The sequence below is a fragment of the Maledivibacter sp. genome, assembly GCA_025210375.1.
Taxonomy (GTDB): Bacteria; Bacillota; Clostridia; order Peptostreptococcales; family Caminicellaceae; genus JAOASB01.
In genome coordinates this window covers 1-51,728 of the sequence record JAOASB010000044.1, presented here as the reverse complement: position 1 = coordinate 51,728, position 51,728 = coordinate 1, and the positions used below count along the sequence as shown (strand labels likewise).

42 protein-coding genes and 3 other annotated features are annotated in these 51,728 nt (G+C 35.2%); of the genes, 15 read left to right on the top strand and 27 right to left on the bottom strand.

All coding sequences use genetic code 11. The features are described from left to right. Positions 1–1,090: hypothetical protein (locus N4A68_15550; protein MCT4565712.1), on the bottom strand; the 1,090-nt coding region annotated here is incomplete at its 3' end. Between the two features lie 538 nt (positions 1,091–1,628). Between N4A68_15550 and N4A68_15545 the strand changes: the two genes are divergently transcribed. Together N4A68_15545 and N4A68_15540 are read left to right on the top strand one after the other, a co-directional pair. After that, positions 1,629–2,789, top strand: a complete 1,161-nt coding sequence (locus N4A68_15545; protein MCT4565711.1) for a beta-lactamase family protein — start codon at positions 1,629–1,631, stop codon at positions 2,787–2,789. A gap of 219 nt (positions 2,790–3,008) precedes the next feature. After that, on the top strand, positions 3,009–4,361 hold the full coding sequence (locus tag N4A68_15540; protein ID MCT4565710.1) for a sodium-dependent transporter: 1,353 nt from the start codon (positions 3,009–3,011) through the stop codon (positions 4,359–4,361). 138 nt (positions 4,362–4,499) lie between these two features. Here N4A68_15540 and N4A68_15535 read toward each other — a convergent pair whose 3' ends face one another. Together N4A68_15535 and N4A68_15530 are read right to left on the bottom strand one after the other, a co-directional pair. Continuing rightward, positions 4,500–5,588 carry a CapA family protein gene (locus N4A68_15535; protein MCT4565709.1) on the bottom strand — a complete coding sequence of 363 codons (1,089 nt, stop codon included), beginning with the start codon at positions 5,586–5,588 and terminating at the stop codon, positions 4,500–4,502. Positions 5,589–5,758: 170 nt separating this feature from the next. Beyond that, entirely contained in the window at positions 5,759–6,238 is a 480-nt protein-coding gene (locus N4A68_15530) for a hypothetical protein (protein ID MCT4565708.1), read from the bottom strand. A 197-nt stretch (positions 6,239–6,435) separates the two neighbouring features. Between N4A68_15530 and N4A68_15525 the strand changes: the two genes are divergently transcribed. Further along, a complete protein-coding gene (locus N4A68_15525) occupies positions 6,436–6,642 on the top strand; it encodes a LexA repressor (protein ID MCT4565707.1) in 207 nt (68 codons plus the stop codon). A gap of 63 nt (positions 6,643–6,705) precedes the next feature. Here the strand turns inward: N4A68_15525 and N4A68_15520 are convergent, their stop codons facing one another. The 6 genes from N4A68_15520 to N4A68_15495 all read right to left on the bottom strand — a co-directional run bounded on the left by N4A68_15520 (position 6,706) and on the right by N4A68_15495 (position 13,268). Further along, a complete protein-coding gene (locus N4A68_15520) occupies positions 6,706–9,489 on the bottom strand; it encodes a sigma 54-interacting transcriptional regulator (GenBank protein ID MCT4565706.1) in 2,784 nt (927 codons plus the stop codon). A 325-nt stretch (positions 9,490–9,814) separates the two neighbouring features. Then, positions 9,815–10,483: a class II aldolase/adducin family protein gene (locus tag N4A68_15515; GenBank protein MCT4565705.1), complete on the bottom strand. Its 669-nt coding sequence runs from the start codon at positions 10,481–10,483 to the stop codon at positions 9,815–9,817. Positions 10,484–10,506: 23 nt separating this feature from the next. Next, positions 10,507–11,859, bottom strand: coding sequence for a PTS galactitol transporter subunit IIC (locus N4A68_15510; protein ID MCT4565704.1), 1,353 nt, complete (start codon positions 11,857–11,859; stop codon positions 10,507–10,509). Between the two features lie 125 nt (positions 11,860–11,984). Beyond that, positions 11,985–12,260 (bottom strand): PTS sugar transporter subunit IIB, encoded by a 276-nt coding sequence (locus N4A68_15505; protein MCT4565703.1) that lies wholly within the window; start codon positions 12,258–12,260, stop codon positions 11,985–11,987. Positions 12,261–12,455: 195 nt separating this feature from the next. Beyond that, positions 12,456–12,719 (bottom strand): HPr family phosphocarrier protein, encoded by a 264-nt coding sequence (locus N4A68_15500; protein ID MCT4565702.1) that lies wholly within the window; start codon positions 12,717–12,719, stop codon positions 12,456–12,458. Between the two features lie 75 nt (positions 12,720–12,794). Then, positions 12,795–13,268 carry a PTS sugar transporter subunit IIA gene (locus tag N4A68_15495; GenBank protein ID MCT4565701.1) on the bottom strand — a complete coding sequence of 158 codons (474 nt, stop codon included), beginning with the start codon at positions 13,266–13,268 and terminating at the stop codon, positions 12,795–12,797. A gap of 367 nt (positions 13,269–13,635) precedes the next feature. On the opposite strand from N4A68_15495, the gene N4A68_15490 reads away from it, so the two are divergent. Beyond that, the gene (locus tag N4A68_15490; protein ID MCT4565700.1) at positions 13,636–14,508 is read left to right on the top strand and encodes a zinc dependent phospholipase C family protein; all 873 of its coding nucleotides are present in this window, start codon (positions 13,636–13,638) and stop codon (positions 14,506–14,508) included. A gap of 92 nt (positions 14,509–14,600) precedes the next feature. Here the strand turns inward: N4A68_15490 and N4A68_15485 are convergent, their stop codons facing one another. Beyond that, positions 14,601–15,479: an AraC family transcriptional regulator gene (locus tag N4A68_15485; protein ID MCT4565699.1), complete on the bottom strand. Its 879-nt coding sequence runs from the start codon at positions 15,477–15,479 to the stop codon at positions 14,601–14,603. 142 nt (positions 15,480–15,621) lie between these two features. Next, positions 15,622–15,876 (top strand) — a binding site (T-box leader). Positions 15,877–15,956: 80 nt separating this feature from the next. On the opposite strand from N4A68_15485, the gene ilvA reads away from it, so the two are divergent. After that, positions 15,957–17,201 (top strand): threonine ammonia-lyase, encoded by a 1,245-nt coding sequence (ilvA, locus tag N4A68_15480; protein ID MCT4565698.1) that lies wholly within the window; start codon positions 15,957–15,959, stop codon positions 17,199–17,201. 206 nt (positions 17,202–17,407) lie between these two features. Here ilvA and N4A68_15475 read toward each other — a convergent pair whose 3' ends face one another. The 3 genes from N4A68_15475 to N4A68_15465 form a co-directional block, all read right to left on the bottom strand. Then, positions 17,408–18,733, bottom strand: a complete 1,326-nt coding sequence (locus N4A68_15475; GenBank protein MCT4565697.1) for a replication-associated recombination protein A — start codon at positions 18,731–18,733, stop codon at positions 17,408–17,410. Positions 18,734–18,842: 109 nt separating this feature from the next. Continuing rightward, complete coding sequence (gene ilvC, locus N4A68_15470; GenBank protein MCT4565696.1) at positions 18,843–19,835, bottom strand: ketol-acid reductoisomerase; 993 nt, start codon at positions 19,833–19,835, stop codon at positions 18,843–18,845. Between the two features lie 34 nt (positions 19,836–19,869). Further along, a complete protein-coding gene (locus tag N4A68_15465) occupies positions 19,870–21,408 on the bottom strand; it encodes a 2-isopropylmalate synthase (GenBank protein ID MCT4565695.1) in 1,539 nt (512 codons plus the stop codon). A gap of 110 nt (positions 21,409–21,518) precedes the next feature. After that, positions 21,519–21,758 (bottom strand) — a binding site (T-box leader). Between the two features lie 290 nt (positions 21,759–22,048). Between N4A68_15465 and ilvB the strand changes: the two genes are divergently transcribed. From ilvB to leuB, 6 genes are all read left to right on the top strand, one after another. Beyond that, the gene (gene ilvB / locus N4A68_15460; GenBank protein ID MCT4565694.1) at positions 22,049–23,671 is read left to right on the top strand and encodes a biosynthetic-type acetolactate synthase large subunit; all 1,623 of its coding nucleotides are present in this window, start codon (positions 22,049–22,051) and stop codon (positions 23,669–23,671) included. 16 nt (positions 23,672–23,687) lie between these two features. Beyond that, a complete protein-coding gene (gene ilvN, locus N4A68_15455; GenBank protein ID MCT4565693.1) occupies positions 23,688–24,173 on the top strand; it encodes an acetolactate synthase small subunit in 486 nt (161 codons plus the stop codon). Positions 24,174–24,291: 118 nt separating this feature from the next. Continuing rightward, positions 24,292–24,532, top strand: a binding site (T-box leader). A gap of 71 nt (positions 24,533–24,603) precedes the next feature. Then, positions 24,604–26,166 carry a citramalate synthase gene (gene cimA / locus N4A68_15450; GenBank protein ID MCT4565692.1) on the top strand — a complete coding sequence of 521 codons (1,563 nt, stop codon included), beginning with the start codon at positions 24,604–24,606 and terminating at the stop codon, positions 26,164–26,166. Between the two features lie 119 nt (positions 26,167–26,285). After that, entirely contained in the window at positions 26,286–27,548 is a 1,263-nt protein-coding gene (gene leuC, locus N4A68_15445; protein ID MCT4565691.1) for a 3-isopropylmalate dehydratase large subunit, read from the top strand. Positions 27,549–27,560: 12 nt separating this feature from the next. After that, on the top strand, positions 27,561–28,049 hold the full coding sequence (gene leuD / locus N4A68_15440) for a 3-isopropylmalate dehydratase small subunit (GenBank protein ID MCT4565690.1): 489 nt from the start codon (positions 27,561–27,563) through the stop codon (positions 28,047–28,049). Positions 28,050–28,061: 12 nt separating this feature from the next. Then, positions 28,062–29,141 (top strand): 3-isopropylmalate dehydrogenase, encoded by a 1,080-nt coding sequence (gene leuB / locus N4A68_15435; protein ID MCT4565689.1) that lies wholly within the window; start codon positions 28,062–28,064, stop codon positions 29,139–29,141. Between the two features lie 349 nt (positions 29,142–29,490). Here the strand turns inward: leuB and N4A68_15430 are convergent, their stop codons facing one another. From N4A68_15430 to N4A68_15365, 14 genes are all read right to left on the bottom strand, one after another. Next, entirely contained in the window at positions 29,491–30,375 is an 885-nt protein-coding gene (locus N4A68_15430; protein MCT4565688.1) for a hypothetical protein, read from the bottom strand. Positions 30,376–30,425: 50 nt separating this feature from the next. Further along, positions 30,426–31,610 carry an iron-containing alcohol dehydrogenase gene (locus tag N4A68_15425; GenBank protein ID MCT4565687.1) on the bottom strand — a complete coding sequence of 395 codons (1,185 nt, stop codon included), beginning with the start codon at positions 31,608–31,610 and terminating at the stop codon, positions 30,426–30,428. Then, positions 31,603–32,580: an ABC transporter permease gene (locus N4A68_15420; GenBank protein ID MCT4565686.1), complete on the bottom strand. Its 978-nt coding sequence runs from the start codon at positions 32,578–32,580 to the stop codon at positions 31,603–31,605. The genes N4A68_15425 and N4A68_15420 overlap by 8 nt, the downstream gene beginning before the upstream one ends. After that, positions 32,580–33,587 (bottom strand): ABC transporter permease, encoded by a 1,008-nt coding sequence (locus tag N4A68_15415; protein MCT4565685.1) that lies wholly within the window; start codon positions 33,585–33,587, stop codon positions 32,580–32,582. Before N4A68_15415 ends, N4A68_15420 begins: the two co-directional genes overlap by 1 nt. Positions 33,588–33,615: 28 nt before the next feature. Further along, positions 33,616–35,121 carry a sugar ABC transporter ATP-binding protein gene (locus N4A68_15410; GenBank protein MCT4565684.1) on the bottom strand — a complete coding sequence of 502 codons (1,506 nt, stop codon included), beginning with the start codon at positions 35,119–35,121 and terminating at the stop codon, positions 33,616–33,618. 87 nt (positions 35,122–35,208) lie between these two features. Next, entirely contained in the window at positions 35,209–36,297 is a 1,089-nt protein-coding gene (locus N4A68_15405) for a sugar ABC transporter substrate-binding protein (protein ID MCT4565683.1), read from the bottom strand. Positions 36,298–36,531: 234 nt separating this feature from the next. Further along, positions 36,532–38,064, bottom strand: coding sequence for an FGGY-family carbohydrate kinase (locus tag N4A68_15400; GenBank protein ID MCT4565682.1), 1,533 nt, complete (start codon positions 38,062–38,064; stop codon positions 36,532–36,534). A 95-nt stretch (positions 38,065–38,159) separates the two neighbouring features. Continuing rightward, on the bottom strand, positions 38,160–38,897 hold the full coding sequence (deoC, locus tag N4A68_15395) for a deoxyribose-phosphate aldolase (protein MCT4565681.1): 738 nt from the start codon (positions 38,895–38,897) through the stop codon (positions 38,160–38,162). Positions 38,898–39,391: 494 nt separating this feature from the next. Further along, a complete protein-coding gene (locus N4A68_15390; GenBank protein ID MCT4565680.1) occupies positions 39,392–40,114 on the bottom strand; it encodes a GntR family transcriptional regulator in 723 nt (240 codons plus the stop codon). Between the two features lie 299 nt (positions 40,115–40,413). Further along, positions 40,414–41,379, bottom strand: coding sequence for a hypothetical protein (locus tag N4A68_15385; GenBank protein ID MCT4565679.1), 966 nt, complete (start codon positions 41,377–41,379; stop codon positions 40,414–40,416). A 281-nt stretch (positions 41,380–41,660) separates the two neighbouring features. After that, positions 41,661–42,197, bottom strand: a complete 537-nt coding sequence (locus N4A68_15380; GenBank protein ID MCT4565678.1) for a GNAT family N-acetyltransferase — start codon at positions 42,195–42,197, stop codon at positions 41,661–41,663. A 37-nt stretch (positions 42,198–42,234) separates the two neighbouring features. Beyond that, positions 42,235–42,834, bottom strand: coding sequence for a TetR/AcrR family transcriptional regulator (locus N4A68_15375; GenBank protein ID MCT4565677.1), 600 nt, complete (start codon positions 42,832–42,834; stop codon positions 42,235–42,237). A gap of 183 nt (positions 42,835–43,017) precedes the next feature. Further along, positions 43,018–46,134, bottom strand: coding sequence for an efflux RND transporter permease subunit (locus N4A68_15370; GenBank protein ID MCT4565676.1), 3,117 nt, complete (start codon positions 46,132–46,134; stop codon positions 43,018–43,020). Continuing rightward, a complete protein-coding gene (locus N4A68_15365) occupies positions 46,134–47,264 on the bottom strand; it encodes an efflux RND transporter periplasmic adaptor subunit (GenBank protein ID MCT4565675.1) in 1,131 nt (376 codons plus the stop codon). The genes N4A68_15370 and N4A68_15365 overlap by 1 nt, the downstream gene beginning before the upstream one ends. 1,409 nt (positions 47,265–48,673) lie before the next feature. Between N4A68_15365 and N4A68_15360 the strand changes: the two genes are divergently transcribed. From N4A68_15360 to N4A68_15345, 4 genes are all read left to right on the top strand, one after another. Next, positions 48,674–49,225 (top strand): N-acetylmuramoyl-L-alanine amidase, encoded by a 552-nt coding sequence (locus tag N4A68_15360; GenBank protein ID MCT4565674.1) that lies wholly within the window; start codon positions 48,674–48,676, stop codon positions 49,223–49,225. A 126-nt stretch (positions 49,226–49,351) separates the two neighbouring features. Beyond that, a complete protein-coding gene (locus tag N4A68_15355) occupies positions 49,352–49,762 on the top strand; it encodes a hypothetical protein (GenBank protein ID MCT4565673.1) in 411 nt (136 codons plus the stop codon). 1,090 nt (positions 49,763–50,852) lie between these two features. Beyond that, entirely contained in the window at positions 50,853–51,476 is a 624-nt protein-coding gene (locus tag N4A68_15350) for a hypothetical protein (protein MCT4565672.1), read from the top strand. A 9-nt stretch (positions 51,477–51,485) separates the two neighbouring features. Beyond that, positions 51,486–51,665: a hypothetical protein gene (locus N4A68_15345; GenBank protein ID MCT4565671.1), complete on the top strand. Its 180-nt coding sequence runs from the start codon at positions 51,486–51,488 to the stop codon at positions 51,663–51,665. Positions 51,666–51,728: the final 63 nt, after the last annotated feature.

Sequence of the window (51,728 nt, the reverse complement as noted above, 5' to 3'; positions counted from 1 at the left end):
CCGTAGAGTAGCTATTTCTTACTATACTTTTATAATTATCCGAATCCCCATCTAATTCTCCTATTAATCCTCCTGCATACGAACGGTTAGTCTCACTTGAAGTCACATTACCTAATGCAAAACAATCCTCTACTGTTATTTTCCTATGATTATAGCTCCGTACCTCGCCTATTAATCCTCCTACTTTATCTAGTCCCGATGCATTTCCTAATCCATAACTCTCTGTTATTATCACATTATTTTCGCCTGCATTTGCGTATCCTATTAATCCTCCTATTCTTGAGCTTGTACCTATTACATCCCCCGTTGAATAGCACTTAAATACATCACTTTCATCTATGGAACCTACTAATCCTCCCATAATACTTCCTGATCCTTCTACTCTAATCTTCGCGGAACAATTTTCTATTTTCCCATAGACTCCATAACACCTTCCTATTAAACCCCCTATATCACTTCCTATTCCTTTTATTTTACCTTTACCTTCCACCGTACAGTTGCTTATATTACAACTATTTTCTGCTTGACCTACTAATGATCCTACATAAGAAACTCCTTTTATATCTGCATTTTCTATTTTTAAGTTCTTTATCTTTGCCCCATTAATATATCCAAATAGTCCTATATAGCTTTCTCTTTCCTTATTCACCTTCAAATTCTTTATCTTATATCCTCTTCCATCAAATTCTCCACTAAAGGCTACACTACTACTTCCTATGGGCTCCCATTCCTCATTTTCTAAGTCTATATCGTTCCCCAATACATACAACGCTGTCATATCATTAGATATTTGCTTTAACTCTTCCTTAGTTGTTATCACTATTGCATTGTCTGGAAGTGTTGTTGCTCTTATTAGATCACTCCACTCGCCTACGCCGTTATCATTTTTAGCTCTGATTCTATAGCTGTATTGTGTATTTGCCTGTAATTCTTTATGACTGAATATAGTGCTGCTTCCATGGTTTACTATTTTCCCATCAATCTCTATATCGTAGCCAGTTGCTCCCGGTACTGCTTCCCATGTTATTATTATTTGATTACTTTCTATTGTTACTTTACCTAATTCTACCTGTGATAATATCTCACTCATTGATTCTCCTCCTCTTTTGCTTAAAATCATTTTAATAATACTTTCTAACCCTACCGTTTCTAGCCACAACAATAAATTTTTTTCATACCCACTTCCCCCAATTCATTTTAGTTTTTAAATATACCAAAGTAAAAAAGCCCATGAATGATGTTATCATCAACATCACCAAGGCTTTATCCAAGTGGTTAGATTAATATGTTTTTATACGTTTTTAACGTGCAACGCCACGAATATGATACTATCTTATATATTAAATTATAGTATATAAATCCATCACAAACCGGCATACTTCCGGCACTTTTCCGGCTGTTTTAATTTATTCATCAGCCCATTTAGCTTTATATACCGGCTTTGCAATATGATATTAACACACCCATATATGTAAAAAAGAAATGGTGGCTTTTAAAATTGTGGTTTTCATTGTTAAAATAAAAGGAATATTATAAAATAAGGAGTATTCAACCTCCTAATTAGAGATTTGGTGCTAGGGGTTATTTTCATAAATTACGAAATAAAAATATTAAGGATGGAACCTGTTATGTTTAAAAAAATAGATGAACAAAAGTTATTCTTGAACAACTCTTACCTTGGAAGATATTTAGTTTATGGTATCAGAAATAAATTTAAACAAACCATTGAAGATCATAAGCATTTTCCTTCCATATCCATAAATAGTTCTTCGTCTCCTTTTAAATTTAAAGAATCAATAGGGAAAAGTATAGTAGAAAAGTATATGATTCAAAATAAAAGTTTCAAGGATTTTTTGCTGGCATCAGGAACCACAGCATTTTTAGTTATCAACGGGGATACCATAATATCAGAAAACTATTTTAATGGCTATCAAAGGGATAAAGCCCACAGACTTTATTCTATAACTAAATCCATTACCTCTGCATTGATTGGAATTGCTATTCAAGAAGGAAGTATTAGTAGTATAAAAAATCCAATAACCAAATACATATCTGGGCTTAATAACGGATTTAATCAAATTACTATAGAAAATTTACTAAATATGCAATCAGGAATCAGATTTAAAGAAGGCTATTTCCCTTGGAAGGATGAAATAAAGACGTATTTTCATCCCGATTGTAGAACATTACTTTCCAATATAGCAATTGAAGATAAAGTGGGAGATTTCTTTCATTACAATGACTATCATCCACTATTGTTAAGCCTATTATTAGAAAAAATTTTAGATATTCCAATCAATGAATTTCTAGAAGAAAAAATCTGGGACCCCCTTGGAATGGAATATCCTGCTCATTTAACAATAGATGATATTGAAAAAAAGTTCATCAAATTAGAAAGTGGGTTGAGCTGTACCCCTATTGATTTAGCAAAGTTTGGGAGGCTATATGTTAATCATGGTGCTTGGAATGGAAAACAAATTATAGATAAAAAATGGATACTTGACTCAACAGAAATTAATAATTTGAATCAACCGAGGGATTATTTTAAATATTATAATAAACATCCTTGGGGTAAATGGTTTTCAACTGGTAAAGGATATTATAAACGTTTTTGGTGGGGTTATAAAATCAACGAAGCAGAATACGACTACTTTGCCATGGGAGTTTTAGGACAAATTCTTTATATAAGTCCAAGGAAAAATACAATAGTCGTGAGATTAGGAAAAGAGTGGGGCATAAATGGGTGGTGGCCTAGTATTATAAAGGATTTTATCGATAATAATATATAGGGTTTCTTGTGTCTATGACAAAATGGTGGTTCTTACCTTCTTACTGTCACACAGAATCCATTTATGCCGGAAAGAACCATATACATTGTCAACATTGAATTTTTTTGACACAAACAACCTTACTAAGTATAATATTCAGAGAAAGTGATAACCTATGATATGGAAAAATCCATATCTCTAAAGTTATTACTTTAGAAAATTGAGAGGAGTGATCAATTAGTGAGGAATGAACAATCTAGGGACAACTTTAAATCACGTACTGGTTTTATCCTGGCAGCAGCAGGCTCGGCGGTAGGGTTAGGGAATATTTGGAGATTTCCTAAGGAAGTTGGATCTAACGGAGGTGGAGCCTTCGTATTAATATATCTATTTTTTATTTTAGTAATTGGAATGAGTGTATTACTTGGTGAGTTTGCCATTGGTCGTAATGGCAGGTCTAGTGTTGTAAAATCCTATGGCAAAATCAATAAGAATTTTAAATTCGTTGGCTACATATCCATGAGTGCCGTTATAATTTTACTTTCATTTTATTCTATTGTAGGTGGTTGGACGATTTTATTTGCCATAAAATCATTATGGGGAAATGCGGGACTTATATCAAGCGGTGGTACAAGTTTCTTTGATATGATTACATCAAATCCAACTTATTTAGTATCTGGAACTTTATTTTTCTTGATTGCAACTGCATTCATCGTATCCAAGGGAATATCAGGGGGTATTGAAAGGTATTGCAAGATATTGATGCCCATACTTTTCTTGTTGTTAGTAGTTATTGCAGTACGTTCTGTAACACTTCCAGGAGCAATGGCGGGTGTCATATGGTATCTTAAGCCGGACTTCTCAGTTATCACTGGAAAAACCGTGGTCAATGCCCTAGGTCAAGCTTTTTTCACCCTTAGCTTAGGTGCTGGAAGCATGATTACATACTCAAGTTATTTAAATAAGGATGTAAACCTAGGTACAACGGCATTATCGGTGACACTGGCAGATACATTTGTTGCACTTTTGGCAGGTTTTGTAACCATTCCGGCTGTATTTGCCTTTAACCTTGAGCTTAAAGCAGGCCCTGGTCTTGTATTTTTAACCCTTCCTAAGGTATTTACTAAAATGCCTATGGGTTCAATTTTTTCTATACTATTTTTCTTTTTACTATTTATTGCTGCCATTACATCTTCAATCAGTATGCTAGAAGTATCCGTATCCTTCTTATCCGAGAGATTGCCTCACTTTAAAAGGTCGTCACTATCTTGGCTTGCTACTTTGGCAGTATTTATTATAGGAATTCCACCACTTTTAAGTTTTGGTTCTTTGAGTGACTTTAGTTTGTTTGGGAAAAATTTATTTGATCTCTATGATTATTATGTAAGCAATCTTTCCCTTCCCTTCGCTGGACTAATGACTACATTTCTAGTGGGCTATATGTGGAATAAGAAAGCTGTGCTTGGTGAAGTTTCAAATAACGGAAGATTAAACAGCAGTATCTATGGCTTTTGGTACAAAGTCATAAAATATATTGCTCCGTGGGTTCTATTACTTATCTTCTTAAATGCTATTGGGATTGTAAAGTTTTAGATATAGGATAAAATAAAATGTACTCTATAGTAAAGGATTAAAAAAAGCCTATGCCATAGGGTACATTATTATATTTAGACATATTCAAAAAATAAACTAGTCATCTTACTCGTCCTTTTGATTATTTTTTCATATGCCTTATCTGGATATCCCGTACTCTAACCCTTTACTATACTCATATACTCTGTCTAGAACCCTTTCCTTTTCACTGCCCTCTAGGATAATTGGCTGATAGTTATTGATATTTTTTACTGAGGATATTGAACAGGGTATTATACTTCCTTCCATCTTTGTAATCCTTTTATCAACTACGGTAAACTCACTTTGAAATATTATGGTATCCTTATCCTTAGGATTTTTATTTCCTCCAAAGCAGAAATTGCCTAGGCTGTATACTATGTATTTATCCTTATATTTTTCTATTCCCTGTATCACATGGGGATGATGGCCTATAACTATATCTGCTCCTTCGTCGATGGCAAATCTCCCTAGGGTCTTTTGAACCTTATTGGGATAATACTTATTTTCATCTCCCCAATGTATGGAAACTATAACTATATCTGCCTTATCCCTAGCTTCTTTTATGTCCTTGGAAATATAGGGCTTTATGTAGGTTGACCATCCACGATACCCTATACTTGCAATGGTTATATCCCCTACGCTGTAATAAGTAATATAGCCTTCTCCTGAATATTGTACATCAGAATTTTTTAGGGCCTGTATAGTATCAAGAAATCCCTGTTTTGAGTAATCATATATGTGATTATTAGCTATATTGACCATCTCAATACTGCCTTCCCTTAATATATTGGCATAGTCTGGGTGTCCCTTGAAGCAAAACTGTTTATCCTTTTTTTCTGTGCTGGTAGTAAGAGGTGATTCCAGATTAACCAATGTCAAATCATCCTTTTCCAAAACAGGCTTAACTTTTCTAAAAAAGTATCCATAATCCTTACCCTTTTCTTCTAATACAAAGGGTAGTGAATATGCATATGCAGAACCTTCATAAATACCTAAAGTACAATCCCCAGCAAAGGTTATTTTTATGGGCTTGTTTTTGTCCTCTAATTCTTTACTATCTTCATCCTTCTTATCTTCATCTATTACTACGGGAGTATGAACCTCTAGGGAACCCTTATCCTTTTCAAATATAGCCATCAATCCCCCTGCTCCCAGAAGAACGAAGAAAATAAAAGAAATCATAAATACCTTCAAAAAATATTTCATATGAATCTCCTTCTATATAGGGCCTAATATTTACATTAAACTATCTACAGCCCATGTATTAATAATAATTTTGCTAAGTAAGAGTTAGACACTCTCCTCAATTATATAATAATATTAAAGATCATTAAACATACCATAAATATTTAAAAAGATACTCCCTTAGCAGTCCTTTATATGGCCTCTAAAAATTTATTTTCTAATAATGCCTTTTTTCCGTATAAAACTAAGGAAAGTTTGTTTATAGCGGTATTCCTTATTTTTTTGCACCATTTTTCACTGTAGTTTTCTTCATCGGCTATTATATACCACTGTTTACCCTTTATATATCTGGATTTTATTATCTTCCCCTCCCTAGAATCCAATGAATCCACAGCCTCTTTTATTCTATTTAACTTGCATGTATAAAGCTCTATTTGCTTCATTACTAGATCCGTTCTTGTAATATTTTTTATGGCAGTTTCCTCAGCTACCCTTCTTATCCTATTAGTTGAACCGATCTTGGCTTTTGAATAATCTACTGCTGAAATACCATCCTCAATATCTATCTCCTTTAGCTCATTTTTCAGTTCTTCAATATGCCCCCTTATTAGATTATAGCTTTTTAAACATTCCTCAGCCATTTTATAATATTCTTTTTTTGCTTTTATCATCTCTGCCACCCCACATTTGTCTAGTTGTTCAATTTCAATTATACAATCATCTTCTTTACTCCAAATTATTATGGAGGAACACCAGGTAATTATATTGTACTAAAGAATTGAAGAAATTAATACCTTGATATCGAACATTAGTTCGTGTATAATTTATGTATAATTTATAAAAATGTGAAAAATAAGGAAGTGGTGTTATGCTATTGAAAGACCCCCATGTTAATTTGTATAAAGCAATAAAAAAATATCATGAGGATAATGGATACGCTCCCACTGTCAGAGAGCTTCAAGAGATATGCAACTATAAATCCACCAGTACTGTGTACTGTCATTTAAAGGTTCTTGAGAAGGCTGAGTATATCGAGATGGGGGAAAGGAAATCCAGGGCAATAAGACTGTTATAAAAAATATAAAAATACTTGGTGAACTCCCCCAAGTATTTTTTAGTAAGAAAATTGTATAATTATCTACTTTTGAATTAGAATGATCTTTAATATATAGGCTATTTCTTCATCTGAAATCTCAATGTGATAAATCTTTTCCATATGGCTGATCTCTTTCTTGACCAAATTGAACTCTTTAATATGCTGCTGCCTGTATTCCTTCAACCCTTCAAAAACCACTTTATTATTCTGAAGTACTCGCTCCAACAGGCATCCCATGTGAACAGCCAATCCAAATATAGTATCTTTATCTTCCAAATTTAATTTCTCACTTAAAGTAGTGATGAACTTCTCAATATATACAATGGCCATGGCTACATTTATAAACAATAAATTCTTTTCTAGAATCTCTTTTGCCTCTTCATATATTGATTTATCCTTGGTATAATCCTCATTTTTAATACTAAAATCCAATTGAGTTTCAATATACCCTATAAAGGATGCTCTCATTTGCTCACTTAATACTTCTGTAATATGAAAAAAAGGCACGTCTATGTTGGGCTTAAAGCTTCCTACACAAGCTATTACATCGTATTCCTTTGTGGTTTGAATATATTCATCGCTATTGACATCCGCCACGGTATAATCTAATGGTATGATTTCAATATTTTGTACATTGGATTTCTGTAGGATATCTTCGAGCATATTTTTAGCTATTATACTTGTACCTTGTCCCGTTACACATACACTTATCAATGCCTTTTTCCTCTTGCTTAGTGTGATTTTTTTATTTTGAGTAAGGGATTCATATATGGTATTGATATCATCATTTCTATATATTACTTTTCTTAATGCTTCTAATACTAAGGGTGTGGATACTCTGTCTATAGTTCTAGTAATAATACCCGTTTCTTTGGTTATTCTTTCTCCAAAATTAACCACCGACCCCATATCTGCTAGAATCAATACACCTTTTCCCCTATTTATTCCCTTTACCATGGTCAATGCTTTACTATACAAATCTGAAACTTTACTGTCTAAGGGAATATCTAGTCCCTTTACATAATTTGAATTCAACAGCCTATTGCATACATTAGCCATACTAGTGGCTGTATTTTCTCCGTGGGAAATGATCAAAATGCCAATTTTACTATCTTCTTTCTTTTCTTTTTGGGCATTATGCAATAATACAGCAACAAAACCCACCTCATCCCGGGGGATATTAATATCAAATTCTTTATTTAATCTTTCTATCATTAACTTTGCCACATCCCACTGCTTGGGATATAACTTCATTGTTTCCTTAAACGTACTATTTACTATATAGTTTTTATTTTTAAGTCTTTCCAATACGGATTGGATATGAAATGCCAAACCAAATAAAAGTTTATTGGAAAAGCTTTTATTAAGATTCTCAGAAGCTAAATCTATTAGTTCTACAGTTACGTCTACTACTCTTTTATCTATTACTTTATACAATTCTCTTATATTAAACTTTTCTGGACTAAATCTCTTTATTACTTTTTTAAAAAATAGCTGTACATATTTATTGATCCTAATATCAACTTCTTCTTGACTTAGCCCATAGGATTGTAACTCCTCTAGTTTTTCAGATAATATATTGTATATATTCTCCTGTATAAGTTCCACGGAATGCTTTTCCTTGTCTAAAGGTTCTATGACAATGGTGGAATCAAAGATATTCAAATATTCCTGGGTATTTAAATCCAATTTGGATATATCGAATATTGAATTCTTTATATCATTTGAAAGCATAGAAAAATCTACCTTAAGCTCTTCCTTGTTTTGCAAATATCCTAAAAATGCCTTTGCACAAACCAGCTTTATATCTGAATATAATTGTCCTATATTCCCCTTACAATTATATATGGCTAAGGCCTTTAGCACCTCTGGTTCTATCTTTAAAGGTTTTTGTAACCTCAATGCCTCTCTACCAAATAAATTTTCGATGATCTCTACTCTTTCGCTGATACTTTTTTCCTTTAATGATGGTAATGTAATAATCACAGGTATCCTTCTTATAAAGGTATGCAGTAAATTATCATTGGGATCTTCTGTAGTCGCTGCGATAATCAATACATTACTTTTCCTCTGTTTATCTGTTTCTCCTAAACGCTTAAAGCTACCATTGTCTATTAAATAAAATAGCATTTCTTGACCATCGGGAGGTAACCTATGAATTTCATCTAAAAATAGTATTCCTCCATTTGCTTTTTCCACCAATCCCATTTTGTCAGTGTCTGCCCCTGTATATGCTCCCTTTGCATGACCAAAGAGTTGTGAAACCAGTAACTGTGGGTTATTGTAATAGTCAGAACAGTTAAAGGATATGAAGGGATATTTGTCTTCATCTAAATTTTTCTTTTGCTTAGCATATTCATACATTTTATTGGCAAAAGTAGTTTTTCCTACCCCCGTATCCCCTAAAATGAGCATATGCAATCCGTTGGTTGGATACATTATGGCTGCTTTAGCTTGTCCAATTTGATTTTTTAAGCTATAGTTGTAACCTACTAGTTCTTTAAATGGGTCTATCTCTTCTTTGTTCAATAAATAGTCTCTGATCTCTTTTTGAGTAAAGCTGTGTCTAAAGTCATTCCTTTGATTTATCTTTTCAATAATCTCTACGGGGAAAAAATATACTGGTCTGCCCCCTATTTTCACAAGTTCTCCATCCTTGAAGAGTTGATTTAGAAGTGTACTTGCATTATTTCTGACAATGCCCAACTCCTCTTCTATCTCATAGGCAGAAATCCCAATATCATATTCTTTTTCTAATTTTTTTAAGGTATCCTGGGCTGTTATCTTACCCTGTATATATTGTCTAATTTTGTCCATAGCTTTCATATATACGGCCTCCAATTGGCAATCTGTAATTAGCTACATAGTGTTATACAATATGATATACAAAAACTCACAAAACATCAATAATCCCAAATTATTTATGAAATGTTTGAAAAAGTGCAGGCCATTTTGATTTCTAAGACGTTTATCAAGTTTAAGGTCATACCTAGATTTGATAAATGTCTTAGGAACAAAAGGACGTAGCAAAATTAAAAATTTTCTATGAAGAATATGGAATTATTGGTGCATATAAATATAGGGGCTATATCATAAAAATGTCTTATGAGATTAGCCCCAGTATATTTTAAAATATATCTACTCTTTCTGTTTATGCCTCTACTGCTTTTACCTGTGTTGGATATTGCCAAACACTAAAATCTTCATCGGATATAGCCTGTGGAGCTTGGGCATCATTTAAAGCCTTGCTTATCATTAAGGAACGATAGTACATTTGTGCCACTTCCTCAACATATATGGCTTTAGTTAAGGCAACATCTATGTCCTTATCTACTGCCAGCACTCCATGCTTTTCCATTAAACAAGCATCTGCATTCTTTAATGGTTCGATGATGGTCTTAGATAGTTCTACTGTTCCTGGTATTGCATATTTAGCCAATGGCACTTTCCCACCATATGCCAGGGCTTCATATACAACTCCCGGAATTTCTTTTCCTGCAATCGCAAAGGATGTTGCAAATGCAGAGTGAGTATGGGCTACTGCATGTACATCTGGTCTAGTCTTATAGGCCTCAAGATGTACCAATATCTCGCTCGTAGGTAATACATCGCTTTTTCTTTCTATGATCTGTGCGTCTATATCAACTATAACGATATCCCTATAGGATAATTCATCCCTTGCTATTTTTGAAGGAGTTATGGCAATATATCCAGTCTCAGGATCTCTCATACTAAAATTACCTGACCCATCAAGGCATAATCCTATACTACTAGCTTTTTTAGCAATCTCTACAACCTTTTTCTTATATGATTCTAACATAATTCATCCTCCAATCCATTATTCTATGCTAACTCTTCGCCCTTTAACTTTGTCATATGTTTATAATACCAAACAGCTAAAGCTGCATAGCCTGCTAATATGATAATCCCTAGGAATTCTCCATTTATAACATTAGCTGCTTGTGCCATGATCCAACGGAATGCCGGTGCCTCTAAAGTTGACCAGATAAGCGTTTGATTCGCTGGAATATCAATTGTTCCTACTTGTCTTGCAAGTTCAGTAACCATTGGAGCAAAATTTGTAGCTACTGCTAAATATACTGGAGTGAAAATTGTTCCTAATATAATCATTCTTAATAAATCTCCACCGGTTACTATTAAAGCTACTGGTGTAAAACAAATATTTATTATTCCACCTAATGGTAATACCGTATTAAATCCAGCTTTAGACATTAATACTGCTATTACTAATTCTATTGGTACTAATATAATCGCACACACCCATATTTCAGCACTTCCCGCTAAGAATGGCCAGTCTAATCCAATATAAATCTCTCTGTCCTTGAATTTCTTTTTCATAAATTCATTAGCAGCATCTGCAATAGGTGCCAATGCTTGCATAAATAATTTTGCAACCATAGGGAATAAAGTTAAAGCAGCTGATACTTGAATAGCAGTTGTGAATATTCCCTTTATATCATATCCCCCTGCTAGTGCAATCAAGCCCCCTACAATGAAACCCATAACTCCATTTTCCCCAAAGATACCAATTTTTTCTTTAAGTGCCGCAGCATCTACCTTTTTATTCTTTAACCCTGGAATATAATCAAGTAAGCGATTAACAGGTGCTATTAAAATACCTTGCAGCATCATACCATGGGTACATGTAACTCCAGGTATTTTTGTTATTTTTTCAATAGGTTTCTGTATCAAATCTCCACTTTTTAGTTCAACAATAATCTGAATAGTTGCGATTACAAAGGCTGCCGGGATACTTCCTGTAACAGCGGCAACGATTACAGCAGTCAAGATTTTACTCCATACATTCCATAAATCTACATTTAAAATATTAGTCCATCCAAATGCAAGCATTAAGATATTAATTCCAATTTGTAATGGGAATAAAGCTAGAGCATATGGCCATGCCCATGCAATTGCCGCTAATGGAGACCAGCCCACATCAATTGTGCTAAGTTCAATCCCCGTATTCTTTACAAATTCAGTTGCTACCGGTGATATTGCTCCAAACATAAATCCTAAGATAACACCCATACCCGTGAATGCAATCCCTAATGTCAATCCAGAAGAAAACGCTTTTTTAAACTTCATGCCCATGATTACACCCAATATGATCATTACAATCGGTAAAAATATGCCTGCTCCTAAATCTAGGATATAATGAATAATTCCACTCATAGTATCTCCTCCTTGTATTTATTAACCTAATATTAGAGATAAACAACTTTAAGATTTAATGTTGTTTATCCATAATTGCATAATTACACCATAAATAACTTGATGCCAAATAGGATTTTAAAATCCTATTTAAGTAATTCTTTTATTTTTGCAAATTCCGCTTCCATTCCAACACTTGTCAAGAATGGTATTCCATTAACTACTGGCTTTCCATAATCCTTTGTAACAGCTGTAATTGCCACATACACATCACATTGATCAATGATTGATTCTAATGATTTTATATCTACTGCTTCAACACTTACATCTAGTCCCTCATTTTCGCATAAACTACTGATTTTTGATGCTACTGTCTGGGAAGTAGCTACCCCTGATCCACATGCAACGATAATTTTTTTCATTTTACATTCCTCCTATTTCTAAAATTTAATCTGTACTACTATGTATCTTAAGCAAATATGATGCCATCTAGTGCATTCCCCTTAAAACCATGTACTATAATGATTTTTCAATTGCTTTTTATGCACTATGATTTTTCTTGAATTTATGCATATTTTTTATATTGGGTCTAATCTTTACCATATATTATCCCTTATCTATTCCCCAAATTTATTCTCTATTAAGGATATGATACTGTCCACTGCTTCCCCTTCGTCCTCACCATCTCCAACAATATCAACTTGACTTCCACAGGAAATACTTCCAGCTAATATCGCCATAATACTTTTTGCATTCATAGTTTTATCGTTGACCTTTATTGAAATCTCTGATTTAAATTTATTAGCTGCCTGTACCAATACAGATGCTGGACGGGCATGTAATCCTGCTTCATTTAATATGGTTGCTGATTTACTATACATTATTTTTCCTCCTATCTAATAAATCGTTTCTAGTAAAATCTATTGATACACAAAATATCATCCCATTATATCTGTCTACGCGAGTTCTTTACCTAGTATATCAATTATTTCCCTTTTTTCTTCAGAGTTCTTTATCTTTAATAATTTCTCACCATCAGAAAATACCGCCATCAATTTACTTAAAGTATCAACTTGATTTTTAGGGTTTTTTACTGCCAATAGGAATACTAATTCTGCATCTACTTCTCCAGTGTTTAATCCCATTTCCTTAAATTTAATTGCTTTTTTTAGATTTGCCACAACAATTGCGGTTTTGTTTACATGATTTGAATCTGTATGTGGTATTGCAACATGGACTCCATTTGTTCTTAATCCTGTGGGATAATTTTTTTCCCTCTCTATTACAGCCCCTCTATAAGTTTCCTTTACATATCCCTCTTTTTCTAAAGATGACGCTAATTTTGCTATCAAGTCTTCATTATCTTCTGCCTCTACATCAAAATAAATCAATTCTGGATGCAATAAAATATTTTCATTATCTGTATTCATTTTTACCACCTCTATTATTTTTTGTATTAAATATGATGCCACTGTGAGAGTTTTTAATTATATAGGGTTTACAATGCTTACACTGGAATCCCCATAAAAATAAGTATTGATATACTTATTTTTGTGAGCATCAATACAAATATATTTAGCAATATTTATGCCAATTAGTGCATAACCTTTCATAAAAATTGTTTATCGAGCAAATTGCATAATTACCTTCTTTAAAAAACATCTACTATACGTAGTTTTAGAATCTGCGAAGACATACCACCAAATATGCTATATCTTTAATAAAACTCTTGTACCCTACTGGTTTTTGAAATATAATCCAGTTATAGACTTCTAATATTAATAAGGAGACGATAGTATGCCTGATTTTTGGATTCATGTTCTTGGTGGGGAATTAGTCCTAAAGGATTTAGGGGATTCCCACTGGAAGAATATGCTTGAAAATAATAGAGAAACCTTTAATCTAGGCTGCCAGGGGCCTGACCCATTTTTTTATAATGATTTCTTTCCCTGGATAAAGAATAAACGTGGGCCTAAGATTGGAACAATGCTCCATGAAACCCGCACAAAAACATTGCTTTTAGAGAGTATTGATTATCTTAAAAAAGTACAAAACCAAAAAAATAAGGATTTTAAAGACTTAGCTACCTACTTTTTAGGCTTTATAGTCCATTACGTGGTTGATAAAAATGAGCATCCATTTATCTATGCACGAACAACGACCTCCGATGAGCATAAGCTTTTTGAAATGAAGCTTGATACATATTTTATAAAGAAATACTGGAATCAAAAAGTTCATCTATTATCCCCATCGTCAAAAATAGATATAGGAAAAGAACTACCCCATGGGGTTGTAGAATACTATAAGAACATTGTCCCTAAGGTTTTCGGAGTAAAGCTAGAAACGGATACAATAAATGATTCTTACAATGATTATAAAAAAGTTTTTGATATATTCTATTCCCCTAGGGGTGGTAAAAGGTTCTGCCTTAATATGCTGAATGTCATAATGCCTATAGATATTTCCATATGCGTTTATCCCACCGAGGTAGATAATAGTGTCTTAAGTAATGAAGAGTTTTTAGAATTTGACAATACATTGAAAAAAGCAGTATGTGAAGGCGTTAAGCTCATAAACCTTATTACTGCATATTTAAAGGACGAAATAGAAAAAAGCTCCATAGAAGAAGCCCTCCATGACATATCCTTTTCTGGGAGACCTACGAATTGATAAGAAAAGACATATGTGTCCTTACAATATTCATATGTATATAAAATAGCCTGTTAATTAAATTACAGGCTATTTTGATTTACCTTAAAACATTATTCATTTTCCAGTTCTAATAACGCCTTATAGTACTTCTTAGGTGGAAGCCCAAACATTTTTTTAAATGCCCTTATGAAATTGGAATAATCTCCAAATCCGCATTCTAGATATACATCATTTATTGAATTACCCTTCTTGATCAATGCATTGGCCATTATGAGCCTTTTTTGCAATATATAGCTGTGGACTGTATAGCCAGTCTGATTTTTAAATCTATGCATAAGATAATATTTACTAATATAAAACCTAGAAGAAAGTCCATCTATGGTTAAGTCCCCGCTAAGATTTTCATTTATATAATTTATAATCCTACTAATGTTTTCATCATATTGGATATCACCTAGTTCCCTATTGTTTTTATCCCCCAAAAACATTCTATTTAAATACACTATGAGCTGTAAAAGCAAAGAATTCTTAAGTATTTTGCCTCCAAACTCATTACTATTCCATGCATCATTTAACTGGGCCAGTATATTTTTTATAGTGATAAGAAACTCACCATCCAGTCTCATTAAATTAAGACTTTGCCTAGAAGTCATTTCAAAACAGGTGAGCAGATTACATTCCTTGCTATTGTGCTTAGTGATAAATACGGGGTTTATCCAAATTATTATACGCTCATATGTTTCACTGGAATCTATTACGGGTTTATGTATCTCGTTGCTGCTTACCAATAGTATGTCCCAGGGTTTTAATTTATAGGCTTTACCCTCAATTAAATAGGTTACATTCCCAGAGATAAAAATAATTATCTTATTAAAATCATGGTAATGGGATTCAAAATTCAAATCCATCCTATCCTTTAAATGAAAATACTCAAAATCTCTTTTAAGATACCCTCTTTTAATTTTTAATATATCATTATTTTCTTTCATAAAAACCTCTCCAACAGATAAATATGCAATCTAATCTTTATATATATTATTACATTTTTTGTGCAATTGTCAAAATATTTTTTGTTGACAAAATTTTAGAACAATGTTATAATTTCGAATAATTATAATATACAATAAATATTTAAACGCTAGGACGGAGAATGGTATTTTATACACTATAGTTACAGAGAGTCGGTAATTGCTGGAACCCGATACTATCCATAAAATACAGATCACTCCCGAGCAGTATCCTTGAAAGCTTTATTATGGGAATAACCCGTTGTAAAGGATAACGACTAGCCCCGTTAAAGGCTTAGGTTTGTTGGAACTGAAAGAGAGGTATCTATTTATTTAGATACAATTAAGGTGGTACCACGGGAATAAACTCGTCCTTGAAGAAGATTCTTCATGGGCGTTTTTTATTGCTATAAATTCGAGATGTAAGACATTTTAATATAAAGATTAGGAGGAATAAGTATGGAAACAGGTACTAATTATGCACTAAAATATGATAATCCCCTGTTACAATTATGGGATATCCAAGAGGCCAATGATAGGTTAAGAGAGGTATGCAATAAAACTCAGCTAATATATAGTCCCATTTTTAGTAGTGAATCGGAAAATGAAATATATATAAAGCCAGAAAATCTTCAAATCACTGGAGCATATAAGCTAAGGGGAGCCTACAATAAAATCAGTAAGCTAACTGATGAAGAAAAAAGAAGGGGGCTTATAGCTTCATCGGCGGGCAATCATGCCCAAGGTGTTGCCTACGCTGCACAGCTTCTAGGAGCAGAAGCCACCATTGTAATGCCTAAGACAACTCCCCTAATAAAGATCGAAGCCACTAAAAAATATGGGGCAAATGTGGTTATTGCTGGGGAAAACTATGATGCGGCATATAATGAAGCCCTGCGGCTACAGAAAAAGATGGGTTATACCTTTATCCATCCATTTAATGACCTAGATATAATTGCGGGTCAAGGAACCATCGGACTTGAGATCACCGAAGAGCTAAAGGATGTGGATATTATACTAGCACCCATAGGTGGTGGTGGACTTATAAGTGGTATTGCAGTTGCGGCTAAATCCATCAACCCCAATATAAAAGTTATAGGTGTTGAACCTGAAGGTGCAAATGCTATGAAGCTTTCAGTTAAAAGTAATAGACTGATTTGTCTTGATACCCTAGAAACTATTGCCGATGGGGTAGCAGTAAAGAAGCCGGGGGATATCCCATTTTCCATAATCAAGGATTATGTGGATGAGATCATTACGGTTTCAGATTTCGATTTGATGGAAGCATTGCTCGTACTCCTAGAAAGACATAAACTCGTTGCTGAACCTGCTGGAGTATTGTCCCTTGCAGCTTTAAAGAAACTTAAGGAAAAAAATAAGAAGGTAGTTTCCGTGGTGAGCGGTGGTAATATAGATGTTGTGACCATATCATCATTACTAAATCATGGCCTCGTTTCTAGGGGAAGGATGTTCTGTTTTTCAGTTAAGCTTCCCGACACCCCTGGAGAGCTTTTAAAAATTTCACAAATTCTTGCAGACCTAGGTGCCAATGTCATCAAGCTTGATCATAACCAATTTAAGGCCCTGGATAGAATTAAATATGCACTTCTTGAAATAACCGTAGAAACAAATGGACACAAGCATATAAATCAGATTATTGATAATCTTGAAAACTATGGTTATGAAGTGGATAAGATTTATTAATTTGATTATGGGAAGCCACATATGTGGCTTCCCATGGAAACTATATTTTTTCTAAAATACTATATTGAAAATTCAATAGTATAGATTTCCCAAAGTTAAACTTAATTTATGCATATCAAAATATCCGATGTTTTTAGGGATTTTTGATGTGTATAAATTAATTGTTTAACTGGAATATACATAATATAGATTGGCTCAAATTCAAGCTATTTATTTTCTTTTCTCAATATCTTCAACTTTTCTTTTATTCTTTTCTCTTGTCCATTATCACTTGGATTGTAGTATATTGTCCCAACCAGTTCATCGGAAAGATACTGCTGCTTTACATAATTATTAGGATAATCATGGGGATATAAATATCCTAATCCATGATTTAATTTTTTTGCCCCTTTATAGCTATTATCCCTTAAATGCATGGGAATCTGTCCAATTTTCTTTTTTTCGATATCATTTAATGCATTATTAATACCCACATAGCTTCTATTACTTTTTGCAGAAACAGCCACATATATAGCCGCTTGTGCCAATATTATTCTAGCCTCGGGCATTCCAATGAACTGAACTGCTTGGGCAGCATTATTGGCTACTACCAAGGCGTTGGGATTGGCATTTCCTACATCCTCCGAGGCCGATATTACTATCCGCCTTGCGATAAATACAGGATCTTCTCCTGCATAAAGCATTCTGGCTAGATAGTGTAGTACCGCGTCGGGATCTGATCCCCTCATGCTTTTAATAAAGGCTGAGATCACATCGTAGTGATAGTCCCCATCTTTATCATAATTAATGGGCTTTTTCTGCATACATTCCTTAATTACTTCCAGATCTATATCTATTCTTTCCTTTTCATCCTTTTCTGTGGTTAAGGCTGCCAGCTCCAAGGCATTTAAAGCCCTCCTAGCATCTCCTCCAGCTACATTTGCTAGAAAATCTGCTGCTTCCTCATGTAAATCAATATTGTATGAACCAAGCCCTCTTTCCCTATCCTCTGTTGCTGTCTTAACTATTTTTTTTATATGTTCTTCATTTAAAGGCTCCAATTTAAATAACATTGACCTTGAAATCAAAGCATTATTTACTTGAAAAAATGGATTTTCAGTAGTGGCACCTATTAATATGAGGGTTCCATTTTCTACCGAAGGCAATAGACCATCCTGTTGTGCCTTATTGAATCTGTGAATCTCATCTAAAAATAGTATAGTTCTTTTATTGTACATTCCAAGTTGATTTTTGGCTTCCTTTACTACTTCCTTTAAATCCTTAACCCCTGAGGTTACGGCATTGAGCTGTACAAAATTTGATTTAGTAGTATTTGCAATAATCCTTGCAAGACTGGTTTTACCCGTACCCGGAGGCCCATAAAGAATTATTGAAGTAATCCTATCTGCCTTGATGGCCCTCCAAAGGAGCTTTCCCGGTGCCAATATATGCTCCTGCCCTACGTATTCCTCCAATGTCCTTGGCTTTAAACGCTCCGCTAAGGGAGATTGCTTTCTTAGTCTTTCTTTTCTTTGAATTTCAAATAGATCCATCATGATCACCTTTTATCTTTCAATATGAGCTACACAAATTTTTCTATTTTATTGTATCAGATTTGGCCCATAAAAGTAAAAGATTTCTCAGTAATCCTAATGTCCTTAATTACTCTTTGATCCACTCCATCATACCCCTTAGGTTCTTACCAACCTCAACTATTTGATGCTCAAGCTCTTGTTCCTTGATGGAATTGAATACCGGTCTATTAAGCATATTCTCAGATAACCAATTCTTTGCAAAATTACCTGTTTGTATTTCCTCTAGAACCTTCTTCATTTCTTTTCTCGTATCTTCATTTATGATTCGTCTACCAACCATGTAATCTCCATACTCAGCAGTATCACTTACACTATATCTCATCTTTTCAAATCCCCCTTCATATAGAAGATCTACGATGAGCTTTAGTTCATGTAAGCACTCAAAATATGCTATCTCTGGTTGATATCCAGCCTCAACTAAAGTATCAAAACCGGCCTTGATGAGTTCAGTCGCTCCACCACATAAAACACTTTGCTCTCCAAATAAATCTGTTTCAGTTTCTTCTTTAAAGGTAGTTTCCAGTACACCTGCCCTAGCTGCCCCTATTCCAATAGCATATGCAAGGGCCATATCCTTGGCTTTACCAGTACAATCTTGATGAATAGCTATTAATGCCGGTACACCCTTTCCTTCTTGATATACTCTTCTCACTAAATGTCCAGGGCCCTTTGGTGCAACCATGAAAACATCTACGTTTTTTGGAGGCACTATCTGTGAAAAATGTATGTTAAAACCATGGGCAAAGGCTAATGCATCACCTTCATCCAAATTAGGCATAATACTCTCCATATATATACTTCTTTGCTTTTCATCGGGCACCAAAATCATTACCACATTACTTACTTTAGCCGCCTGGGCTACCTCCATAACCTCTAGGCCGCTTTCTTCGGCCTTTGACCAAGATTTACTACCCTTGTATAAACCCACTACTACATCTACTCCGCTTTCCTTTAGGTTTAGTGCATGGGCATGACCTTGACTTCCAAACCCAATAATAGCAACCTTCTTACCCTTAAACATTTCTAAGCTTCCATCCTTTGCATAATACATTTTTGCCATTTTAAATTCCTCCTAATATTATTATAAATATTTTTTATGATGCTTTTACTTTTCTATCATTTTGGGATATCTCACCAAACATTTTGTTGACAGCACTTATATATGCATTGATACTGGCCTCAACCACATCTGTACTTAGTCCTTTGCCTCTGTACATATTTTCATTGTAGCTGATCTTAACCATGGCTTCCCCCTGGGCGTCCTTGCCCTCAGTGACTGAATGAAGTGCATAATCCTCTAGAACAATGTCCATTCCAACGATTTTTTCTATGGCCTTAAATGCAGCATCCACTGGCCCATCACCCACCATAGCTTCTTCAATTAATTCACCTTGCTTCTTAAGGGCTATTGATGCTGTGGAAGTAATAATATTACCACTATTAATCACAAAGCTCTCAAGCTCATAGGTCGGCGGTATCTCATCGAAATCTCCAGTTACTATGGCCTCTATATCCCTATTGAAAACATCCTTCTTTTTATCCGCTAAATCCTTAAACTTCTTAAATGCCTTACCAAGCTCTTCCTCAGATAAATTATATCCTAGACTCTTAAGTCTTTCCTCAAAGGCATGTCGCCCTGAATGCTTTCCTAAAACCATTTTGTTAGTTGTCAGTCCAACGGATTCTGGAGTCATGATTTCATAGGTACTTCTTTCCTCCATTACACCATGCTGATGTATTCCAGATTCATGGGCAAAGGCATTGGCTCCTACTATTGCTTTGTTTGGCTGTACCTGTACACCAGTAATAGTGGTTAAAAGCTTACTTGAACGCATTATTTGAGTTGTATCGATATTGCACTGCATATCTAGAGTATCCTTTCTAGTGTTTATAGCCATTACAATTTCCTCAAGGGCTGCATTCCCTGCCCTTTCACCTATACCATTGATGGTACATTCAAACTGAGTTGCACCTGCCTTTGCAGCCGCCAATGTATTTGCAACTGCTAAGCCTAAATCGTTGTGACAATGCACGGATATGTCTACCCTATGCATATTTGAAGTGTTTTCCTTTATCTTATTTATAAAATCATAATACTCATCGGGGGTTGTATACCCTACTGTATCTGGAATATTGATTACAGTTGCTCCTGCAGTTATCACCTTTTCAAATAGCCTTGATAAAAAGATTGGATCACTTCTTGTACCATCCTCAGCAGAGAATTCAATGTCTTCACAATATTTTTTAGCATATTTAACCATATTAACTGCTCTATCTATCACATCCTCTGGGTCCATTTTCAATTTATATTTCATATGAATATCTGAGGTTGCTATAAAGGTGTGTATCCTTGGTCTTGCAGCATACTTCACCGCATCCCATGCATAATCTATATCCTTTGGCAAGGTTCTGGCTAAGCTTGCCACTGTACAGTTCTTGATAGTTTTTGCAATTTCTTTGACTGAGGTGAAGTCTCCCTCCGACGCTATGGCAAAGCCCGCTTCGATTATATCCACCTTTAAAAGCTCAAGCTGTTTAGCCATTTGTATTTTTTCCTTTAGATTCATACTACAGCCCGGTGATTGCTCTCCATCCCTAAGCGTTGTGTCAAATATCTTTATGTTTTTACCCATTAAACTCTCCCCTTTATATTTAATAGTTCCAAGTTTCATGTTCCAAGTTACAAGTTTTTAGGTCATTCTTTATAAGTCCAAAAATCAAAAAACCCCGTCCTTAAATAATATTTAAGGACGGGGTTTAAATTCCCGTGGTACCACCTTATTTGTCTTTGCCAAAGCAAAAACCACTCATTCCAGATTCAATCAAATCCTAGCCTATAATGGGGCTTACCATCTATCTCCTAAGATAATTTCAGAGATGCTGCTCAGGAGTGAGTAGTATCTTAGCTACAGTATCGGTTCACAGCAACCACCGACTCTCTGGAACTGTTTTTATAAAATACGCTCTCCTTCATAGCTTTGCCATATGAGATTTCCAATGTGTTGTATTGTATGTTAACAAATTAATTCAGAAAAGTCAATCACTTTTTTGAGAAATTATCAGAAAATATTAATTTTTATGCATTTAAAATTTTTTACATCCCTAACTAATTTTTTCATCTAATTTTTATTTTATGGATTAATTTCTAAATTTTTTAAAAATTCTATTGACTTAATACTGTAAATTTTGTTAAAATACTTGATAATTATCTAAATTTGAAAAATCAATAATTTTACTTATAAAAGCTCCTCAAATAATTAAGAAGGTGATATTTTGAAGGTTTCAAATGCTATCGTTAAATGTTTGGAAAAAGAAGGGATAGATATTGTTTTTGGCTATCCCGGTGCAGCTGTATTTCCATTATATGAATCCTTAAGAAATTCTGATATAAGCCATGTCCTAGTTAGACATGAGCAAGGCGCGGCCCATTCTGCCAGCGGTTTTGCAAGGACTAAAGGCACAGTTGGTGTATGTATTTCTACATCTGGCCCTGGCGCTACAAACTTAATTACAGGAATTGCCACGGCCTATATGGACTCTATACCCCTTGTTGTCATAACAGGGCAGGTAAATACGACGTCTATAGGTAAAGATGTTTTCCAAGAAGCTGATATTGTAGGGGCTACGGAACCATTTACTAAATATAACTATCTTGTGAAGGATGCCAATGATATACCGAAAATATTTAAAGAGGCATTTTATATAGCTTCTACGGGAAGACCCGGGCCTGTACTTATAGACATCCCCCTTGATATCCAAACACAAAATATAGATTTCTTATATCCCGATTCCATAGATATAACTGGGTATAAGCCTACCTATGTAGGTCATGCCGGACAAGTAAAAAGATCCCTTAAGGAGCTGAAAAAAAGCAAACATCCTTTACTTTGCGTGGGAGGTGGAATATTGGGCTCCGATGCATCAAAGGAACTTAAAATCTTTTCTGAAAAATCAAAAATACCCGTTGTTCACACCTTGATGGGTATCGGTGCCCTTACTTCAGATTCCGATTATTATGTGGGAATGGTAGGCTCCCATGGTCACTCATATGCTAATAGAGCTGTGGGTGAAGCCGATTTATTGATGATCATAGGAGCCAGGGTCGGTGACCGTGCCATGGCTGGCTTCAACCTTACAAATAAAAATCTTTCTATTATTCACATTGATATTGATCCCGCCGAGATCGGGAAAAATCTATCCACTACTATTCCCGTTGTGGGAGATGCAAAAAATATTTTAAGTCAATTTATTGAAAAGGTCGAACCCCTTGATACCGACGATTGGATCAGTAGAATTAAATCATTAAAGGATAATACAATAGAAAAATACCAAGGAAGCAGTACCTTTGTCAATCCAAAACAAGCTTTAAAAACATTATCTAGTATGGTTCCCGATAACACAATATTTACCGTTGATGTTGGCCAAAATCAAATCTGGGCCGCTAGAAACTTGGACATACATGGTGATATGAAATTCTTAACCTCGGGTGGTCTAGGAACCATGGGCTACAGTCTACCGGCAGCCATAGGAGCTAAATTGGCAGACCCGAATAGAAAGGTTATATGTAGTCTAGGGGATGGAAGCTTTCAGATGTCATTGACGGAATTGGCAACCCTTCGCGAAACGGGATTAAATATTATAATACTACTTTTCAACAACAACAGACTGGGAATGGTCAGAGAGCTTCAAGATATGAAAGTTGGAAAGGATAAGCATTTTGGCATAGACTTCACTTGTAATCCCAATTTTATAAAAATAGCAGATGCCTATGGTTTAAAGGGCGTAAGGGTAACTTCAAACGAAGAATTAAACAATGCCTTTGAAACTGCTTTGAATAGTGATGACAGTTATATCATCGAGTGTATGGTAGATCCAAGTATATCCAGCACTTTATAGTAAAGGAGGAGTTAATATCAATAAGCATGTACTATCGGTTTTAGTTGAAAACCATTCCGGTGTATTGAGTAGAATTGCCGGACTGTTTAGCCGTAGGGGCTATAATATTGACAGCCTTTCCGTGGGCGTAACTGAAAATCCAAATCTTTCTCGTATGACCATTACAGTTACTGGCGATGACTATATACTTGAACAAATCAAGAAACAATTAAATAAGCTAATAGATGTCATAAAGGTTATTGAACTTAAACCGGATAAATCAGTATATAGAGACCTTGTATTGATTAAAGTTAAAGCCGACGCCAAGGATAGGGCATCCATCAATGAGACAGTTAATATCTTTAGGGCAAATATCATCGATGTCTCCGCCGAAACACTTACCATTGAGTTGACCGGTGATGCCGGAAAAATATCCGCCTTTGTAGAGGTTATGAAGCCCTATGGAATAATGGAGTTAGTCCGTACTGGATTCACGGGTATCCAAAGAGCAACTTCCCAATAGTGTTACAATTTTTTATTTATTCAAAACTTTTGCTTATTTTAAAATTTTTAAAATAATTCATTGACAATCGATAATACCATTGTTATAATTTTGGATAATTATAATATCACATTAATATATAAACGCTATGACGGAGACTGGTTTTTTATATCTGTAGTTTTAGAGAGTCGGTGGCTGCTGTAAACCGATACTACCTATAAAATGCATATCACTCCCGAGCTGTGTCCTTGAAATCTATAGTAAAGGATAACGACTAGCCCCGTTAAAGGCTTAGGTTTGCTTGAACCGAGAAGAGTGGTGTCTATTTATATATTTAGATACAATTAAGGTGGTACCGCGAGTGTATACTCGTCCTTGAAGATTTATTCGAGGACGATTTTTTTTATAGGTCTTTTGCTAATAAAATGTTTTTTGGAAGGAGGTTTTAAATTTGAATAATGTGATAAAAATATTTGATTCAACCCTTAGGGATGGGGCTCAAGGGGAGGGTATTTCATTCTCTGTTAGGGATAAATTAAATATTGTCACTGCTTTAGATAATCTTGGGATTACCTATATTGAAGCGGGAAATCCCGGATCAAATATCAAGGATTTAGAATTTTTTGAAGGCCTAAAATCTATGAAACTAAAAAATTCTAAGATTGTTGCCTTTGGTAGTACAAGAAGAAAAAATGTATCCGTAGAAGAGGATAATAATATAGCTTCTCTGCTAGAAGCCAATAGCCCTGCCGTGGCCATCTTCGGAAAATCATGGGATTTTCACGTTACGGATATTATAAAAACTAGCTTAGATGAAAATGTAAAAATGATATATGATACCATTACCTTTTTCAAAAAACATAATAAAGAGGTTATATATGATGCAGAGCATTTCTTTGATGGCTACAAAGCTAATCCAGAGTATGCCATAGAAACCTTAACTGCCGCCGTAGACGCTGGTGCCGATGTCATTGTTCTATGTGATACCAACGGAGGCACCTTCCCCAATGAAGTCTATGGAATCACAAAGGATATCTGTAATTCCTTTGATGTAGAGGTTGGTATTCACTGTCATAACGATTGTGGTATGGCTGTAGCCAACTCAATTATGGCGGTAAATGCAGGAGCTGTACAGGTTCAAGGTACCTATATAGGAATCGGTGAAAGATGTGGCAATGCGAATCTTTCTACTGTCATTGCAAATCTACAGTTGAAAATGAATATTGATTGTATACCAAAGAAAAAAATAGAAAATCTTACTTCCACGGCGAGATATATATCGGAGATATGTAACCTCCAACTAATATACGATATGCCCTATGTGGGTAATGGAGCCTTTGCCCATAAGGGTGGTATGCATATAGATGGAGTATCCAAGGCATCAAGCTCATTTGAGCATATTCCCCCTGAGATCGTTGGTAATAAAAGAAGATTCCTAATGTCTGAGGTTTCTGGTAAGAGTACTATTCTTCCATTAATAAAAAGGGTTGATAAAACCATATCAAAGGATTCTCCAGAGGCTCAGAAAATCATAGATAAGTTAAAGGAATTAGAACATATGGGGTATCAATATGAAGGTGCAGAGGCTTCCTTTGAATTGGTGATAAGAAAGCTTCTAGGAAAATATGTTTCGCCATTTAAAATAGACTATTTTAAGACTATTGGGGAGCATTCCATAATAGGTCAAGATTTTACTTCCTCCAGCATCATAAAGGTTATTGTGGATGGTAAAGAGGAGATCACAGCAGAGCAAGGAAATGGCCCAGTAAATGCTTTAAATAAATCTCTAAGAAAGGCTTTAGAAGTATTTTATCCAGAGCTAAAGGCGGTATATTTAACTGACTACAAGGTTAGAGTTCTAGATGCTGAAAGTGCCACGTCAGCTAAGGTTAGAGTTTTAATAGAATCAACCGATGGCAAAGAATCCTGGACCGCTGTGGGTGTCTCAACGGATATTATCGAAGCCAGTTTAATTGCTTTAAAGGATTCTATTGAATATAAATTGATCAAATAAGCAAATTGCATAATTATTTGCTATAAAAACTATCTACTATATGTAGCTTAGAAAGCTTCCAAGCTATACTATATAGATTATGCAATTTACTCAAATAATAAATAAAGGGAGGTCATTTTATGGGTATGACTATGACACAAAAGATTTTGGCAGCTCATGCAGGTTTAGAAAGTGTAAAAGCAGGACAATTTATTCAAGCTAATCTAGATTTGGTTTTGGGTAATGATATTACAACTCCCGTTGCAGTTAATGAATTTAAGAAAATGAACTGTAATGAAGTTTTTGATAAAAATAAGGTTGCCATAGTTCCAGATCACTTTACTCCAAACAAAGATATCAAGGCGGCGGAGCAGTGTAAATGTGTAAGAGAATTTGCATATGAAAAGAATATCACAAACTACTTTGAAATTGGAGAAATGGGTATTGAACATGCACTTCTTCCCGAAAAGGGCTTGGTTGTTCCTGGGGATGTGGTTATCGGTGCCGATTCCCATACCTGTACCTATGGTGCATTAGGTGCATTTTCAACGGGTATTGGAAGTACGGATATGGCCGCAGGCATGGCCACAGGAAAATGCTGGTTCAAGGTTCCAGGGGCATTAAAATTTGTGGTTACTGGCAGCCTGAATAAATGGGTTAGTGGAAAGGATGTTATTCTTCATATCATTGGTATGATAGGTGTTGATGGAGCCCTTTATAAATCCATGGAGTTCCTAGGTGAAGGAATAAAAAACCTATCCATAGACGATAGATTTACCATAGCTAATATGGCCATAGAAGCAGGGGCTAAAAATGGAATATTCCCTGTTGATGACATCACACTAGATTATGTTAAGGAGCATTCCACTAAGGAATATAAGGTATTTGCCCCCGATGAGGACGCTGAGTACGACGCCGTATATGAAATTGACCTTGGTAGCATTCCTTCTACTATTTCTTTTCCACACCTACCTGATAATACCCGCACTATTGATGAAGCGAAGGGTGTAGATATTGATCAAGTGGTAATAGGCTCCTGTACCAACGGTCGTATAAGTGACTTAAGAGTTGCCGCCGAAGTTTTAAAGGGGAAAAAGGTAAATAAGAAGGTTAGAGCTATAATCTTCCCTGCAACTCAAAAGATATATTTACAAGCCCTTAGGGAAGGACTATTAGAAACCTTTATAGAGGCTGGAGCAGTGGTTAGCACCCCTACATGTGGCCCATGCCTGGGAGGACATATGGGAATCCTCGCAGCAGGTGAGCGAGCCATTGCCACCACTAATCGTAACTTTGTGGGAAGAATGGGGCATCCCGAATCAGAGGTATACTTAGCAAGTCCCGCTGTCGCAGCGGCATCTGCCTTAACAGGTAAAATAACTAATCCAGAGGATGTAAAGTAGGAGGTCTAAAATATGAAGAAGAAGGGTAAAGTTTTTAAGTTTGGTGACAATGTAGATACTGATGTTATTATCCCCGCAAGATATTTAAATACATCTGATCCAAAGGAGTTGGCTAAGTATTGCATGGAAGATATCGATAAGGAATTTGCTTCCAAGGTACAGAAGGATGATATAATAGTTGCTAATAAAAATTTTGGCTGTGGTTCTTCAAGGGAGCATGCCCCTATCGCCATAAAAGCATCGGGGGTATCCTGCGTAATAGCTTCTACCTTTGCTAGAATTTTCTATCGAAATTCCTTTAATATAGGTCTTCCAATCTTAGAATGTGAAGAAGCCGCCCAAGATATTGATAATAGCGACGAAATAGAAGTTAATTTCAGCACAGGAGAGATATTTAATTTGACAAAGGACAAAACCTATAGGGCCGAGCCTCTTCCTGAGTTCATGCAGGAAATCATAAATAAAGATGGATTAATCAACTATATTTCCCAAAGCAAATAGGAGGATATAACTATGAAATATAAAATAGCAGTTATTCGTGGTGATGGAATTGGTCCTGAAATAGTTGACCAAGCAATTCTAGTTCTAGAAAAAATCGGTGAATTATATGATCATAAATTTATTTTTACCGATGTTTTAGCAGGGGGCTGTGCATATGATGTTAAGGGCACTCCTCTACCCCAGGAAACCATAGATATCGCTAAGGATAGTGATGCAGTTTTACTTGGAGCTGTTGGAGGCCCAAAGTGGGATACACTTCCCGGACATTTAAGGCCGGAAAAAGGACTTTTACAGATCAGAAAGGAACTTGGTCTTTATGCTAATATACGCCCTGCTGTATTATATGATCCCTTAAAGGAAGCTTGTCCATTAAAGCCTGAGATTATTGAGGGTGGCTTTGACATATGCGTAGTTCGTGAATTAACTGGAGGAATCTATTTTGGTGAAAGGGGTCGTAGAGATAGTGATATGGGGCAGGCAGCCTATGACACCGAGCAATACAGTATAAAAGAAGTAGATAGAATAGCTAGAAAGGCCTTTGAAATTGCAAGGAAGCGAAATAATACTGTAACTAATATCGATAAGATGAATGTCCTTGAAAGCTCCCGTCTTTGGAGAGAGGTAGTAAGTAAAGTACATGAAGAATATTCTGACGTTACTTTAAACCATATGCTGGTGGATAATGCGGCTATGCAGTTAATACGTGATCCTAAGCAATTTGATGTGGTCTTAACCACAAACATGTTTGGAGATATATTATCCGACGAAGCCAGTATGCTTACTGGTTCAATAGGAATGCTTCCATCAGCCAGTCTAGGAGACGGAAAATTTGGATTGTATGAGCCAATCCACGGCTCTGCACCGGATATAGCCGGGCAAGATAAAGCAAACCCCCTAGCAACAATTTTATCCGTTGCAATGATGCTTAGATATTCCTTTGATCTTGAAAGGGAGGCTTCATCCATAGAGTCTGCCGTTGAAAAAGTACTTAAGGATAACTATAGAACCGGAGACATCCATAGTGAAGGATCAAAATTAGTTGGAACAAAGGAAATGGGAGGATTGGTTGTTAGAAATCTAGGAAATAATTAAAAAATAACAATATGACAGGCTGTTGAAAAAGCTGAAGTTTGAGGCGTGCTGAAACCGAGAGGCCGTAGCGTATACAGACATACGTAAGGGTTCTTGGGTGAAGCAACAACGAAGAAATTCGGGTTTTTAGGCAGCCTAAGACCATTGATTAATTTCAATGGTCTCAGATTGTTGACAAAGTCAACAAGATGTCAGGCTGCCTAACAATTCGAAGTTCGAGGCGTGCTGAAGCCGAGAGACCGTAGCGTATACAGACATACGTAAGGGTTCTTGGGTGAAGCAACAACGAAGAAATTCGGGTTTTTAGGCAGCCTGAGACCATTGATTAATTTCAATGGTCTATTTAAATCTAAACTAACTCATCATGTTCTTGAAATTTTAAGGTTCTATTCAAAAGCTTCCAGTTTTCTATGTTTTTCATTGTTTCATTTGGTAGGAGGGTTTGTTCTTCCCCGAAGGTTTCCATTTCAACCATAAAATTATCATTGCCGACAAATACAGCAACATTACATCCATCCAGGGGATAGTTACCATCTCTTTTACATGTACTGCTTTTTATGAAGCTTAAATTCTTTTCTGGCCACGTCATAGCGATTTTTCCCTTTGGAGCATATACTGCTCTTTTTGTTACCACTCCCGTAGGATTAATGATCATATAGCTGCTATTAAAAGTAATCTGGGGATCATCAATTTTAACGGTATTTCCTGCAAACCTACGGGGTATTATGATCTTTACAATATCCCATGTAAGGGAATCATCCCCTAATGGAATTCCATAAATTTTTCCCCCCTCGGGATTTGTGCAGGTTGGGGACCAAACCCCACCAGAATATAGCATACTTCCAGTATTTCTTATAAAATTAGTCACCTGAAGCTCATCCTCACCCACTACCTCTACATCTATTCCTCGCTGAATTTTCATTATAGGATGAGGGGGTGCTGTGATAGTCACTCCATTTTCACGTATTTCTACTTCACACCTATCATTGTCTGCAAGATATGCATCCTCTGATTCATCGGCTCCTGGTCTTGTAATCCATACTCGATGTCCACCATATAACTTCCAGTCGCCATACTTTATACCATCGGCATCCCAGTACAGCAAATTATCTCCATCAACGGTACCAAAGAATGCTATTCTTGGCCCGTATTCCCTAACTATAACCATACGAATTTTATTTGTGATTATCTCAACACTTTCTATTCCATCAAATGAAGCATTGGCTATCCTCAAAACCTTTCCCCCCAGCATTTCATTATTTGAGCAGATTGCATAATTACCTTCTATAATGCCATCTCATATATTCTTCTTACATCCTCCCGTGAAATCTCTGGTACACTTGCAAGCATATTATCACTACCGAAGCTTATTGTGACAACATCCTTCGTAAGCATATCCAAATCCCTTTCACTTGCACCAAACTGAGATATACGAGTTTCTACACCTATCTTTTCTAGTAGATTCTCAAACTCATCGGCTGCATGGGATAAGGACTTTCCATATATACGCTCGGCATACTGTGAATATCTTTTATTATCCCTTCTATGGGCAAAAAATCTCATCCAAGCAAGTATCATAGTAGCCAGTGTAGCACCGTGGGTTGCCTTAAAGCGTGCGCTAAGTACATGTCCCATTTGGTGCATTGGAGCCCAGCCATAGGTTCCTGAAAGTACCCATCCATTCAATGCAATAGATGCTGCCCACTGCATCAATCCACGGGTTTGAGTATCCATAGGATTATCTAATACCTTAGGGATATTATCCATAACTGCCTTGATTACTCCCTCCTGCATCCTATCCTGCAAGTCTAAATTACCGCCTTCCCCATTGAAATAACTTTCAAGTACGTGGGCAATGGTATCAATAGCTCCGCATGCAGTCTGGTATGGTGGGAGGCTAGTGGTAAGGCTAGGGTCTATGATGGCAACCCTTGGATAAAGACAATCCGGTGCCCAGACATAGGATTTTCTGACACTTACTTCATCAGTGATAACTGCCGTTGGATTCATCTCACTTCCCGTTGCTGGCAGGGTAGGAATCATGATAGTAGGAAGTGCCTGGGTTGGTGGAATCTGAGAAGAATCATCACTATGGCTAAATGCTATCATCTTGATAATGTCCCCTGCCTTATATTTTACTCCCGCCGCAATCACCTTGGCACAATCCATCGCACTACCGCCGCCAATACCTATGACGAGATCAACCTTTTCTGATTTACAAAGCTCAATACCCCTTCGGGCTTGCTCAAGGGTAGGGTTGGCTGTTACACCAAGAAAATCTACATAATCTATCCCTTGTTCTTTAAGAAGTGAATGAATACGATCAAACAAATCTCCATAAAAAGAAATATCTGTATATGATACTAATATCGCCTTTTTTCCGTATTCCTTAGCCTGAATACCGATCTGATTTACCTCACCCTCTCCAAATATAACTTTAACTGGATTAAAATATTCAAATTTATTCATAGGATAATTTACCTCCCTTTCCTCTTTGCTTATTTTTAGTTATATTAACAATGGCCACACCAAAGATTAACAATGCTCCCTTGATTATCTGCCCCATAAAAAACGATGAGCCAAGTAGTGTAAGTCCATTTACTAAAATTGCTAATAATATGGCCCCTATGATAGTTCCTATTACATTTGGCTTTCCCAGTTTAAATACAACTGCCCCTAAAAATACGGCTGTAAATCCATCTAGGAAAAAGGAAGAACCGAGCTTTGGCTGTCCTGACTGTAAAATTGCCATCATGATCACACCGCCTATTGCTGCAAATAGTGCCGAAACAATGAATAAGCTACTGAGTATTTTCTTTTCACTTATTCCTGCTTCCTTTGCCGCCTGGCGATTTTCTCCTATGGCATATATATGCTGTCCATAAACTGTTTTTTCTTGAATAAAGAAGCAAACTAAGTAAAGTACAACTGCCAATAAAAATAACACCGGTATGCCTGCGATTTTTCCCCAAACTATGTTATGAATAATACTTCCACTTGTATTTGTTATAGTAAGAGGCATACCCCTTCCTATTATCGCTGCTATGGCCTTTGCTATACCCGACACAGCAATAGTTGCTATTAGGGATTGAAACTTGAATCTTATTACTAATATACTTGTAAGTAATCCAAATAGGGTACATAAAGCAATGGCTATGATGGCTGAAAGCTCAAAGCTTAGTCCATTTCTCAATAATAGGGCAGTTATCATACTGGCCAGTGCTGCTATATCTGGAAAGGATGCATCCATTTCATCCGATGCTATGACCCAAGTAACACCCAGTATCAAAACGGCACTCGTGCTACTTTGGCGAAGTATTTCCATTAGGTTTGAAGGTTTACTAAATACGGGTGTCATGATAGAAAATATAATACAAACAATTCCTATTATCCACAGCAAACTGGCTTCAGGACGAAATAGTGCTTTTAATTTCTTCATTATGCAGTCACCTTCTTTTCTTCTCTTCTACTTGTTTTCTTCTTTGAGTCTAGTAGCTTTGATACCTCTATCTTAGAAGATAATATGGCTACTATTAATACAATCCCTATAACTAAATCTCCATAGTAAAATGGTACACTTAAAAGAGTAAAACCATTGAGCATCATCGATGTAAATACCGCTCCTAAAAAGGTTCCTATGACACTGGTCTTTTTGAAAACAGATAGACCAATATATACCGCTGAGAAGCAAGGCATAAGCAAGTTCAAACCGGATTTTACGTTCCCATTACCCTGGGCGGCAGTGGTTATCATTGTAGACATTGAAGCAAGCACTGAACAAATAATAAATGCCACAATGATGACTTTATTTATATTTACACCTGAAAAGAATGCGGCTACTTTATTTGAACCCGTCGCATAGAAATATCTGCCGAATTTTGAATGCTCCATTACTATGTGGGCTATAACATAAAGAGCCAACATAATTACAATAGGTAATGGAATTCCTAGAATCCTAGCTTCATTTAACTGTCCTATACCAGAACTTAAAAAATTCTTATAGATAAATGCCCCATCACTAAATAAATACCCCGATCCAAATGCTATGGAACCAATGGCTATGGTTACAATAATATCTGGAAGCTTATATTTTCCAACTGCTATCCCCGATATCGTTCCAAAGAAAGCTCCTCCAAGAAGTCCCATTATTATGCAAAGGATTGGATTCCACCCCTTGGCTATAAGCCAAGACATTAACATTGAAGAAAAACAGGCTGTCATATAAAAGGATATATCACTGTGACCTACAGTTACTACAAAGGTTAATCCTAAAGCGGCAATTGCTATAACAGACACATGCTTTAATATGTTTAATATATTCCTTACACTTAGGAAATCCTTGCTGAGCGACGAAAACACAATTACAACTGTTGCAAATAATATAAAAAATACTATGATGGTAAAAGAATCATCGGTTATATTAATTCTCTTTTTTTTATCCTCCATAACTTGCCCCCCTATAATGAATATTTGATTAGCTGGCAGAAATCGCGTGTACTAACATCTTGTTTAGATTTGTGTTTTCCCCACATGTATCAAGGGTAACTCTTCCTTGATTAACTACCATTATCCTATCTGCTGTCCCCAACACTTCTTCACAATCCGATGAAATAACCACAACCGCCGCACTTTTTGAAAGCTCACGCATGGTTTCATAAATACCAGCTTTGGCCCCCACATCTACCCCAACCGTTGGCTCTGTAAATATATAAACCTTTGCTTCTGTAAACAAACCTTTGCCGATAACCACCTTTTGTTGATTTCCCCCGGAAAGCAGGCTAATTTTTTTATCGATTCCAGTAGTAGCCACCTGTAATTTCTCCACAAGTTTATTGGCATGTTTGTTCTCATTTCTTCTATTCACAAGGGCCATGGTATTTGTTATTCTTTCAAGCTTTGATAGGGTTAAGTTTGTTGCAATAGCTTGATCTCCTATTTGACCTTCACTCCTACGATCTCCAGGAACAAGAAAAATACCATGCTCAATTGCTTTTTTAGGGCTGCTTACATCTACGACTTCATTATTTACCATGATCTCACCTTTACTTTTAGCAATCGCTCCAAAAATGACCTTTGATATTTCATCTATACTGGAGCCTACAAGACCAAAAATACCTGTTATTTCTCCCCTTTTTACTTTAAAGCTTACGTCATGGAATTTTTCATTGAGGGCAAGGTCTTTAACCTCAAAAATAACTTCTCCGTCACTTATTTTGGTTTTAGGAGGATACAAAGCTTCTAGCTTTTTCCCCAACATTAATTCCGCAATTTGCTCAGAATCTACTTGACCACACTTTACTGGAAGTGTTGCAACATTCTTTCCATTGCGAAAAATAGTCATACTGTCACATATTTGGCTGACTTCATCGAGATGGTGGGTAATATATATAATTGATACACCCTTGGTCTTTAGAATTTTTATAAGATCAAAGAGTATACATTTTTCTTTCTCTGTTAGAATTGACGTAGGTTCATCTAATACAAGAATATTAGATCGTTTTGACAATGCCCTTAATACAGCAATTATTTCCTTTTCCACTGCACTAAGTGTATAGATAGGTTTTTCTAAATCAATATCTAGAGGAAATTCTACTAAAAGCTCCTCTGCCTGTTTTTTCATTTGTTTTTTACTAAGCCCAGCAAAAATACCTTCTTTTTTACTTTCATTACCAAGAAATATATTTTCATAACCTGTAAAGGATGTAATCATTTGTGGGTCTTGATAAACTGTTGCTATGCCAGCAGCCATTGCATCCTTAGGCTTATTTATATCTACAGAATTTCCATCTATGAGTATTTCTCCGCCTTCTCTTTTATAGACACCGGAAAGTACCTTTATCAGAGTGGATTTACCGGCACCGTTTATTCCTAGCAATGCGTGGACTTCACCGGCTTTGAGCTTGAAGCTTGCATTATCGAGAGCCCTTAATGATGAAAACTCCTTTACTATTCCATTCATTTCTAAACGATATTCGCTCATTACTATATGCCCCCTATCTGTCCCTATTCATAATTTAGAAAAGGGGCAATATATGCCATTGAATATTACCCCTAAAATGATTCTATTCTAGATTGTTGGAACCCAGCCAATTTTCTTAAAGTTACCAGGAATATCGTAATCGCCAATACCATTCCAATCCTCTGGAACCTTTACATTTAAAATCATATCTCTAGTGATTCCAATGCCGGGTGCCATTACAACACGTGGTACAGCTTCTCCACGTAGATATTGATGGGCATAGAAAACACATTGATAAGCCATTGTATAAACCGATTCCCCAACTGTTCCTATAAAGTTTGGAGATTGTTTCATGACCTCAAAACAGTGTTCTCCACCATCGGAACCTGTAAACAAGATTTCCTCACGTCCTGCGGCCTTTACAGCTTGGATACCTTCAAATACTGCACCATCCCATGCACACCATATGGCATCAAGATCTCCCTTATTTGGGCATGCAGTAAGCATATTGTCTATGGCCATACGTGGAGTAACAGCTCCCGTTGAATCCCATGACCATCTTTGTACTATCTCTATATCCGGATATTGTTGCAATGTCCATTTAGCCCCTTGACCCCTTGCATCCCATCCTTCATTTGATGGAAGATCTATAACTGCAATTTTCCCTTTTCCTCCAAGCTTTTGACATATCTGCTCCATTGTCCAAGCTCCACCGGCAAAGTTGTCAAAGGCAACTGTTGTGGTTACAGCCGCTCCCGGTACAAAACCATCGGAACAAAATACTGGGATTCCTGCATCAATTGCATGCTTTACTGCTTCACTAATACCTACTGGATCTGAAGGAGTAATAAATAATGCATCTGGCTTAGCCTTTATGAATGCTTCGATTTGCTCAGATTGTTTTTTGGCATCATAATTTGCATCAACTATAGAATAAGTGCCACCTAATTCCTTTATGGCAGTTTCAAAAGCATATTTCTGACGTTGACCTGATTCATTTTCCATCCACCCAAGGGAGATAGCAAAAACCATATCCTTGGGGTCCTTCTTCTTTACCTTGGCTGTTTTATCATTATTTGGGGCTTCTTCACTTTTACTTGACGATGCTTCTTCATTTTGTGATGGATTATCCACACTACAACCGATCAATGAAAATATTAATAATGTAATAAGTAATAGAGACATTACCTTCTTCATCATAATTCCTCCCTTTTATTAAAACCGTATTATGTAGAGAGTTCCAAGTAAATCTTAATTTATACATAGCAAAATACTCAGTGTTTCTAAGAGTTTTTGATATGTATGAATTAAAGTTTTGACTGGAATCTCTATATCAAGAGTTCCAAGTAAATCTTAATTTATACATATCCAAATATCCCATGTTGCTGGGGGATTTTTTGTATGTATAGTTTAAAGTTTTGACTGGAATCTCTACAAGTCACTAAGCATATCACCAATATCCGCTTGCATATCAGCAACCCTACTGAAAACCTTTAAATATCTTTCATATACTGTATTATTAGGTTTATCGGGAATTACTATATCTTGGGTCTTATGAATCTCATCTATTATGGTAAAATCATTCCATAATCCAGTACCTACAGCTGCACAAGCCGCCGCTCCAAGGGATCCTGCATCTTGCCCTACATTGGTTTTGATTATTTCTTTATTATAAACATCGGCAAATATCTGTCTCCATAGTTTACTTTTACCGCCTCCACCAACTATAAGCATTTGATGGGACATCTCAGTATAATCCTGTAGCACATCCAGAGCCATACGCAAATTCATTGCTATACCCTCCATGGTTGCCCTAATCATATCTGCCTGGCTATGGGCAAGATCTAGCCCAATAAATCCTCCTCTGATTTTAGGAGATTTATCAAGTCCAGAACCACCTGCCAAGCTAGGATTAAATAGTAATCCCTTTGCTCCAATTGGTGAGGCCTCCCCTGCTTCATTTATGAAAGTATACACATCTAATCCATCTTTTTCTGCTTTATCAATCATATCCTTACAGATATTGTCTCGAACCCAATTGAGAGAACTACCTGCAGCAAATATACATGTGGCTGAAGTAAACATCCCTGGAATACAGTGGGTAAAAACATAGGGTCTTTTTGTACTATTTAAAATAGGTTTACTGGCTGTAACAGCGATCCATGCCGACGAACCCAGAGACGTATATACCCTGCCGTCCTTTATACCTCTGGCACCTAATGCCATGCAAGCGTTATCCACGCCTCCAGCAACAACCTTTACACTCTCTGGTAATCCCAAGGCCTTAGCAGCAGCCGGTGTTAGGTTGCCTAATATCTTGGTTGAAGCCACAATTTCTGGAAGAACTGAATTTGGTATACCCGAAGCCTCAATAAATTTTTCATTATACTTCCAATTAACAAGGTCATAAACACCGCTTCCCGAAGCATATGAATAATCTGTGCATGCCACACCGGTGAGCATAAAATTAATATAGTCCTTAGTTCCAATAAATTTGTATACCTTTGAAAACATTTCTGGTTCATTATCCTTATACCACATTATCTTGAATATAGAATATAGGGGAGGCGGGAAACCGTTTCCAGTGGCCATATACCACTCCTCCTGATCTACTTTCTTGAAGAACCTTTCTGCTTGGATTTCTGCCCTAGAATCCGACCAAATTGGTATGGACTCCCTAATAAGGTTTCCATCCTTGTCTATGGGGATAACGCCTAGGCTATGACCGGAAATCCCTATTCCCTCAATATGATTCCTATCAATATCAACCTCGTTAAGTAATATATTTGTGGTTTCTATTACTGCATTCCACCACTGCATGGGCTTTTGTTCATGCCATCCTGAACTAGGATAGTACGTATCATATGAAGCAAAAGCACTTGTGATGGAATTGCCATTAGCATCGTAAAGAGATGCCTTTATGCCCCCAGTACCTAAATCATATGCTATGATATACTTGTTCAATTCTGTTCACTCCCCCCTTCATGACTTAACCATCATTCGTGTCAAATTTCAAACCCGAGTTCATGCCATCAATAAGTTCAGTCAATAGAAACAGATTAATAATTATCATTTAAAGCCAAGGTAGCATTATTACCCGTGGTCTCTTTACCAAGAAGTTTATTGGCCTCATTCATAATGGAAATAGCAGAATTAAGTCCAATTCCAAATCTACTACATCCCGCTTCCATCATCTCAATAACGGTGTCTAGATTTCTTATACCTCCCGCAGCCTTTATTTTTGCTGAATCTCCAATGGTTCTCTTTATAAGCTTTATTATCTCTACAGTGGTGGGCTTATTACCCCAACCAGTACCAGTTTTTACATAGGATACCCCTGCTTCTACTGCAATTTCACTGCCTCTTACAATTTCATCGCTGGTTAGGTAAGCGATTTCCAGGATTGATTTCACCGGTAATCCATCGGCGGCCTCAACTACTGCCTTGATATCATCCTTGACCTTATCGTATTTACCACTCTTAAGGGCCCCAACATTTATCACCATATCTAATTCATTACACCCTAGCATCCTCATTTCCTTTGCTGTTGCAACCTTTATGGATGTGGTATCTGCCCCCGATGGAAAACCTACAACACCACCCACCATGATATCCTTTTCATCCTTTAGCATATCTATGAGCTTTTCTGTAAAGCATGGCATTGTAAAGGTACAAATAAATCTATATTGTTTTGCTAATAAAACCATTTGCTCAATCTCAGCTAAAGTCACGTCGGTACGCACAGCACTGATATCAATAATGCTTGCAATATCGGCTAGACTAATACTATTGTCCATAAACTATCACCTCTATACTTAATTGAGGAAATTGCATAACTCTTACTTGGCTAAACCTAATATGCGAATATCATCCTTGATTTAATAACTTAAGATATAGCATATTTGGTGGTATAGCTTTGAAGATTTCTAAACTACATGTATAGATTTCCCAAAGTTAAACTTAATTTATATATATCAAAATATCCGATGTTTCTAGGGATTTTTGATGTGTATAAATTAACTGTTTAACTGGAATATCTATATAGGGATTTTATAGAAAGTAATTATGCAATTTGCTCACTTATGAATTTGTGTACACAATTCATTATTCATAGTTACATTATAACGTCATTATGTTTAATATGTCAATATGTTTTTCTTTATTTTCAGAAAATAAAATAAACTCCTCGGTTGAAACAACTGGGAGTTTATTAATACATATAAGGCATACTCAACAAAATTACTTCCTAACCTGCCTTGTTTATTTTTTTCATATAGATAACTATTATTTTTTAATCGTCTTCTCTTCCACTCATGTTTACAACAAATTCATATCTATCACCAACAATACTAACAATATCTACGCAAACTGGTTTGCTTTGTTGATAACATATCCTCCTTAAAGCCAATAATGCACTGCCCACAGAAATATCCAGCATTTCTCCTTCCCATATATTTGCTGATTTTGCTGAAATAGTATCCCTTGCGGCGTCTATACAAATATTATAGTTCTCCTTAACAAATTTATATAAAGAATTAAAATTTTCATTGATATCTTTTATACCTTGAACCATATCATATATAAGATAATTCTTCATTATTGCTATGGCTTTACCCTCTACAAACTTAATACGTTTAATACACACAACCCTATCATAGGGTTGTATTTGCAAATCAGCGGCTATTTGGATAGATGGATTAATAACATCCATACCCAAGAACTTAGTAGTTACTGTATACCCCTTCTTTTCTAGAGTTTCAGAAATAGAAGTAACATAATTTAGATTTTGCATAGTTTTATGATCCAATATTTGCGTTCCTACACCTTGCTTTTTTACAACAAAACCTTCCCTAGATAACATTCCTACAGCCTTACGTATGGTCGTACGACTAACATTAAATTTCTTTTCTAAAACTGGCTCCGCTGGCAATAAATCTCCTACCATATATTCTCTTTCGATTATTTGCCTTTTCAATATCCCATAAACTCTCATATATGCGGGAATCTTTTCCACACTAACCCTCCTAATCTATGTTAAATACCAATATTATTAAATATATATTTATCATAATAACATTATTATCTTTATATTTGCAATGATCTTTTTAGAATTTGTGTTATTAGTTTATTCATTTATATAAACATCTTACTGCCTTATGAAGGATTTTGAGTTCTAAATGTCACGATAAAAGGCAATGGTTGTTTTCTTATAAACGAAAACAACCATTACCTTTATCCCTTTTCATAGCCCTCTTTATACATACGGATAAATATTATACGACCATACTTATATAATCAAATATGCCCTTCCCTTTAATTATGTGGTTCCCATTTAATAGTAGGAATAGGTACTTTTACTTCATACTTAAGTTCTCCCTTGTTATTATAATTATAACGCCTTGCACACTCATGATAATATCCGTCGCTAAACTTCTCTAAAACCTTCTTTACTTGAGGAGCATCCTTTATACTACCACCACCATTATACTGATCTGGGGATAGTACGCCGGAATAACGGAATACTCTTCCATCTTCTAAATATACGCGTACAACATATCTGTACACATCTTCATTGGGCATAACTGGCTCGGAAATCGTGGTTATATTGGTCACTTTAGTCTTTTTATCGTATTTTTCAAAGGGTACGTAGTCTACTACTGCTTCATACACATCGTGGGTAAATCCACTGTAAAGATTTATATAGGAGTATTGACTAGGAACATCCTGGGGAAAATTGAAAACATCTTTTTTAGTAACGCTATATGTCTTCGTCCAATTACGAGAAGCAGTAACTTCAAATTTTATGGTTTGTGTTGCTTTCTGTCCAAAGAAATTACCTTCAATTTCATTAGAACTACTTGTTGTAGCTGATATGGTTGTTGATCTTGTATCTGAAACGGTTTTTGAAACACTTTTTGACTGACCCCTATATAAACTCAATAAATATTTAGAATTGCATAGATATGGTTCAGTATGAGTTCTTTTGATATGCCTCAATCTCGCAAGATATTTTTCTCCATTGTTTTCATATTCTTTATATCCATCGGTTGAGTTTTCGTCATAGAACTTTCCAATGTATACATCTCCCCGCATACTTGGTGTTGTTCCCCTTAGTTCATCCAATGGTATCATAAAGCTATCATCCCTTGATATAGTAGGTAGGTTTTCTTCATAGTCGTTATTATGTATGACTTGATCTTGCGGATTAGCATAAACAGAGAAGGTGGAAAAAATCATAATGATGGTTAATGTGATAATCAATTTTTTCTTTCTTTTCATACTTATCACTCCTCAATCATATTTGTGTTTCTTAACCTCTTATATACCATTTAAGTAATATAGATTCTCAAGGGCTATGGATTTTATTACTTAAAATAGTACCCAAAGTAATACTTGTAAAAATATTATGATTATAAATTCATAAAAGTAGGAATAACACTATCTTGAATATTTTTACTTTTATGTGAATTATATAATATTTTTGTATTTATTTCAATTAGTTTTTATTATTTTCTAACAAATAACCCCCATGGGATAAATCTATCCCATGGGGGCAAATTCTAATGTATTTTTTTGAAATACTCATCCTTTAATATACCCATAATGTGAATATCATGATACTGTCCATCCCTAAATAACTCTTGACGTAGAACCCCTTCTAGTTTAAATCCCAATTTTTCATAGCATCTTATGGCTCTTTTGTTAAAGGAGTAGACATTAAGCTTTACCTTATTTATATTCATCTGTTCAAAAACAAATTTTATTAGCAGATTCATTCCATCGGAGCCATAACCTTTACCCCAAAATTTCTTGCCTAAAAATATACCTATTTCGGCGACACTGTTTTTCCAATCTACTTTATTTACACCGCAACCACCGATGTATTCACCACTTTGAAGAATTTCAATGGCGAAGCTATACTCCGTCTTAAATGCCGATTGATTCTCAATCCACTTCTCTTCTTCATGAAGAGTTATAGGATAGGGAATGTCCGGAGTCAAATTTTTTTTGACATCGGCATCGCTAATGTATTCATGGGCAAGCTTTGTATCTTCCTTTGCATAGGCCCTAAATCTTACTTTTTCTCCAATATACATACCTATCCCCCTTAATCCCATCTCAATCTTCAAAGGATTATTTCTTTATTCCCATTAAAAATGCATCTATGAATCCCCTAGCATCTAACTTTATTTCACTTTTGTATTCATCACAGAAATTTGCCATAAAGCTTTTCTCAAAGGCAAATTGATTAGAGCCACCAATAAAGAATAATGCAGCCATATAAGTATCCGCAGACTTAAATAAGCCGGCTTCTATTCCATCTTTAATGATTTCCTCAATCACATCTATCTGCTTTCTTCTAAACTCTATAAACATTGGCTTGAGCTGTTCTCCAACGCCACTTTTAATTACCTGAACCTGAATCATATGCCCTATGCTTCCATGGGCATCAGTCAATTTCAATTGAAGCTTTAAAAGATTATGAAGCTTTGTAACAGCATCCACTTCTTCTTCCACGGCTTCCTTCATTATATCAATGTATTTATCCATCATATATTTAACCATTTGACAGAATAAATCCTTCTTGCTATCAAAATATTCGTAAATAGTCCCCTTACCTACATTAGCTCCCTTGGCAATTTCTTCAACCTTTGTCTTATGAAATCCATCACGTTCAAACATCTTTAATGCTGAATAGATTATTGCTTCCCTTTTACTTTTCTTATTTTCCATCTTATACCTCCGAATCCTTGACAAAATGACTAAAGTCTCTTTGTAGTTCCAAGTTCTAAGTTCCAAGTTGTAAGTTTTCAGGTCATTCTCTTGGGTTTTTGTGAACCAAGGGACGATTCTTTTCGTCATATTTCCATGACATGGTGAACCGCCCCTTTGACCAATATGCACTATAGTATTATACTATACTCTTGCACTTTTTTTCTTAAATATTTTTTTCCTTAAGAAACCATTGAAATCATCAAATATAGTATACAGTACCGGTATAAATACAAGTGTCAGCAATGTAGAAAGAAGTAATCCACCGATAACTACTGTCGCCATTGGAGCTTGAGTTTCTGCTCCTTCTCCTATACCTAGAGCCAGAGGAAACAGTCCTAAAACAGTGGTCAATGTAGTCATTAATATCGGTCTTAATCTTACTGGTCCTGCATTGATAATTGCTTCTTTTCTATTTTCGCCACTTTCCCTACGAGTATTTATATAGTCAACTAACACTATAGCATTATTTACTACTATACCTGCCAACATAATAACCCCTATGAATCCAGGTACACTCAAGGATCTTCCCGTAATAAATAGGCCAAACATACCGCCCGATACGGCTAATGGAACTGAGAACATAATCGTAAATGGATGAATCAAGGATTCAAATTGTGATGCTATAATCATGTAAACCAGTACTATTGCTAAGAGAAGTGCCAAGAATAAATCTTGGAAGGACTCCATCATATCCTCATTTTGACCGCTTATATCATAGCTGTATCCTTCCGGCATAGAATATTCCGATAGAACCTGCCTAATATCCCTCGTTATACTGGCTAAATCCCTACCCATGATTTGACTAGTAACACTTACGGTTCTGACCTGATCATTTCTATTAATAGTAACTGGCCCTCTATCTATAGAAACCTGTGCTATCTGGTTTAATGGAACATCTACTCCCATAGGGGATTGTATAGACATCTGCCCCAGATTAGATATACTTTCTTTAAATATAGAGTCTCCTTTTATAATCACATCTATTTCTTCACCATCAAATTTATATCTTGTGGCCGTTTGCCCTAAAACCGTTCCCTTTATTGATGATGCAATTTGAGCCGCTGTCAATCCATACCTAGAAGCATTTTTTCTATCTATTCTTATCTGAACCTCTGGAATTCCATCACCAAAGCTACTCTTAACCTCCCTTGTTCCTTCCACACCTTCTACACTAACTTTAAAATCATCTCCAATTTTTTTCAGTACGTCTAGATCATCACCCTTTATATCAACGGATATTGGCGCCCCTCCACTTGGTCCCATACCCTGGGTTACTATCTCTACTCCGATTTCAGCTCCCGGAATATCCCTTACCATATTTCTAACTTGATCTGCCACTTCACTGGTACTTCTTTTTCTATCCTTCAAATCCTTAAGAACTACATTTACAGCAGCAGTATTAGAGCTATTACTTGATGTAAATGAACCTCCACTTGAACCAATTGTAGAAAATACGGTTTCTATTTCTTCGATGCCCTCTAAATCCTTTTCTATTTCCAGTACTACCCCATGGGTATTATTAAGCTCCGAACCCTCTGGCAAAGAAATGTTTACAGCAAATTGTCCTTCGTCGGTGGTTGGGAAAAACTCTGCTCCTACCATTCCCACCGATGCCATACTCCCTAAGAATATGATTATGGCTATCCCTACTGTTGACTTTCTATGACCTAAAGCCCACTTTAATATTTTTTTATAAACTGATTCCACCTTAGCAAATACCTTGTCAAATGCATCATATATAAAATCAAATGGTCTAAATTTGCCATGATGTTTTTGTCCCTGCAATTTATCTACCTTTAAAAACTTTGAAGAAAGCATAGGTATGAGGGTCAAGGATACTACTAAGGATGCTCCTAGGGACATTGCTACTGTCAAGGAGAATTCCTTGAATATAGCCGATGTAATCCCTTCCACAAATACCATTGGTAAAAATACTGCTACAGTAGTGAGTGTGGATGCTGTAACTGCCATACCCACTTCCTGGGCTCCTTTTACAGCCGCTTCTTTTCTTGAATACCCGTCTTGTCTAAACCTATATATATTCTCAAGAACAACTATGGCATTATCAACAAGCATACCTACCCCTAGTGCGAGACCCCCTAATGTCATCATATTTAGGGTTATTCCATAGAAATAGATCAGTGTAAATGTTGCAATAATAGATATTGGTATTGCTGTCCCAATTATAAAGGTTGTTCTTATGTTTCTCAAGAATAAGTATAGTATAAGTATTGCTAAGAAAGCTCCCACAATTGCATTCTTCACAACATTATCTATAGACTGCTTAATAAACTCCGATTGATCCATAACAACACTTACTTCTATACCTGGAAACTCATTTTTAAGCTTTTCTAATTCCTCATTTACTTTATCGGCAACCTTTACTGTATTTGTTCCAGATTGCTTTTGTATGGAAATATTTATACTGTTTTTACCATTAGTTTTTACTATAGCCTCTGTATCTTTGTAGTTCATATTAATATCGGCTATATCAGATAAGTATACGATTCCTCCGCTGGGAAGAGTAATTGGTAGATTCTCAATTTCCTCCAAGGATTGAAACTCGCCCATTGTTCTAATAGTTAATTCCTGTTTTCCTTTTTTAACTTCTCCACCGGGCAAATTTAAGTTTTCTGCCCTTAAGATTTGAGATAAACGATCTATTGTAAGCCCATAGCCCTTTAGCTTCTCCTGATTAACTATGATTTCTACCTGATTTTCATATCCACCTGAAACATCTACAGAAGCTACACCCGACAATCTCTCAAGCCTAGGCTTAATAGTATCTTCTCCAATTACTTGAAGCTTAGCTAAATCCCCACCATTTGATAATGATAATTGGATTATTGGAAAAGAATTGGGATCTATCTTTAAAACCATGGGTGCCCCGGCTTCATCGGGTAAAAATCCCTTTACCATATCCACCTTTTCCCTCATATCCAAGGCCGCAAAATCCATATCAGTCCCAAAGGTGAATTCAGCCACAACGATGGAGCTACCTTCTGAGGAAATTGATCTTACATTTTTTATATCACTTACTGTTGCAATGGCTTCCTCAATGGGTTTTGTTACAAGCTCCTCCATTTCCTGTGATCCTACACCACTATAGGAGGTGGAAACGATGGCTACTGGGACTTCTATCTCTGGAAATAGATCAATAGGCAGCTTAGCTAAGGATACTACTCCCAGGATAATTATAATGAAGGTGATCATCGCAATGGTAACTGGTCTTTTTACAGCTATTTTTGATAGATTCATTATTCATCACCTCTAACTACCTTTACTATGGAACCATTGTCAACGTAATTTTGCCCTTTCACTATTACATTTTGACCCTTATTTATTCCCTTAGTAATTTCTACATATATACCTGTATCTAATCCTATTTCTACTTCCTTTTCTACTGCCTTATCGCCTTCTACTACATATACCACCATTTTCTCATCATTTTGTACAACTGCCTCGCTTTTTACGGCTATAACATCCTTTCTTACATCGGTGCTTAGCTCAAGCTTTGCAAACATACCCGGTTTTACGATGTATTCATTGTTCTCCATATAGACTCTAACAGAATAAAGCTGTGTCTTAGCATCAGCAGCCGGACTTAATCTATCTATTTTTCCTATAATATTTTGATCCGATACAGCTGGAATTTCTACGACAACCTCCTGCCCTAAATGTAAATCATTTATGACATTTTCAGTAACGTTTATCTCCACATATACTCTATCCATATCTATGATAGTCATAGAAGGCTGAGCATTAGATGCCATTTCCCCTTCTTCTATATTCACTACGGATACAATCCCATCTATGGGAGATTTAACCGATGTATCCTTAAGGCTATCTATTGCTTGAGTAAGTCCAAGCTGTGCCTGTTCATATTGAGCTTTTACTGTATCAACGGATGCATTAGAAGCCGCAAGCTCAGCTTGTTCATACTGAGATTTTGAAACCGCACCCTGGGCATAAAGCTCCTTAGTTCTTTCAAAGTTGGCTTTAGCATTCTCAATGCTCTCTTTAGTCCTATCATAGTTCGCTTTAGAGACAGCAACGGACTTTCTAGCTCTATCAACTTGTTTTTGTAAATCCTCTTTATCTAAAGTGAAAAGTATAGAATCCTTTTTAACCTTAGTTCCTACATAACTTTTAATTGAAGCTACTTTACCCGGTACCTTAGGTAAAACCATAACCTCTTTATCAGCATGTACTTTACCACTAAAGGTTATATCCTTAGATATGGTTTTCACTTCAGATGTTTCAATAGCTACCGGTACATACTTCTCTTGTTTAACTTCACTTGTAGCATCTTTCTTTCCCCCACAACCGACAATTAAGCTCATTAATAGTACCGTTACTAAAAATAAAACTAATATTCTCTTCTTCATTGTTTTCCCTCCACGCTATTATATTCCATAACAAAATGCCATAGATAAACAATTTTAAGTGTTAATATTGTTTATCTATAAATGGGACTAAAAAAGTCTCCAACCCTTTGTTAATTCTGATCCCTAAGGTCTGCTCATAAAGCAAAATGAACTTCAAATTTTATGTAATCAAACCCTCAGAACCGACCAGTCAGTATTACTATATTATAATAGCCCCTCTACCAAAAGTCAATATTTTTATATATAAATATTTTTTAACCTAACAGCTATAATAAATATCCCTAGGCTTATATAACTTCTAAGTTGCAGTAAAACAATTTTAGGCAAAAACAAAGGAATGAAAACCAAAGAATAGCAGAATATATAAAAGGCGAACTTAGAAGGGAAAAAGAAAAACAATTCAACTTTTCAACCCTGACACTTTTATTTTGGGGTAGTACCAGCGAAGTCGCTATGTGAGGAAAACTTGTCAAAAACTACACTTTGCTAAATAGTTTTAATCTATATTAGAAATTAAGCTGTTAGCTAAGCTTAAATAGTATCTCAAACTAGTTTTTAGGATATTCTTTGTTTTTTTATAAAAAATAGATAGGGGTACCACTAACATTTGCGTAAAACTCACACTAGTACTTTTATTACCAAATAATCTTTAAATGTGAATTTTATCGGTTATGCTGACGGTACCCTTTAATACAATTTGATATGCTTATTCTCCAAAAACATACACAGGTCGATTTATTTTTCGCTTGTAATAGTAATGTAATCACTATAAGTATTTCTATCTGATTCATTTGATAATGAATACGTATTTTTATTAGATTCATTTACTAAGGCATGGATCATTGCTTCAACAAAATATGGGTCATATACTGCGTTTACTATTTTTTGTTGTTCTTTTTTTGGTAATTTTCTAAACTGTTCTAGTGCTTCGTATCCACCTGGTTGATTAACTAAAAATTCTTCAGTAGTTCTATATCTAGATCTTTATTTTATTTTTTTTTATTTGATTCAATTAAAAATCTTATAAATAAAATGATTATAGCTGATATTACAACTGTCGAGAAAATTGAAAAAGGTAAAATAATTTCTGAATAAGGCATCTAACTATCTCCTTTTGTACTCATCTTTTTTATTTATTATAAAAGGTTTATAGAAATATTATCATACAATATATAAAAAAAATGTAGAATGATGGCAAAAAAGTAACAAAACATTAAAGAAACTAATAATTCAGAAAAGATTAAAAAGTATCCCGGAGGACAAAGGGACAGGTTAATTGTCCCGTATATGTAGAATCAAAAAATTTATTTAAGGGGTTTACATTTTGCGTAAAAAAGTTGCTTGTATATAGTGAGAAGAAAATAACCGGTTATGAAATTCTCAAGATATAAACTCAAGGTGTGAATAGTATGAAAATCATAGAGACAAAATTAAAATTTGAAAGCAAACTTAAAAAACTTAATAGTCCTTCTATGATAATAATTCATCATGCTACACATAGTAGTGCTACTGTATCAGATATACATAGGTGGCATCTTGAAAATGGATGGAGTGGATTTGGATATCATTTTTTAGTAACTAAGGATGGTAGAATCTACAGGGATAGGCCTGAAAATGCTATGGGGGCACATTGTAAAGGCTACAATACTAGTTCTCTTGGTGTATGTATGCAGGAGAACTATGACGTAGAAAAAGTATCTGAGATTCAATTTGAGGCTCTTATAGGATTATGTCAGTATCTATTTGATAAATACAGGATTAGCACTATAAAGTATCATAGAGGATTAAAGGCTAATGGGTATCCTGGGCTAAACCTTTCTTTAGGGCAGGTTAGGAGCAAGGTTTTTTGTAACATTGATACTTACACTGTTAAGCCAGGAGATACTCTATGTTCTATAGCTGAATCATTTAATTTGACAGTTGATGAACTAATACAATTGAATAATTTGAAAAGTAATTAACTTTATCCAAACAGATAATTAAGATATATAAAAGTAGTTAAGAGTAATATCATTATATCTTAATTGTAGTAATATTTTAATTAAGAAATTTAAAATTGGTAATTAAAAGAAAGGGGAAATTTATCAATGGCTACTGTAACAAAAACTGATATTTTCGACATTGCAGACTGTGACGAGTTAATTAAGGAACTTGAAGATGCACAAAGCGCTTATCAAGGAGCAGAAGAGCAGGCTTTAGCAGCAAGTTACATTTTTACTTGGTTCGGAATGATAGGAGGACCTGGAGTAGCTTGTGTAACAGCTACACTATTAACAGGTGCATTTGCATATTATTATGATACCGTAGAAGATTCAATAGCTAAAACTATAAGTGAATTAGAAAATTATAAGGATTTTTTACAAAATCATTCTAATTATGACTGTGTGAAAATGGAGGTTACTGGGAAGATTAAGACAGTAGATGGAGAAGATTACTGGCTTCCATCAGATTTCAACGCAATAGCTTTACACACCGGTTCAGGTTGGGTAACTCTTTAATATAAGGTCAATAAAAAAAGCGGAGATTGTTCCTTTAATCTCTCGCTTTTTTGTTAGTTAAATAGTATATAATACTTAAGATTATAAAAGGTGCTGTTTTAAAAAATGGATTAATATCTGATTCAAATAATCCTAAAACACTATAAATTATGACCAATAAAGAAAAGAGTATTAACCCTTTAAATTTACTCATCTCATTTCACCATCCTGAATCATTATCTTGTTTAAAACATTCTAAATTTTATTCATAATTTTCGAATTGACTTTATAGTAGTGTATACCATAAAACTCAAAATTATAATGTTAAAACCAATAATTTGAATAGATTGATTCATTAGCATAACGTTAGATTATATATAATTATATCACAATTCCATACTAAATCTTAATATGTTTAACAAATGTTTCCATGAATCTAAATTTTTTAAATGATCTAACCTACAAAATTAATATGTTGCCAGGTAAGTGGGGAAATGCAACTTAAGAGGACGAAGGGACAGGTTATTCATCCTATTAGCTGTTCTAAATTGATATCATGAATAATTCAAGATAAAGTATATATTGAAAAAGAAAAACAATTCAACTTCTCAACCCTAACCCCTTTATTTGAAATTAACTAATATTTTAAATTTAGTAATTCCAATGGTTTGAAAAAATAATATCGTAAACATCTATCTAAGTTGTTATTTATTTTAACGTATGTGAATATATGGTAAAATATAAAATGCGGGAAATAATTTAGAAAGAAAAAATATAATAAATTCTCAGGGGGGCTTAAAGGACGAAGGGACAGGTTATTCGTCCTATTAGCTGTTCCAAATTGATATCATGAATAATTCAGGATAAAGTATATATTGAAAAAGAAAAACAATTCAACTTCTCAACCCTGATCCCTTTATTTTTAAAGAATAGTAGAATTTTTCTGTACTTCCATGAAATTTACTGATATAATTCCCTCGTGGGAATTATATACATAAGTGTATTTAAATAACTAATTCTATTGCTAAAATTATAGACTTGTATAAAAAATTTTTATGAGTTATTAAAAAAAGAAATAGGAAAACAAAATACATTCAAAGGGATTGATAAAATGAAAAGGCTTGTGTTGTTAATAGTAATTTTATTTAATTTAACTGGATTAGTTGGGTGTATTAATAAAAATGCAACTGTTTCTCCAGATATCGATATTTCTCAAACAACTACTTCTAGTGATTCTACACCTGAAACGGATAAATCTATTATTCCTAATAATAAGTCTAAACCATTTGTAGGCCGTATGAATTTGGATAGTGAAACGGAAAAATTTTTTTATGGGACTTGGAAAGTTGAGAAACTTTTAGGATTTGCCAATTCATATAATGATGCTTCTCAATATCCAAAAGGGCAAAAAGTTATTGGTGATGAAATTATAATCAAAAAAGCCTTCTTTTCATCAAAAGGATTTAAAAACTATAATGTTTATCAATATGAATTAAAAAATCCAATATATAATATTCAAGTAATATGCTATAACTCAGACTCTTTTTATAGATTATTTAAAATAGATCTCCCAAGTTTAAATATAAATGATAAAGTAAAACATATAGGCATAGCTGACTCTTCTAGCAAACTTGGGATACCTATGAGTTTTTTTATTGTTAATAATGATAGACTTATCTTGTTATTAGAGGCAACATGTTTTGAACTAAAAAAAGTCACCAATGAGATGAATTAAGGTTATGTAATGAATTTTGTAATAATAGAACAGAATATCTCTAAGAATTCAAGAATCACCTGTGTAGATCATGGTTTTTCTGGTTTTAAGGAAGATCTAAATGAGTATCACTCTTTAGCTTGGGTCGTCCGTGCCCAGACTATGGATGAGGTAGTAGAAAATTTTATTAAAACCATACAAAAGGTATGATTGTAAATAAAGGAGACTATTATGAAGATTCTTGTTGATGCCGATGGTTGTCCAGTAAAAAAT

What these genes read in the sequence shown, in the direction of transcription:
- N4A68_15370 (MCT4565676.1), bottom strand. Translation starts at nt 46,134, where the DNA reads ATGAATCTATCAAAAATAGCTGTAAAAAGACCAGTTACCATTGCGATG.
- N4A68_15375 (MCT4565677.1), bottom strand. Translation starts at nt 42,834, where the DNA reads ATGGAAAATAAGAAAAGTAAAAGGGAAGCAATAATCTATTCAGCATTA.
- N4A68_15510 (MCT4565704.1), bottom strand. Translation starts at nt 11,859, where the DNA reads ATGAGTGGAATTATTCATTATATCCTAGATTTAGGAGCAGGCATATTT.
- leuD (MCT4565690.1), top strand. Translation starts at nt 27,561, where the DNA reads ATGAAGAAGAAGGGTAAAGTTTTTAAGTTTGGTGACAATGTAGATACT.
- N4A68_15410 (MCT4565684.1), bottom strand. Translation starts at nt 35,121, where the DNA reads ATGAGCGAATATCGTTTAGAAATGAATGGAATAGTAAAGGAGTTTTCA.
- N4A68_15530 (MCT4565708.1), bottom strand. Translation starts at nt 6,238, where the DNA reads ATGATAAAAGCAAAAAAAGAATATTATAAAATGGCTGAGGAATGTTTA.
- N4A68_15415 (MCT4565685.1), bottom strand. Translation starts at nt 33,587, where the DNA reads ATGGAGGATAAAAAAAAGAGAATTAATATAACCGATGATTCTTTTACC.
- N4A68_15365 (MCT4565675.1), bottom strand. Translation starts at nt 47,264, where the DNA reads ATGAAGAAGAGAATATTAGTTTTATTTTTAGTAACGGTACTATTAATG.
- N4A68_15545 (MCT4565711.1), top strand. Translation starts at nt 1,629, where the DNA reads ATGTTTAAAAAAATAGATGAACAAAAGTTATTCTTGAACAACTCTTAC.
- N4A68_15495 (MCT4565701.1), bottom strand. Translation starts at nt 13,268, where the DNA reads ATGAATACAGATAATGAAAATATTTTATTGCATCCAGAATTGATTTAT.
- leuC (MCT4565691.1), top strand. Translation starts at nt 26,286, where the DNA reads ATGGGTATGACTATGACACAAAAGATTTTGGCAGCTCATGCAGGTTTA.
- N4A68_15465 (MCT4565695.1), bottom strand. Translation starts at nt 21,408, where the DNA reads ATGGGTAAAAACATAAAGATATTTGACACAACGCTTAGGGATGGAGAG.
- deoC (MCT4565681.1), bottom strand. Translation starts at nt 38,897, where the DNA reads ATGGACAATAGTATTAGTCTAGCCGATATTGCAAGCATTATTGATATC.
- N4A68_15525 (MCT4565707.1), top strand. Translation starts at nt 6,436, where the DNA reads ATGCTATTGAAAGACCCCCATGTTAATTTGTATAAAGCAATAAAAAAA.
- ilvC (MCT4565696.1), bottom strand. Translation starts at nt 19,835, where the DNA reads ATGGCAAAAATGTATTATGCAAAGGATGGAAGCTTAGAAATGTTTAAG.
- N4A68_15500 (MCT4565702.1), bottom strand. Translation starts at nt 12,719, where the DNA reads ATGTATAGTAAATCAGCAACCATATTAAATGAAGCAGGATTACATGCC.
- N4A68_15505 (MCT4565703.1), bottom strand. Translation starts at nt 12,260, where the DNA reads ATGAAAAAAATTATCGTTGCATGTGGATCAGGGGTAGCTACTTCCCAG.
- N4A68_15405 (MCT4565683.1), bottom strand. Translation starts at nt 36,297, where the DNA reads ATGAAGAAGGTAATGTCTCTATTACTTATTACATTATTAATATTTTCA.
- N4A68_15425 (MCT4565687.1), bottom strand. Translation starts at nt 31,610, where the DNA reads ATGAATAAATTTGAATATTTTAATCCAGTTAAAGTTATATTTGGAGAG.
- N4A68_15360 (MCT4565674.1), top strand. Translation starts at nt 48,674, where the DNA reads ATGAAAATCATAGAGACAAAATTAAAATTTGAAAGCAAACTTAAAAAA.
- N4A68_15380 (MCT4565678.1), bottom strand. Translation starts at nt 42,197, where the DNA reads ATGTATATTGGAGAAAAAGTAAGATTTAGGGCCTATGCAAAGGAAGAT.
- leuB (MCT4565689.1), top strand. Translation starts at nt 28,062, where the DNA reads ATGAAATATAAAATAGCAGTTATTCGTGGTGATGGAATTGGTCCTGAA.
- N4A68_15515 (MCT4565705.1), bottom strand. Translation starts at nt 10,483, where the DNA reads ATGTTAGAATCATATAAGAAAAAGGTTGTAGAGATTGCTAAAAAAGCT.
- N4A68_15520 (MCT4565706.1), bottom strand. Translation starts at nt 9,489, where the DNA reads ATGAAAGCTATGGACAAAATTAGACAATATATACAGGGTAAGATAACA.
- N4A68_15385 (MCT4565679.1), bottom strand. Translation starts at nt 41,379, where the DNA reads ATGAAAAGAAAGAAAAAATTGATTATCACATTAACCATCATTATGATT.
- N4A68_15485 (MCT4565699.1), bottom strand. Translation starts at nt 15,479, where the DNA reads ATGAAAGAAAATAATGATATATTAAAAATTAAAAGAGGGTATCTTAAA.
- N4A68_15535 (MCT4565709.1), bottom strand. Translation starts at nt 5,588, where the DNA reads ATGAAATATTTTTTGAAGGTATTTATGATTTCTTTTATTTTCTTCGTT.
- N4A68_15345 (MCT4565671.1), top strand. Translation starts at nt 51,486, where the DNA reads ATGAATTTTGTAATAATAGAACAGAATATCTCTAAGAATTCAAGAATC.
- N4A68_15355 (MCT4565673.1), top strand. Translation starts at nt 49,352, where the DNA reads ATGGCTACTGTAACAAAAACTGATATTTTCGACATTGCAGACTGTGAC.
- ilvA (MCT4565698.1), top strand. Translation starts at nt 15,957, where the DNA reads ATGGAAACAGGTACTAATTATGCACTAAAATATGATAATCCCCTGTTA.
- N4A68_15350 (MCT4565672.1), top strand. Translation starts at nt 50,853, where the DNA reads ATGAAAAGGCTTGTGTTGTTAATAGTAATTTTATTTAATTTAACTGGA.
- N4A68_15420 (MCT4565686.1), bottom strand. Translation starts at nt 32,580, where the DNA reads ATGAAGAAATTAAAAGCACTATTTCGTCCTGAAGCCAGTTTGCTGTGG.
- N4A68_15490 (MCT4565700.1), top strand. Translation starts at nt 13,636, where the DNA reads ATGCCTGATTTTTGGATTCATGTTCTTGGTGGGGAATTAGTCCTAAAG.
- N4A68_15475 (MCT4565697.1), bottom strand. Translation starts at nt 18,733, where the DNA reads ATGGATCTATTTGAAATTCAAAGAAAAGAAAGACTAAGAAAGCAATCT.